We start from the raw sequence: 56,841 nt of genomic DNA on the forward strand, positions 1-56,841 counted from the left end.
TAGCTCGACCCGTCCTGGCCGAGCGAACGCCAGGCGATGACGAAGCCGCCATCCGCAAGGGCGGCCACCGCCGGCTCCTCCTGCGCGCCCACGTCATGGCTGTTGACCTGGAACGCCGCGCCGGCCGCGTTGCCGGCCGCATCGAAGCGGCGGGCGAAGACCCCGGCCCCGTCGCCGTCGGCGGAACTCCAGGCGACCAGCACGCCGCCGTCACTGAGCGCCGCCAGAACCGGAAGGTCCTGCCCGTTGCCTTCGCCCGCCACGCCCCCGCTCACCAGCGCCTCGCCGCCAAGGGCCGCGCCAGCCGCGTCATAGGCCCTCAGGTAAACGTCATGTCCCGAGCCGTCGGCCCGCGCCGAGCGCCAGACCACCACATGGCCGCCGCCGGCAAGCCCCGCCACCTGGGCAAGGTCCTGGCTGCCGGCAATCGTCTCGTTGACGAGGTCCTGCCCGCCAAGGGCCGCGCCGCCCGCATCGAAGCGCTGCTGGTACACCCCCTCCAGCGAGCCGTCGCCCGTCGACGCCCAGGTGACCACGAAACCGCCGCCGGCTAGGGCCGCCACCGCCGGCTGGCGCTGGCTGTTCGCGGTCGCCGCATTGACCCGGAACTCGGAGCCGGCCGCCGTGCCGTCCGCGTCGTAGCGCTGCGCGTAAATCCCGTAGCCGGACCCGTCCTGGCCGTTCGACGCCCACACCACCACATAGCCGCCATCGTCCAGCCGCGCCACCGCGGAGGCGTTCTGGTGGCTCGGCGTATGATCGTTCACCCCCGCCTCGCCGCCGCCGGCGGCAACCCCCACCACCGGCGCGTCGTTCACCGGCGCAACCGTCACCGTCGCCAGCGCCGACACATAGTCCGTGCCGTCGTAGACCTGGTACTGCAGCTCCGCCGTGCCGGTGAAGTTCGTATCCGGCACGAAGGTCCACGTGCCGTCGCCATTGCTGGAGACAAGGCCGCCGAGCGCCACCAGACCCACCACCGTCAGCGTGTCGCCGTCGCCGTCCGAGGCAAAGGCCAGCAGTTCCGCCTCGCTCACCACAAGCGCCGTCTCCTCCAGCGTCGAAAACACCGGCACCCCCGTCACGACAGGCAGTTCGTTCCCGCCCTCAACCGACGCAGCCTCAGCTGCACTCGCAGTCTCAACACCTGTCGTCATCATAATGTCCTCACCTTAAATCTCGATCGAAATCGGGGCTGCCCTCGCGACACGGCAGGGGCGGCAACGCATTTTCTGCAATTTCAGATTGCAGTCGATGAGACAGGATTGGACGGAATGCGACTGGATTCGCAACCGTTTCGTCACTTTTAAACTACGTTTTTCGGGGATGGTTTGCGCGGACGGCCGCTGCGCAAGAGCGCGGATTGCGGCCGGGACACCACTCGTGCCCCAGCCGCAATCTTGAGACCTATTCGCTGGTCTTGTTGTTGCGCTGCGCCGCTTCGAGCTTGGCGATGTCTTCGGCCGACAGCTTCGGGCGGTCGATGGTCAGCGTGATCCTGTCGATCTTGCCGGTAAAGGCGAAGGGCACCTGGTAGTCGGCATCGTCCACCGGCGTTCCGGTGTCGGAGCCGACGTCGAGGTTCTCGTCCCAGGCCAGGATCAGTGGAAGGGTCTTTTCCATCTTCCGGGTGGCCACGGCCTTGCCGTCGACCTTCAGCACGCCGGTGCCGGAGCGCCCGATGCCGCTCAGGCTGTTATAGGCCAGCGTTCCGATCCCGAGTCCGTCATAATTGAATTCGAACTCCAATACGTGCTTGCCGGCCGACAGCACGTCCTCGCCTTCCCAGCGAATCCGCTCGAGGTCGACCATGTTCCAGAGGAACACCGGCTTGCCCTTCAGGATGTAGAAGCCGTAGCCGGCGAACCGGCCGCCCTGCGTGATCAGCATGCCGTCGCCGCCGCCCTCCGGCACCTCGATCTCCGCCTTGAAGGTATAGGAGGCGTTCAGCACGCTTGGCGCGTCGCCGTTCGGCGTGCCGGTCAGCGGCGCGGTCCAGACGAATTCGCTGCGGCCCGCCGTGATGCTCGGCCGCGGCGTGATCAGGCGCGACGCGATCGAGGCGTCGAGCGGCATCACCTGGTATTTCGCCGCCTCCTGCCAGAAGATCGCCTCCATCTCCTTGACCTTTTCCGGATACTGGTCCGCCACGTTGTCGGCCTGCGTCCAGTCCTTCGACAGGTCGTAGAGCTCCCAGTCGGCTTTGGCCGGGTCCGGGTTCGCCGGACCGAAGGTGACCCAGGCAGGCCGGGTGACCTTGTCGCTGGCGATCCAGCCGTCATGGTAGATCGCGTAATTGCCGAACATCTCGAAATATTGCGTTCGATGGGTTGACGGCGCCTCCGCATTCGCCGCGTCGAAGGTGTAGGCCATGCTCACGCCCTCGATCGGGCTCTGCGGCACGCCCTCGACGACCTTCGGCGCCGCGATACCGGTCGCCTCCAGGATGGTCGGCACGATGTCGATGACATGGTGGAACTGGTTGCGGATGCCGCCCTTGTCCTTGATCACCTTCGGCCAGGAGATGGCAACGCCCTGCCGGATGCCGCCGAAATGCGAGGCGATCTGCTTGGTCCACAGGAAGGGCGTGTCGAAGGCCCAGGACCAGGCCACGGCCATGTGGTTGTAGGTCTCGTCCGAGCCCCAGACGTCGTAGAAGTCCTTGAGCTGCACCTCCACCGGCACCTCGATGCCGTTGAACATGGCGACCTCGTTCGGCGTGCCGACGAGCGTTCCCTCGGCGCTGCCGCCGTTGTCGCCGCTGATATAGATGATCAGCGTGTTGTCGAGCTTGCCCATGTCCTCGACGGCCTGGATGACGCGGCCGATCTCGTGGTCGGTATAGGCGAGATAGGCGGCATAGACGTCGACCTGGCGGATGAACATCTTCTTTTCGTCCGCTGTCAGCTCGTCCCAGGTCTTCAGCAGGTCGTCCGGCCAGGGCGTCAGCTTGGCGTCCTGCGGAATGACGCCGAGTTTCTTCTGATTGGCGAAGATCGTCTCGCGCAGCTTGTTCCACCCCTCGTCGAAGAGATGCATGTCGCTGATCTTCTTGATCCATTCCGGCGTCGGATGATGGGGCGCGTGGGTGCCGCCCGGCACGTAATAGACGAAGAAGGGCTGGTCGGGCGTCAGCGTGTTCACCCGGTTCATGTAGGAAATCGCCTCGTCCGCCATGGCGGTCGTCAGGTTGTAGCTCGGGTTGCCCTGGAACGGGTAGATATAGGTGGTGTTGCGGGCCAGGTTGTCGGGCTGCCACTGGTTGGTGTCGCCGCCCATGAAGCCGTAGAAATATTCGAACCCCATGCCGACCGGCCATTGATCGAACGGGCCGATCGGGCTCGCCTGGAAGGACGGCGTGTTGTGGTTCTTGCCGAACCACGACGTGCGATAGCCGTTGTCCCTCAGGATCGTGCCGATCGTCGCCTTGTCCTTGGTGATGATGCTGTCGTAGCCGGGATAGCCCGTCGCCTGTTCGGCGATGACGCCGAAGCCGACGGAATGATGGTTGCGGCCCGTGATCAGCGCCGCGCGCGTCGGCGAACACAGCGAAGTCGAATGGAAATTGGTGTAGCGCAGCCCGTCCCGGGCGATCCGGTCGAGCGCCGGCGTCGGGACCACGCCGCCGAAGGTCGACGGCGCGCCGAAGCCGACGTCATCCGTCATGATGAGAAGGATGTTGGGCACCCCTTCCGGCGGCACGATGCGCGGCGGCCAGTAGGGCGTCGATTGCATGGCGTTGCGCTCGATCGATCCGTGGAATTTCTCCGGCCAGGCCGGCAGCACCTCGCCGGGAATGGTCGTCGTCGCGCTCGGGGACCCGGGAGTTCCCGTTATTTGCTGCGCCCGTCCCGGATTCGCGCCGGCGAAGCCGAGAAACAGGACCGACAGCAAAACGTAAAGACACCAGCGTCTCATTCCGGCCTCCAACCGTTCGATGGTCGCGGGCCGTGACGCATGATCCAGGACGGAATGCGTCACGGCGCCGAACTTCGCCGGTCGGATAGGCCTGACATTTGCGCATCTATTGCCGGCTATGGTGCCGATTGCACGGATGTCCTACCCGGCCAGCCATTTCGTCAGGCAGATCGGTCACTCGACATTGGCCATGGCTTTGGCCTGGTTGATCAGTTCCTGGCACTGCGCCTCGTCGCCGGCGCTTCGTTGTTCGACCGCCCGATCGAGCAACTGGCGGACCGAATCCGCGGTCGACTGGTCCATACCGCTTTCAGAAGCCTGCTCCACGGCCTTCTCGACCTTGTCGATGTCCTCGGAGCAATCCGCGTAGGCAATCGCGGGAACGCCCAGCGTGAAAGAAGCAAGCGCAAGTGCTGCTACCAGTGTATTCGGAAACTTAGGCATGGTCCTTCCTTTCCAGTTGCTTAGTGTGGAATCGAAGCCGCTCAGATTCGCTGAAGTGATCAGCTGACCTTGACGACGGGCGGAATGACCCAGGAACCGTCGAGGATCGACGGATTGTTCTCATCGGGCCAATACAGCCGCAGCATCAGGATGAACCTGTCTGGTGGCGCCGGAAGCCAGTTCGATTCCTTGTCGGCGCCGGGGGAGGCATGCTGCAAATACAGCGTCACCGAACCGTCCGGATTGGGCTTGAGGTCTTGCCGCTCGCTGATCGAGTAACGATTGAGCGGGTTTGCGACGAAGAAATAATTCTTGTCGTACATGGTGAGGGACCAGAACCCCCGGACGGGCGGCAGCAGTCCCTTCTTGAAAGTGACCGTGTATTTTTCCGTACCCTGATAGGTCCGGTTCAGGATAATGCCGCCGGGGCCGGTCGAGGTCGGATAGACCGCATCCTGCGGCCTGTTGGCGCCAAGGCCTATCGCGGCTATGAGCGCGCGTTGGGTATAGTCGGTACCGTAGAGGCCGGTCTTGAGGGTAAATCCCCAGCCGTTGATGTTCTTGATATCGCCGCCGCTTGCCTTGAAATGCAGCATTATCTTCGCAAATCCCAGCTGCGGGATGCGCTTGGCAAAGGCGGCATCGAGCTTCGAGGCGTCGAAATCCTGACCAGGCACGATGCCGATCTTCGCCAGTTTCTCCAGCATCGGCGCGTCGGCCGCCGCGGGCGGGTTTCGCTTCATCAGGTCGCAGAACAACGAGAAAAAGCTTGTCGTATCGAGCCCGTTCACCTGATCCCGCACGGGGGTTTTCATGTCGATCTCCGGATCGACCTTCCCGGGCGGCGGCGTCCAGTCGCCTCCCCACTTGCTGAGCGGCATCAGTTTGATCTCGTCCTGGATCTTGTGGACGGCCGCGTAGTCTTCCGGCGTGCCGGTGCAGTAGATGCGCCCCAGCAGCCATACGATGCTCGTTGGCGACTTGTATTCGGTCATCCCGTCGGGAAGCGTGCCGCTCCAGCCGGGCCCGGTGATCGCCCAGGTCTGCGCGCCCGTTCCCGTGGTGCGCTTGCCGGGGACCGCAAAAACCGTCGTCCAGCCGTCGAGCATCGGGAACAGGGCATAGCGGCCATCGAGATCGGGCACGCTGACCACCCAGGGCTCGTCCCCGACATCGATGAAGGACGTCGTATAGAGCGTGTCCGCGTTCGGAGCGGTAACATCCCGGAACGAAGCGGTCGGATACTCACGCACCTTTATCAATTGCCCCATCGGGCCATGCGTTTCCTCGACCTTCGGTACATTGGTAATGACGCGACGGGTCATTTCCATCGTCACCAGGGGATAGGCAAAGGCGTAGGCATCGAGCGCCAGCCACAGATCCTCGCCGCCCTCCACAATGTCGTGCAGGGGCCCGTCAAGTGCGTTGGCGGGATACGGCATGGCTGCCGAAGCGAGGAGACCCGCGGTGCCAGCGGCAAACGAACGGCGTGACAAGGGAACCTTGAACATTACTAATTCTCCCGACATCGTTCAGTCACTCGACTGAGGCGCCATCGCACGATCACAAGCGGAAGCCGGCTCCGTTTCGCGAATGAATGTCCCGGGGCGGACGCCTTAATAGCAAGGCGGATAGGGCGGATATCCGCAAAGCGGGCGCACCGGCGCGTACGGATGGTAGTAGGGGTGATAATACGGGGCGTAGGGGTGATAGTACGGCCCGGCTCCGTACCATGCCGCGCGGCGGGCGGTACGGCGAGCGACGCCGGCATAGGACAGGGGCGTCAGCGGCCTGCCGATGATATCTATGAAGATGGAGGCGGCACCGTCCGCGCCCGCAAGGCTGCCCTCCAGCACGTCGACATCGAAGGTCAGCGTGGTGCCTTCAAGGACCGGCGACTTCAGCACGACCACTGCATCGCGGATCGCCGATCCGTCCTTGCTGAAGGCCGACACGGTGGCATTCGGCGGATCCTTGCCGAAACTGTCGTCGCCGACGTTCCATTCCTCCAGGAGATGCTCCGTCAGGGCATGACCGGCGGCGCGCACCGGGCGGTCGGCGAAGACGATTGAGTTGGCGGCAATGCCGGTAAGCGTCAGCTTGCTGCCGTCCAGGCTGGCGCCTTGCGAATTCATCACGATCAGCGAGGGCACAACTTCTGTCTTCGCCTGGCCGATTGTCTTTTGCAGGGGTATGTGCTCCTGAGGCGGCGAAGCATTCTGCGCTGATGCTATCGAAGATACGCTAATCAGACAAAGCAGTGCGATAGATTTCCTGAGGTCGACCAGCATCGCTTTCCCCATCAGGCTTTATGTTATGTAACGCTATTTGGAACTCGATTCGCATGCGCATGAACTTACGCGCAAAAAAGGAGTCACCATCCTTTGACACTGAAATCCATTGCAACAATAACTCTTTTTATAAGCCAAGTCTCTAAAAATATAACATCTTATAACTATACGTCATATATAGTGGTTGCATAGTCAATAATATGCAATCTACTATACATGTTATTTCGATTTATTCTCCGATAACTGCCGCAACAGATCTTTCGCAAAAGCCGCGCTCGGCTCCAGTTCGATCAGGCGTTCAGCGAATTTCACCCCTTCCTCCGCCCGACCATCGGCACGCAGGTAGAGCGCGGCCGCGTAAAGGCTCTCGCGGTGATAAGGGTGGGCCGACAGTACCTGCATGAGTTGGTCGACCGCCTCCCCGCGCCTTCCGGCGCCTTCCAGGCCCACGGCATAGACGTAACCGATATTGGGATCCGCGCTGCCCAGCGCCGCCGCGCGCTCCAAGGAGGCCAGCGCATCTTCCCTCCCTCCGGCCCGTACGTACCACAGGCCGAGAGCATGGTGCGCCGCCGCGGCATCGGGCACGCGCTGCACCAGCGCCTTCAGCAACGTGCCCGCGGCTTCGTCGCGACCGGTCGCGCGATAGATATCGGCAAGGGTAACCGCCGACGGCACGAAGTTCCGATCAATGGCAAGTGCCTCGATCAGTTCTGCTTCAGCCGCTTGCGTCTGACCCAGCGATACGAAGAGAACCGCGAGGTTGTGGTGCCCCTCGGGCCGGTCGGCAATGGCGCGCTGGGCGGCGATATACTCGGCAAGTCCCGCCTCGCGCTTGACCCTGACCCCATCGTCGAAACCGCTTGGATCGAAGGTAGCCAGGGCTCGCGCGGCTTCCAGACGCACGTCCATCACCGGATCGTCGAGCAGAGGCAAAAGATCCTCCAGATATTGCTGCGGCACGCTCCGATAGGCGCCGACAGCCGATCGGCGGACGAGCGGGTCCGGATCGGCAAGCAGCTTCTCGACCCGGTCCAGCATTGCCCCATCGACGATGCGGTCGAGCCACGCGAGCGCGCTCGCCCTGGCGATCGCCGGCGTTCCGGCGTCGGCGGCGAGAGCCAGCAGCGCCTCGCGACTGCCCGGCGCACCCGCGCTGCCGGCCGCAAGCGTTTCGGCGTAGGTCTGGAAGCCTTCAATCCCATCGGGATGCCAGCTTCTTACCTGTTCGGCCGCCCATTGCGCCGGCTTGTCGCCATGGCAGTTCGTACAGGCATTCGGAGTGGAGAGCGCGACGCTCAAATCGGGGCGCGGGATGCGCAGGCTATGGTCGCGGCGGCGGTCGACGACCATGTAGGTCCGCTCCGGCATGTGGCAGGAGACGCATTGCGCGCCGATGGATTCTTCCTTGTGATGATGATGGGTCGCTACGTCGAATTTTTCAGCCGCGTGGCACTGCAGGCAAACCCCGTTGCCCTCCGCCCTGAGCTTCAGGCTATGCGGTTCGTGGCAATCGCTGCAGGTAACGCCGGCCGCGAACATCCTGCTCTGGATGAAGGAGCCGTATTCATAGACCTCGTCACGGATCTGTCCGTCGGGGAAATAGAGGCCGTCCTCCAGCAGCATCACATGATGGCGGTCGCCGATTGGAGCGCCGGGATCCGCATCGGCGCGCAACACCGCACGGCGCGCATGACAAAAGGCGCAGGTTTCCACTTCGCGGGCCATTTCGCGCGGACGGCTGCGGGTGCTGTTGCCCGTGGCGGGATCGAGCGCCCAGACCACGCCATCGCGTTCGTTGAGCAGGTTGACGAGCCCCCTGGCGGGATCGTCGCCTCCGCCTTTGCCCTGCCGCGCCCAGGCAACATGATCCGAGCCCGGGCCGTGGCAGCTTTCGCAGGCGACATTGATTTCCGAATAGGTCGTTGAGTAGGCTCTCGTATTCGGATCGAAGTTGCGGCGCAGATTGGTGGAGTGGCAATCGGCGCACATGTAGTTCCAGTTCTGTTGCAGCCCGGTCCAGTGCAGCTCGTCGCCGGCCAGGATCGTCTCGCCGGGATAGAGGTAATACCAGCGCTGGCCGCCCTCTTTTTCCGGCCGGCTGTCCCAGGCGAATGGAAGAGCCTGCAGGCGCCCTTTCGGCAGCCCCACCAGGTATTGCTGCAGCGGCTCGACGCCGAAGGTGAACCTCACCTCGAAATCGGCGTCCTTCCCGTCCGGCCCGTCGGTTCGGACCATGAAGCGCTCGCCTTGCCGGAAGAATTTCGCCTTGCTGGGACCGTGCGTGGCTTCGCGATCCGCGAAATCGCCGAGCACGGTTGCCTCGTTCGCATGCTGCATGGCAAGCGCATGATGCGAACCTTCCCACAGCCGGCCCTCCTCGGCATGACAGGCCGCACATGTTTCGGCGCCCACATAGCTTGCATGCTCAGTGGCCGCACGATCGGGAGTCGAGACGCCGGCTTTTTCTCCGCCGCCCGTTCCCTCGGCAAGGCCGGGGCCGAACAGCTGACCGAGCGCCAGGACGGTTGCAAATACGAGTGCTGCCGCAGAGATAGAACTGGCAAAAACCCGCATTTGATCGCGCTCCGGGTCAAATCCGAACGATTCTCATCTGTAACCAAATAGACACATCTGCAAAGAACGTTTGTTCCAGCAAATCACGGAATCCATTCCGCGAAAAGCCGGAACCCCTTATTCTTCTTCAATATTTTCGACAAACGCCGCCTGTCTACCTTCGATGAAAGCCTCCCCGGCGGCAGATCGCATTCTTGGAAGAACATCGCGCTAAACGTAGAGTTTCATTTCCTTCTAGGTTAGGTGCGCGCCAAATGCCTCAATTTCCCAGCCACGAGATTTTGCGATCCTTTCTTCGATCCGCTCTGGTTGCGGTATTCGCCGCGATGCTCTTCGCGGCTGAAGCCGATGCCGCCGACTATGGCGCCTCCGCTCAACCGACTGAGGAAAAGCCGCTGATCGAGTCCGGCTGGGAATTCCAGGCAACGCTCTATCTCTGGGCAACGGCCCTTACCGGCACAGTCGGCATCGGCAATCTTCCCGATGCCGACGTCGACATCAGCTTTGCGGATATCCTTGAGGACCTGGATGCCGCGGTGATGGGCGCCTTTCTCGCAAAGAATGGCGATTGGCTCTTTCTCGCCGATCTCGTCTATTCCGATCTATCGACCCGCACGACGCTGAATGTCGCGAATTCGCCGACGCTGAAATTGAGCCAGACGCTGCTGATTGCCTCGGCCGTCGGCGGCTACGAACTCCCGCTGGGCCATCCCGACCTGGACCTCAGCGTCACCGCGGGCGTGCGCTACCAGCGCCTGACGACAGAGACGACCCTGAAATCCGGTGTCTTTCCCATCAGCGTCGAGACGGACATAACCGAGGACTGGGTCGACCCGGTCGTGGGCTTCCTTTTGCACTACGACATAAACGATCGCTGGTTCGTGAACGCGATCGCCGATGTCGGCGGTTTTGGCGTCGGTTCCCAGTTCACCACACAGGGTTTCCTGACCGTCGGCTACAACTGGACGGACACGGTTTCGACCGCTTTTGGCTACCGGGCTCTCTACACGGACTACGAGTCAGGCAGCGGAGCGAACAGGTTCGAATACGAAACCACCTTGCACGGGCCGTTCCTGAGCATCGGCATCCATTTTTAGGCAAGGTCAGTCAGTTTATCTGCTCGATATCCGCAGCCATGTCGGGCACCAGCCTGACGCGATAGGATGCATTCTCGCATTCGAGCGTCCACACCTCGCTGTCGGGGCCGGACTGGCTTTCGTCCCGCTCGGCGCTCTTCGGCGCTTCGCAGGTGTGTCCCTGCTCGCGCACCTGCGCGGCAATGAGGTCCTTCGGGTTTTCCTGGTCGCCGACCAGTGTCGCGGCCGCAAGAGGCAGGACCGGCATGCTTGCCGCCACGCCCGCGAGCACCAGGACCCGAACCATTGCAGACCTGACCTTCACCGTCTTCATAGCACCCTCATGCATTGCTCGAAGCTGATTTGATGAAGCCTATCACAAAGGTAGGCAGGCACCCGTAGAAGTTTTTCCTCCAATCTTGATCGATAATTTCCGCAAGGTATCATTTATTCAATTCGCCTGCCGACTTGCACCTGGCATCCGATATCCGGCAAATGACCTGATCAATTCCCGGCGTCCCGCGTGCAATCTGCAGGATATGCTTTCCGCGAATGCGCTCCCGGGAGGTTTGACCTGTGGCCGAGCGAAATCCTCGCATGCCTTACCTGGAGCATATCCTTGCAACGGGCTTGCCGGGATCGCCGCCCTGCCCTGGTCCCATCGCGCCGTCCGGAACGTCGTGAGGTTCTTCAAATGAATTCAGCAGGCTTTCGGCTTCTAATTCTTGGCGTTGCGGTCTTGTTCGTAGCCGCGTCGAAGGGGCCCGGCGCACCGCCGGTCAACGCCCAAACGACGACGCCAAGCTTCGATTGCGCCAGGACCGACAGCGAGATCGAGACCCTCGTCTGTTCCGACGAAAGGCTCGCTGGCCTCGACGCAATGATGGCGGAAACCTTCACGGCCGCCGTCGCGGCCCTTGACGGCGCCGCCGACCAGGAGGAAGCGACGAACCGCCTCAAGGCCGAGCAGCGCGGCTGGATCAAGGGCCGCAACGACTGCTGGAAGGCCACCGACAGGCAGGCCTGTGTTTGGGATAGCTATGAAAGACGGATCGCCTTTCTGGAAGCCCGCTATTTTCTGGCCGACGCCTCAGACCCCGTCTTCTACGAATGCGAGAACGATCCGGCGAATGAGATCGTCGCGACATTTGTGAGCGGCAGCCTCCCCTCCGTCCGGCTGGAGCGGGGCGATGCCGTGGAAATCGGCGTCCTGTCCCCTTCCGCATCCGGTTCCCGGTATGAAGGGACGTTCGGCATCGTATTCTGGACCAAGGGCGACGAGGCGCTCGTCGAATGGCCACAGGGGAATTCCTTCTCCTGCGTGGTCAGGCAGCAGTGACGATGGCGTGCGTGCGACCGCCGCTTCGTTATCATCTGGAAAATAGAACATCTGGTCGTCTTGCCCTCTGGTTATCAGAACATAGACGAGAGTGCATCTAGAGCCCGTAGGCCTGGTCGATATTCGATCCCTTGCGGAAGCCCTCCGCGAGCTTGGCGACGACCTCCCGCGCGGTGGTGATCTCGTTGACGAGACCCACGCCCTGGCCCGCATAGAGGCTCAGCTTGTCGGCCATCTTGCCGTTGTCGACCTGGCGGATGCCGCCGCCCATGAAGCGCAGCAGGTTCCAGCCGCCGGCCCCCGTGATGGCCCGGTGCGGCGTGCCGTATTTCCAGCCGTAGGAATAGCCGGTCTTGAACTTGGGATCGTCCGTGCCCGCACCGACCAGCTTCTGCTTGTAGGCATCGTGCGTGTCGCATTCCTTGCAGGTCAGGAAGATCGTGCCGCACCAGATCCCTTCCGCCCCCAGGCAGCGTATCGCGCGCACCGCCCGGCTGTCGCTGATTGCGCCCGCGGCGATCACGGGCCGGCCTTCGGCGATGTCCACAACGGCAGGCAACAGCGCCATCAGCCCCACGCGGCCACGGATATGGCCACCGGATTCAATGCCTTGCGCGATGATCATGTCGGCGCCGTCCTTGACGGCCTTGCGCGCCTCCTTGACGGAGCCGACCTGCACCGCCGTCACGATGCCGGCATCCCTGGCCCGCGGGATCGTATCCTCGAAGTCGCCGTAGAAGAGCGAAAGCACCTTCGGCTTTTCTTCCAGCACGACCTTGAAGGAGGCCTCGAAGACTTCCGGCCCGCCATATTGCGGCACCAGATTGACGCCGAAGGGCTTGTCCGTCAGGTCCCGGGTTTCCTGGATCCAGCGGCGCAGCACCTTGGAGGGAACGCGCAATCCGCCGAGATGGCCAAGACCGCCGGCTTCGCTGACTTCGGCGACGAGTTTCGGCCCGGACAGGCCGGCCATGCCCGCCTGAAACACGGGAACGGCGATACCGCAGAGCTCCGACGCCCGTGTCGACAGGTATTGATCGCTATCGGCCGTCCAGAGACTTGCCAGGGCTTCGGCCGACTGGGCGGCGCTTGATGTCGTGCTCATGTTGGTCTCCCCCAATCTCAAATAGAGATAAATGAAGGTGGCTAATCCCGTAAAGTGATGATATTAGAATGGTGCCATCTGTTCGGGAGAACGATATGGAAATCCGGGCCCTGAAGACCTTCCTCACTGTCGCCGAACTCGGCACGGTCTCCCACGCTTCCAAGAAGCTGAACTGCGTGCAGTCGAACGTGACCTCGCGCATCAAGGCGCTCGAGGACGAACTTGGCGTCGAGCTGTTCGCCAGAAGCCGCAACGGCATGATGCTGACCCCGGCCGGCGCCTTCTTCCGCGACTATGCCCAGGCGGTGATCGACGCCGAAACCGCGGCCGTCGCCTCGGTCAGGAATTTCTCGAACGCGATCAGGCTGATCCGCATCGGCAGCATGGAATCGACGCTCGCGATCCGCCTGCCCTCCTTCATCGCCGAATTCCGGGCGGCCAACCCTTCCGTCAAGCTGGAGCTCTGTTCCGGGCCGACCGACGATCTCATCCCGCTCGTTCTCGACCGGAAGATCGATGTCGCCTTCATCGGCGGCCAGTTCCGTCACCCGGACCTCGATGCCGAAATCGCCTTTTCGGAAGAGATGGTGCTCGTTACCGACAAGAGCATTTCCCATCCGGGCGCGGTCGGCTCCATGCCGCTCATCGTCTTCAAGCCGGGCTGCTCCTATCGCACCTATGCGCAGGGCTGGATGCGGAAATCGGGCCTTGCGCCCAATGACGTGATCGAGCTGGGCACGCTGGAGGGCATTCTCGGCTGCGTCGCGTCCGGCGTCGGCGCCACGCTGCTGCCGCGCTCGGTCGTAGAAAGCAGCCGCCATCGCCCGATCGTCAACATTCATGCATTGAACGACCCGGACCGCTTCATCGACACCTATGCGGTCCGCAACGCCACCGCTCCCGCCAACGGCGCAACGGACGCTTTCATCGATCTCGTCTGCCGCGCCCGGACGACGCCGGAGATCATCACGCCCGATTTCGGGCAACGGCGCCCGGCCTGATGACAGGGGCCAAACGGCTCGTTCGGTTTCTGCGATGGGACCGTTCTTTTATTGCTGTCTATATTCCCACGCATCGTTCGGTAGAATTTTGGAGATTGTCTTCCTGAACGAGTAGAGAAAATGCAGATCAAGGATACCGGACTGGCGTTTGGCGTTGTAACCATCATCTGCCACTGGACCGGAGCACTGCTTCTGCCGGGCTTTCTTCTTCTGGCGCTTGTGACTTTCGCCGGAAGCGGATCGCCAACGCCGGAAGAGCTGGCAACCGTAACCACGCTCAGCTTTCTGAGCCTGCTGCTCTTCTCGTTCCGCATCTACTGGCGGCTGAAACATTACCACCCCATGCCGCTTGGCGGCGCGAAGCCCGTCGAGGTGATCGTCGGTCGCTGCGTGGCTTTCGGCCTTCTCGTCGCAGGTGTCGTCCTGCCGCTGATCCTGTGGGCCGCGCTCTCGGCAAGCGGCCTGCCCTATGTCGTCTTCGGCCTCGCCTTCCCGTCCATCTGGGCGCAGGGGGAGACCGCGTCCCTGCTGCTGACCATCCTGTTCTGGATGGGCGTGACCGCCTTCACGCTCGGCTTCCTGCTGCATCTGTTCGGCGCCTACAAGCATCAGATCGTGCTGAAGGACGACGCCGTGTTTCGCCTGATGGGCAAGCGCATCGAGCTTTGAAATCAGCCGGTTACGGCAGCAGCCCCCGGCTGCTGCCGTAACCGGTTTTGTTTCAGTGGCCTTCGGTCAGCACGATCTGGAAGCCTTCGAACTGCGGGCCTCCGAGATAGAGCGGCTTGTTCTGGCCGGCATTCTTGTGCGCGTTCTTGAAGTGGTCTGACTTCGTCCAGTCCAGGAAGTGATCGTAGCTCTGCCAGATCGTATGCGAGGCATAGAGCGTATGATCCTCCGCCTCCGGCCCCTTGAGCAGGTGGAACTCAACGAATCCCGGCACCTCCTTCAAATAGCGGTCGCGCGTCCTCCAGGCCGTTTCGAACTGCTCCTCCGAGCCCGATTTCACCTTGAAACGGTTCATTGCGATATACATCAGTTGGTCCTTTTCGCTGTTCGGGCTTTCGCCCCTGGGGTCCTGACCTAGTTGCTTTCAAAATGAACGGGCACCGTGAAGGTCAGCGGTACCCTGGTGATCTCGCCAGGCACGCCCGGCATGGGCGCCGCCCGGCGAATGAGTGCCAGAGCGGCTTCATCCAGCGCCGCATGGCCTGAGGAACGCGCGACTTTCGCCGTCATGACGGAACCGTCGCGCAGGATGGTGAACCTCAGATGCACGGTGCCGCCGTCGCGACGGGAACGCGGGCTTGGAAGCTTGCGTTTTGCGCGCTGCAACTTCCGCAATACCTGGCCCTGATAATTCGAAAAGGCGGCCTGACCGCCATCGCTGCCGGTCGCCTCCGCGCGCCCTGCTTCCGTGGCTGTCGCCACTTCGGCGGTTTTTGTCTCTGCGCCCTTGCGGGATGCGATATCGCCTCCCTTTCGCCTGGCGTCCCTTGGCTTTTCCGTGCCTGGCTTTTCCTTGCGCGGCGATTTCGGCAGCTTCGGCTTCGCCGTCGGCCGCGCTTCGACAAGCCGGACAGGTTCCGGCAGGGCCGCCTGACCGCTCGCCGGTTGCTGCAATTCAGCAGGCGCTTTCACTGTAGGAAGCTCCTGCCTGGGCGGAACGGGCCCGGACGACGACGCTTCCACCGGCGCGGCCGCCGATCGCGGGGGCTCAGACACGGGCGCTGCGGCCTTCTCTTCACGCACCTCCTCCGTCCCGCCTTCCACCAGATCGGCGAGGGAACCCGCGATCGCGACCTCGCCTCCCTGCACGGCGCTGCGTTCCGCGACAGCGGGTGGAACGGCCACGCCTGAAAATGCGACGAGATGCGCGACTGCCGACAGGGCCAAACACAGGGCGACCAGCCTGCCTTCGCTCATGGCGTCGCCTTGCGGGTCAGCAGCACGATGTTTGCCACCCCCGCCTGTCGCGCTGCCCGCAACACGCTTTTCAGGCCTCCGGCGGCAAGCTCCTCGTCCGCCGCAATCTTCAACGGCCTGTCTTCCCCGGCCCGCGCGGCGAGAAGCGCCAGCAGCGTTTCGTCAGTCAATTCCTCGCCGTCATGCCAGGCATTTCCGGCGGCATCGACGACAAGCGCGTCATCCGACGTGTTTCGGTCCCGCTGCGTCAACGAGGTTGGCGCGGTCACGCCACGAGCGTCGTCCTTTTCCAGCGAGCCGGCGAAAAGGAAAAAGATCAGCATCAGGAAGACGACATTGATGAGGGGGATGGTGGTTTCCCTGCCCTGCCGCCGCTCGAAAGGCTTCAGCCGCAAATTTCACTCTCCCGCAATCAATACGCCGGCAAGGCCGACATCCGACACCCGGTCCATGACCGAGACGATGTCCTGCACCTTCGCCTCTTCTTCCGCGACGATCGCGACGGTCCGGCGTCCTTCCGCCTTCAGCGCCGCCAGGCGCCAAGCAAGGTCTTCGGGCGATAGTTCCAAGCCATCGAGCTCGAACCGGGCGGCGGAGTGGATGCGCAGCAGCGGCGGCGGCTCGGCTCGCGCGCCGGGTCCCGTTCCGGACAAAGGGGCGGCCTGATAGCGGGAGAAAGTGGAGGCCAGCATGAAGAACAGAAGCAGAAGGAAGATCACGTCGATCAGCGAGGTGAGGCCGATCGGCCGCCGCTTCGCCGGCAATCGCTCAAGACGCATGGCGCTTGCCGCCCTGTCCGCCGATTGCCACAACCTTTTCCGGCGTGCGCCGTTCGGCCCGCATGCCGGTGAATAAGGCGGTCGCCAGATCTTCCATCGCCAGCTGTTCACGCTCGATCCGCCCGTCGCACCAGCCGACGAAAGCCGATGTCGGGATCGCCACCGCCAGGCCGACGGCGGTCGTCAGCAGCGCCACCCAGATACCGCCGGCGAGCACGGAGGAGTCCACCTCCGTGCCCGCCTGCTGCATGGCGCGGAACGCCTCGATCATGCCGAGCACCGTGCCGAACAATCCGATCAGCGGCGCCGTCTGCGCGATCATGTCGAGAGCGCGCAGATATGAGCGCAGGCCGCTTAGCCGGTTGACGCAGATGCGTTCGACATCTTCGCGAAGGAGGACTTCCGCGCCGCGACCCGGCTCCGACGCCGCGATCAGGCCTCGCAGCAGCCCGCCCAGCATCGACCTGTCCGCCGCAACCTTTCTCGCGGCCCCATCCACGTCGCCGTCGAGAGCGGACCGCAGTGCCGTACGGGCGCGGCCGTGACGTCCCACGCCCGCCAGCCGGAAGTGAACGAGCTTGGCAAGCGCAAGCGCCACCGAGACGACCGACAGGCTGCCGAGCAGGATAACCACCGGACCGCCTGTCCTGGCCAGATCGATCAGCGGCCGCAGCGACAGGTCCACAAGAGGCAGGATCTCCTCGACCATGCGGAGCTCTCCTTGGGATACGGGATGGAAGATCCGGCTTCGATCAGCCGCCGAGCCGGGTGCGCAAAGTGAACTTCACCGCAAGCCCCGCCGACGGATCGCTGTCGAGATAGGGCGTGTAATCCTCGTTGAAGAGGTTATCGACGTTGAGGCCGAGCGTGAGATCGTCGCGCGGCGAATAGTCGGCGAAGAGATTGACGACGTTGTAGGCATCGCTCGGCGGGGTGACCGTTACCCTGTCCTGGGCGGCGACCGCTTCCCACTGGATGCCGAAGATCGCCTTGTCCTCCAGCGCGCGGAAGCCGAGCGTGGTCACCAGCTTGTCGGCCGGAATGCTGTCGAGCGGGGCGCCGGTCTGGCGATCCTCGCCGCGCTGATGCTGGCCCGCGATGCCGACGAAGGCCCAGCCCGCGTCGTAGTTGATTTCAAGCTCGACACCCTCGATCCGCGCATTGGCGATGTTCTGGTATTGCATGCAGAAGCCCGGACACGGCACCACGCCGATATCGATGAAATCGTCGACGTCGTTGCGGAAAACGGCTGCCTTCATGCGCAGGCGGTCGCCGGCGGCGAACAGGTCGTCGCGGCTCACGTTCAGGCCGGCCTCGATCGTGTGCGCCGTCTCGGGCCTCAGGTCCGGATTGGGCAGGATGTCGAAGGCCGGAAACGGATGCGTGCCTGCGATCAGGGTTTCGGTGATCGACGGCGCCCGGTAGCCTTCCGCATAGGTCGAATAGAGCTGTATACCGTGCAGGGTCGTCGTCTCGAAAGGCGAGACGCCGACCGTGATCTTCGGCGACACTCGCTGGCCGGACGACGAGTTGCCGCCGCCGTCGAGGTCATAGCCATCGAAGCGCAAGGCGCCGATGACCTCCAGCCAGTCCGAATAGCCCACCGCATCCTGCACGAACGCGCCATAGACGGTGCGCTCGCCGTTCGGCGTGAAGAGCGCGCCCGTGCCCACTGCATCGGTCACTTCCACATCGTCGAAGAAGGCATCCGTGCCGACAGTCAGGGCGTGCTCAAGTATGCCGGTGTCGAACCGCGCCGTGTTGTTGACATCGAACCCGACTGTATCGATGCGGAAATTGCGGTCGTTGCCGGCAAGTGCGCCGGTCAGGTAGGTCTGATCGAGATCCGTATTGGTCCAATAGGTGCTTACCGCGAAATCCAGCCAGTCATGATCCGGCGACTGGAAGCGATAGGTCGCCGTCAGCGTGTTGTCGGCAACCTCGTTGTCGTAGTTCGTCGAGGCCGGATCGCCGGACCTGTATTCGCTGTAGTTGGTAACTGCGCCCAAGACCAATGAATGACCGTTGCCCGGATCGACTTCGGCCTTCAGGAGGCCGGCGGCGATTTCATTGCCGGAATTGAAGACCTGATCGCCATTGCCGTCCTCGTAGTTCCAGTTGTTGCGATAGACGACACCGCCCAGGGCGGAGAACGTGTCGGTGAAGCGCCGCGCGCCGGTCAGTCCCAGCGCGAAACCGTTGTTCGTGTCATACTGGCTGAAGCTTTCCAGCGCCCACCTCTGGCCCTCCTCCAGGAAGGTGGACGGCCGCTTGGTCTCGAAACTGACGACGCCGCCGATCGCGCCCGACCCGTAGAGATTGGCTACCGGTCCGCGCACGATGGTTGCGGTATCGAGGAATTCCGGCTCGAAGAAGAACGATCCGTCGCCGAGACTGTGGCCGCTGGCCTGGAAATTCTGCCGCGCACCGTCAATGGTCACCGCCACCCGGCCGAAGCCCTGCAGGCCGCGGATATTGATCGCGGCCGCAGGGGAATCGGCGACTTCCTGCACCGCCACGCCCGGCACCGACCGCAGCACGTCGGAAATGCGGCTCGCCTCCTGCAGCTTGACGACTTCATCGGTCACCACGCTTTCGGATGCCAGCGCATCGACGGCAGCACCTTGCGTGCGCGTCGCGCTGATCGTCACCGTATCGAGCGGAATCGCGTTGTCGTCTTCAGCCCTGGCATCATGTGCAAACGGCAGGCCGGCAATCGCCGCGCCGCCAAGCAGCAGCCCGGCGCGCCTGTTGAGAGGTCGCATACCACGTCTCTTTCTTCTTGAACGGAAAGGCTGGCTGGCGACCCGTACCGGCAGACCCGTCAGGGGCGGGAGCGAGGGAGGCTTGCTTATTCTTCGGAAGGCCTGAACAGGCCCGCCCGCTTCGAAAAACCGCGAAAGATGCGTTTGTCCGTCGCCGGGCGTTGCGTTCCTACAAAAACATGAGTATTTGAGTCAAGAAATTTGTTGCGAATGACTCGCAATTTAGAACCCTTAAAAACTAACTGAAAACAATGGGAGATTGCCGGACCATGGTGCGCTCCGCCCCGCCGCCCACGCCGAGAACATCGGCCACGCCCCTTCCTTCCCGCCCTTCGCCGCTGACCATCGACAGCCGCGCGCTGTTCCAGGGCAGCCGCGAAATCCGCATCGCCCATGACGGCACGATCTACCGGCTGACGATCACCCGGCTGAACAAGCTGATCCTGACGAAATGAGGCCCGGCATGCTCGCGCTCATAGACCATCGATCGCTCGCCCGGCGACCATCAATCGCTCGCTTTGCGATCGCCTTGCTAGCACTTTCCTTGCACGCAACTTCTCTCGCGGCCGCAGATGTGCCTCCATCGCGCATCGTCTCGATCGGCGGTTCCATTACCGAAATCGTCTATGCCCTCGGCCAGGAAAAGCGGCTGGTCGCCGTCGACACCACGAGCACCTATCCGGCGGAAGCCGCCGAACTGCCGAATGTCGGATATATGCGCGCTCTTTCCGCTGAAGGCGTGCTTTCCCTGAAGCCGGACCTCGTGATCGCCGTCGAGGGAGCGGGACCGCCGCAGGCTATCGATGTGCTGAAAAGCTCATCGATCCCCTTCCTCGAAGTCCCGGACCAGCATTCCGCCGCCGGTGTCGCCGCCAAGATCCGGATCGTCGGCAAAGCACTCGGGGTCGAAGCCCGGGCGGAAGACCTGGCGGCACAAGTCGCGCTCGGAATCGCGCAAGCCAGTACGCCCGGAGCCGGCCAGACAGACAGGCCGAAAGTCGCGTTTCTGCTGTCGGTGACCGACGGCAGGCTGCTCGTCTCGGGCGCGGGCACCGCTGCAGACAGCGCGATTCGCCTGGCTGGCGGCAAAAATGCCTTCCCGTCCTTCGAAAACTACAAGCCTGTAAGCGGCGAAGCGCTGGTTGCGGCCAATCCCGACGCCATCGTCGTCATGCGCCGCAAGGAGCATGATCCGACGCAAGCGGTGCGCGCCATTCCCGGCATCCATCTGACATCCGCCATCAGGAGCGACCGGCTGATCGCAATGGACGGCCTCTATCTGCTCGGCTTCGGACCGCGCACGCCGGGTGCCCTGCGAGAACTCGCCGAAAAGCTGAGAGCCTCGGATGACTGAAACCGTCGCCGGATCGGAGCTGTATCCTCCGAAGCGGCCGTTGTTCGGCCGGGCCGTTCTCCGCCGCGCTGCAATCCCGTTCCTTCTGACGCTGCTGACCCTGGCGATTTGCGCCTCGGTCGTCATCGGGCCGTCGGACGTAACCTTCCCGGACGTGCTGGCTCTTCTTGACGCGTCGCTAAGGGGTGATCCTGCAGGCGATGGTCTTCGGAACGCGGTTATTGTCTATGATATCCGCCTGCCGCGCACATTGCTCGGTTGTCTCGTCGGCGCCGGTCTCGCCGTTTCGGGTGCGATGATGCAAGGGCTCTTCCGTAACCCGCTCGCCGATCCGGGTCTAATCGGCGTTTCGTCAGGCGCGGCCCTGGCAGCGGTGGCGGCGATTGTGCTGGCGGGCAGTTTCAGCCTGGTAATCCCTTCCTCATTGCGCCCCCACCTGCTGCCGGTCGCAGCCTTTGCCGGCGGCCTGCTGACGACAATCCTCCTTTACGCGGTCGCAACGCGGAGCGCCCAAACCTCCATCACCGCCATGCTTCTGGCAGGCATCGCGTTAGGCGCGCTATCCGGGGCCTTTACCGGGTTCATGATCTTCAGGAGCACCGACGACCAGCTGCGCGACTTCACCTTCTGGAGCATGGGCAGCCTTGGCGGCGCCACCTGGCGGGAAGTGATCGCGATTCTGCCCTTCATCGCCTTGCTGTTCGCCGCGCTGCCCTTCGTCGGCAACGGCTTGAACGCCCTGCTTCTTGGAGAAACGGATGCCTATCACCTGGGCTTCGATCCGCAGCGGCTGAAGCGCTGGATCATCGTGCTGACGGCGGCGGCGACCGGCAGCGCGGTGGCTGCGGCCGGTGCCATAGGCTTCGTCGGCATCGTCGTTCCCCACATGCTGAGGATGGCGATCGGACCGGACCACCGGCTGCTTTTGCCGGCCTGCGCCCTTCTCGGCGCCGCCCTCCTTGTCGGAGCCGACATCCTCAGCCGCACGATCGTAGCCCCGGCGGAACTGCCGATCGGAATTGTCACCGCGATTATCGGCGCGCCCGTCTTCCTGTCGATCCTGCTTCGCCGCCGCGCCGTCTTCGATTTCTAGGGAGCGTCTCATGCTCGTGGCCAGAAACCTGCACTACTCGGCTGGCGGACGACAGCTTCTCGCCGATATCAGCCTGGAAATTCGCCCCGGCGAACTGACCGTGATCGTGGGCCCGAACGGCGCCGGAAAATCGACGCTCTTCTCCTGCCTTACCGGAGAGCGCAAACCCCGCTCGGGAACCGTGACCTTGAATGGGCGCGATCTCCGGCGCTTCTCGGCACCCGAACTTGCGGCTCTTCGCGCGGTGATGGCGCAAAGCGCCCTGCTTTCCTTCCCCTTCACCGTGCAGGAAGTGGTGGAGCTTGGCCTCGCGAGAGCGGGCACCAACAGCGCACGGAGCCGTCTGATCGCCGAGGAAGCGCTCCATCGTGTCGACCTCGCCGGTTACGGTTCCCGCTCCTACCAGACGCTCTCGGGCGGCGAACGCCAGCGCGTCCAGCTTGCCCGTGTTCTCTGTCAGGTCTGGCGACCGGTTGCAGGCGGCGGGCCGCGCTATCTCTTCCTCGACGAGCCGACTTCGAGCCTCGATATCCGCCATCAGTTCGACGTCCTGGAGATCGCCGCCGATTTCGCAAAGCGTGGCGGGGCGGCCATCGCAATCCTGCACGATCTCGCAATCGCAAGAACCTACGCGGACAAATTGATCGTACTGGAGAACGGCAGGCTCCACTCCAGCGGTGAACCTGCTATCACGCTGAAGGCGGATATGCTCAAGCAGGTCTTCCGGCTTTCCGACGCTCACCTGGCTCGCATGGCGGCATCGATCTCGGCTCCAGACCATTCCTCAGCGGTGGCAACGGCGCGCCTCTAGCAATCCTTCACTCGCCACCTTCACCCGCCATCGTCGCGACGACCAGCTCGCGCAGATGCTGTGCCAAGGGGCTCATGACGTGGTTCTTCCGCGATATGAGGTGATAGGGATTGACGATGATCGGCTCGTCGAGTTCGAGCGCGACCAGCCCGCTTTCAATGCCTTTCGGTCCAAGAAGTTCGCCGACTTCGCGGGATATCGGCCCGATGGCATCGGAAGACGACAGATAGGCGATCATCACCAACAACGAGGTCGTATTGACGATTTCGTCGGGGAGCGGGATCGCACGCGTGACGAAGGCCTCCTCCACTGCCTGCCGCATGGGCGTATGCGGTGCCTGGATCACCCATTCGAAACCGGCAAGATCCCCGAGGCTCGAGAGCTTTTGGCCCGCAAGCGGATGGCTTTCGCGAACAAGGAACCGGACCACTTCCACGCGCCCGCGTCGAATATTGAACTGCCGGGCGTCCGTGCCAGCGGGAATGCGAGACAGGACGAAGTCGTACTCGCCTTTGAGAAGTCCGGCGATCAGCGCGTCGCTCGGCGCGACGTCGACATGAATGTCGGCCTTTGCGGCCGTCTTCTTCAACTGCTGGATCGCCGGAACGACAAACGCGACGGCGCTGCCGGTCACGGCACCGACCCGGGCTGAGCCGGCGCGACCGAGCCCGACGGCATGCACTTCGCCCAATGTGCGATCGAGATTGTTCAGCAGGCCCACGGCGTTGCGGGCGATGATCTCGCCAATTGGCGTCGGCGTCATGCCTTTGGGATGCCGATGGAAGACCGGAGCGCCGATGGCCTGTTCGATACCGGCAAGCATGCGGGAAGCGGCCGGTTGCGTCATCGCCAGTTGAGCCGCCGCCAGCGCGAGCTGCCCGGTATCGCGGATCGCAAGGATCAGGCGGAAGTCTTTAAGTTGCAGGCGATTGGCGTGCACAAGCATCACGGACTTACCAGTTTTGATATGCAGATTGTCAATCTACTCAATTGAACCGCATGTGACAGTGTTTTTATCTGCGGGTGGATCGGGAGGATCCGCAACGGCACCGCCAGCTCGAAACTGTCGATCTGACGTTTGGGCGGCAGGCGGTTACGCATTTCTCGGGAGGAACTGATGAGGAAACTCGTTTCCGCGCTGTCCGCGCTTGCGCTTGGCGCAGGACTACTTGCTGCTCCAGCACTTGCTCAGGACAAGGGTACCGTTGGCATCGCCATGCCGACCAAGTCTTCGGCTCGCTGGATCTCTGACGGCAATTCGATGGTCGAGCAATTCCAGAAGGCCGGCTATGCAACCGATCTGCAGTACGCCGAAGACGACATTCCAAATCAGCTCGCCCAGATCGAGAACATGATCACCAAGGGCGTGGACGTGCTGGTCATTGCCGCGATCGACGGCACGACCCTGTCCAATGCCCTGGAAAACGCCGCGGCGTCCGGCATCAAGGTGATCGCCTACGACCGTCTGATCCGCGACAGCGGCAACGTCGACTATTACGCGACATTCGACAACTTCAAGGTGGGCGTGCAGCAAGCGTCCTCGCTCGTCGGCGGCCTGAAGGATCGCTTCGGCGACGGGCCATACAATGTCGAGCTTTTCGGCGGCTCGCCGGACGACAACAATGCCTTCTTCTTCTACGACGGCGCGATGAGCGTCCTTCAGCCGCTGATCGACGAGGGCAAGATCAATATCGTTTCGGGCCAGATGGGCATGGACAAGGTCGGCACGCTGCGCTGGGACGGCGCGGTGGCGCAGGCCCGCATGGATAACCTTTTGTCGGCCTACTACACCGACAAGCAGGTCCATGGCGTCCTTTCCCCCTATGATGGCCTTTCCATCGGCATCCTGTCCTCGCTGAAGGGCGTCGGTTATGGATCGGGCGATCTCAAGATGCCGATCGTTACCGGCCAGGATGCGGAAGTCCCCTCCGTCAAGTCGATCCTTGCAGGCGAGCAGTACTCGACCGTTTTCAAGGATACCCGCGAACTCGCGCGCGTGACCGTCGGCATGGTCGATGCCCTGCTGCAGGATTCCACGCCCGAGATCAACGACACCAAGACCTATGACAACGGCGTCAAGATCGTGCCGTCCTACCTGCTCGAGCCGGTTTCCGTCGACGGGTCGAACTGGGAAGCCATCCTGATCGGCTCCGGCTACTACACGCTGGACCAGATCAAGTAAGTCCATAAAGCCGCCACGGACCAGCCTGCCCGTGCGTTTTCTTCACACGCGGGCAGGCCGGCAACGAAGGCGTGGCAATCAAGGTGCGGCGATGACGGCCCTTCTGGAGATGCGCTCCATCACCAAGACCTTTCCAGGCGTGAAGGCGCTGGACACGGTGAATCTCACCGTTATGGAGGGCGAAATCCACGCTCTTGTCGGTGAAAATGGCGCTGGAAAATCGACGCTGATGAAGGTGCTTTCCGGCGTCTATCCATCCGGCACCTATGACGGCGAAATCCACTATGACGGCAAGCTGGCTGCCTTTTCCGGCATCAATGACAGCGAGGCCGTCGGCATAATCATCATTCACCAGGAGCTGGCGCTGGTGCCGCTTCTGTCGATTGCCGAAAACCTGTTCCTCGGCAACGAGCGCGCGGCGCGCGGCGTCATCAACTGGCGCGAGACTTTCCGGCGGACAGAGGAACTGTTGAGGAAAGTCGGACTGGCGGAGCCGCCAACCGTTCTGGTCGACAGTCTCGGCGTCGGCAAGCAGCAGCTCGTGGAGATCGCCAAGGCACTCTCCAAGGACGTCCGGCTGCTCATTCTCGATGAACCGACAGCGGCCCTTTCGGAGGCCGACAGCCAGGCATTGCTGGACCTGCTTCTCGAGCTCAAGTCGCACGGCGTCACGTCGATCATCATCAGCCACAAGCTGAACGAGGTCCGCCGCGTCGCCGACCGTATCACGGTCATCCGCGACGGCTCGACGATTTCGACGCTCGACGCGCGCACCGAACCCGTGACGGAAGATCGCATCGTGCGGGACATGGTGGGCCGCGACATGGCGCACCGCTATCCGGACCGCGAGAGGCGGGCGGGCGACATCCTGATGGAGGTGAGGAACTGGAACGTCTGGCACCCGGAACACTCCGGCCGCCAGGTCATCCATGACGCCAACCTGACGGTGCGCGCGGGGGAGGTCGTCGGCATTGCCGGGCTGATGGGAGCCGGGCGCACCGAGCTCGCGATGAGCATTTTCGGGCGCAGCTACGGCCGCAACATCTCGGGCGAAGTGCTGATGCGCGGCGAGCCCATCGACGTGTCGAGCGTCGATCGCGCGATTGCCGCCGGCCTTGCCTATGTGACGGAAGACAGGAAAACGCTCGGGCTTGTTCTCGACGAGACGATCGAGCGCAACATCACGCTCGCCAATCTCAAGGCTGTCTCGACGCGCGGCGTCATTTCCGAGGCCCGCGAAACGATGGTCGCGGAAAAATACCGCGCGGCTATGAACATCCGCACGCCCTCGGTCTTCCAGAAGGTCGTGAACCTTTCCGGCGGCAACCAGCAGAAGGTCGTGCTGTCGAAGTGGCTGTTCGCCGGGCCGGAAGTGCTGATCCTCGACGAGCCGACGCGCGGCATCGACGTGGGGGCGAAATTCGAGATCTACAGCATCATCAACGAGCTGTCGGCACAGGGCAAAGGGGTGATCATGATCTCTTCGGAAATGCCGGAGATGCTCGGCATGTGCGACCGCATCTATGTGATGAACGAAGGCACGCTCGTCGGCGAACTGACCGCCGCCGAGGCAAGCCAGGAGCGCATCATGTCGCTCATCGTGACCGATTAGAGCGCTTTCCACGAAGACTGGATCGTTTTCGTGATAAGAAATCGCTCCAATATCAATATGTTGAAGCATATCCTTTTCGTCAGATCCGGTTCAGATTTGACGGGATATGCCCTAGGGAGGAGGGGCTGATGGTGGAAGCGGTGGATACCCGCGCCGAGCCAGCCGGAGCAACAAACGGGATCGGCGCCTATCTCGTCAAGCATATGCGCGAGTACGGGCTTCTGTTCGCCCTCATCGCCATCATGGTCTTCTTCCAGGTGGTGACGGACGGGACCTTGTTGCGCCCGGTGAACATCACCAACCTGTTCCTGCAGAACAGCTACATCATCATCATGGCGCTCGGCATGCTGATCGTCATTGTCTCCGGCAATATCGATCTTTCCGTCGGCTCGGTGATGGGTTTCATCGGCGCGCTTGCCGCGGTCCTGATCGTGCAGTGGGGCTTGCCCGTGCCGCTGGCGATTCTCGCCTGCGTCATGGTCGGTATCGGGATCGGCGCCGCCCAGGGCTATTGGGTCGCCTATTGGAAGATCCCCTCCTTCATCGTCACGCTTGCCGGCATGCTCGTCTTCCGCGGACTGTCGCTCTGGCTGCTCGAAGGGCAGTCCGTCGGACCATTCCCCCAGAGCTTCCAGGTGCTGTCGACCGGCTTCATTCCCGACATTTTCGGCGTTGGACGGCCGAATGTGACGGCAATCGCCGCCGGCCTCGTCGCCGTTGCGCTGATCGTCTGGCTCGGGGTGCGCGACAGGGCTCATAACCGGAAATACGGCATCGAGGGCGAGCCGGCAGGCTTCTTCATCGCCCGCAACCTGATCGTCGCCGGCGCCCTGCTTTTCGTCGCCTACAAGCTTTCCACCTTCCGCGGCCTGCCGAACGTCCTGATCTCCATGGTCGTGCTGACGGTGATCTACGCCTTCCTGACCGAGAACACGACGCTGGGGCGCAGGATCTACGCTCTTGGCGGCAACGAGAAGGCGGCAAAGCTTTCGGGCATCAAGACCGAGCGGCTGACCTTCCTCGCCTTCGTCAACATGGGCATGCTGGCCGCCCTTGCCGGCCTCATCTTCGCGGCACGCCTCAATACGGCGACGCCGAAGGCCGGCTTCGCTGTCGAACTCGACGTGATCGCAGCCGTCTTCATCGGCGGCGCTTCCATGTCCGGCGGCGTCGGCAAGATCGTCGGCGCGGTCGTCGGCGCCTTCATCATGGGCGTGATGAACAACGGCATGTCGATCATGGGTATCGGCATCGACTACCAGCAGGTCATCAAGGGGCTGGTGCTCCTCGCCGCTGTCTGCTTCGACGTCTACAACAAGCAGAAGCAGGGCTGACGCAGGACCGCCGCAAACGAAAGACGGACTCATGGCCATGAAGATCGCCCTGGCAGGCATCGGCAAGATCGCCCGCGACCAGCACGTTCCCGCAATCCGCGCTTCGCGGGACTGGGAGCTGGCGGCAACGGTATCCCGCCATGGCACCGTGGAGGGCGTTGAGTCCTTCAGCAATATCGCGGCGCTGCTGGACGCTCGTCCGGATATCGAGACGATATCGCTCTGCCTGCCGCCCGTGCCGCGATTTGCCTCTGCCGTCGCGGCGATCGGGGCGGGACGCAATGTCATGCTGGAAAAGCCCCCGGGAGCGACCTTGACGGAATGCCGGACGCTCGAAACCATGGCGCGCGAGGCCGGCGTTTCGATCTTCGCCACCTGGCATTCGCGTGAGGCAGCGCAGGTCGCCGCTGCCAAGGCCTGGCTTGCGGACAGGCGCATCCTCCGTCTCAAGATAACCTGGAAGGAGGATGTACGCCGGTGGCATCCGGGCCAGGCATGGATCTGGCAGCCGGGCGGCCTCGGGGTCTTCGATCCGGGCATCAATGCCCTCTCCATCCTGACGGAAATCCTGCCCGACCCGATCCATATCGCCTCGGCGACACTGTCATTTCCGGAGAATTGCGAAACTCCGATCGCAGCCGATCTGATTTTCGCCCATCCTTCCGGCGCGCAGGCAACCGCCGAGTTCGACTTCCGCCAGCAGGGCGAGCAGACCTGGACGATCGAGATCGAAACGACAGCCGGCAGTCTTCGCCTCTTGGACGGAGGCGCGAAGCTCTTGATCGATGGTGTGATTCAGGAAGTGCCGTGTGGCGCCAACGGACCGCTGAACGGCGAGTATCCGCGCCTATACGCCAAAATGGCAACTCTCGCCGGCTCACGCGGAATAGATATGGACCTCACGCCCATGGCGCTTGTGGCGGATGCTTTCCTGCTCGGCCGGCGGGTGGTCGTCGAACCGTTCCACGAGTGACACCGCCTGAAATGCGCAGCCGCAGACAGAAAGTCGACCGAAAGGACTTCAGATGAAAGACGCTCTCACCGGCATTCTGCCCGTCGCGCCCACGCCCTTCCACGAGGATGGCCGTGTCGACGAAGACGGCATGCGTCGCGTGATCGACTGCATGATCGATCAGGGTGTCGACGCCATCTGCATCCTCGCGAACTACTCCGAACAATTCCTCCTCTCCGACGAGGAGCGCGCCTTGTTGATGCGCCTCAGCCTGGAACATGTCGCGGGCAGGGTACCGATGATCGTCACGATCAGCCATTTCTCGACCGACATCGTGACACGCCGCGCCAGGGATGCGCAAAGCATGGGCGCGTCGATGGTCATGATGATGCCGCCCTATCACGGCTCGGGTCTGTTCCCCGCGCCCCAGGGCATTTTCGAGCATTTCCGGGCGGTCAATGACGCGATCGGCATCCCGATCATGGTCCAGGACGCCCCGCTTTCCGGCGTTCCGCTTTCGGTCGATCTTCTGGCAAGGCTCGCGCGCGAACTGGAGAATGTCTCCTATTTCAAGATCGAGTGCCCCTTTGCCGCTGACAAGCTGGCCGCGCTGATCGAAGCCGCGGGCGATCACATCGCCGGCCCATTCGACGGTGAAGAGGGCGCGACCTTGCTTGCCGATCTCGATGCGGGAGCTACCGGCAGCATGACTTCGGCCATGTTCCCGGACAAGATCCGTCCGATCATCGCGGAACATCGCTCGGGCAATCTCTCGGCGGCCCTGGCCCACTGGACCACCTGCCTGCCGCTGATCAATCACGAGAACCGTCAATGCGGGTTGCGGGCGACGAAGACCGTCTTCATGGAGGGCGGCGTCATTCGCAGCGATGCGGTGCGCCACCCGCTGAAGCCGATGTCGGATCGAACGAAAACACGCCTTCTCGAACTGGCGCGCGACCTCGACATACTCGCGCTGAAGTGGGGCAAGTAAGCAATCGGACGCAAGGAGCGCTCCGCGTGACCATCACCAAGGCGAACATCCAAAAACTTCCCGCCGACCGCTGCGAGCTGGGCGAAGGCCCGCATTACGATCGCTCGAGCGACAGCGCCTGGTGGTTCGATATTGTCGGCAAGGCCCTGTTCGAACACCGCTTCGCGACGGGGCAGACCTTTGGGCATCCCCTTCCCCGCATGGCCTCCTTGGTCGCCCGGATCGACGACCGGCGGCAGCTTCTTGCCATGGAGGACGGTATCTATCTGCGCCGCCTTGCCGATGGCTCCTTGTCGTTGCTCGCCCCCCTCGAGGCGGACAAGCCAGCGAACCGGTCGAACGACGGACGCGTGCATCCCTCGGGCAGGCTTTGGATCGGCACCATGGGCAAGAATGCCGAATGGCAGGCCGGCGCGATCTACTGGTTCGATGGCCGGAACATCCGGACGCTGTTTCGCAAGATCACCATTCCCAATTCCATCTGCTTTTCGCCCGATGGCAGGACCGGCTATTTCGCCGATACCGCAGCCAACATCGTCTGGCGTGTCGCGCTCGACCCTTCGACCGGCCTGCCTGTCGGCGAACCGGAGACCTTTCTGGAGGCGAAGGATCTGCCGCTCGGCGGCTATTTCGACGGCTCGGTGACGGATGCCGACGGGCTCCTGTGGAATGCCGCCTGGGGTGGCGGTTCCGTCTCGGGCTTTGCGCCCGACAGCACGCTGGTCCGGACTTTCGAAGTGCCCGCGGCTCAGACGAGCTGCCCCTGTTTCGTCGGACAGCGCCTTGACTGCATGCTGGTAACCTCCGCATGGCAAGGCTACACGGATGCAGCGCGGGCGGCCGATCCGGGCGCCGGGTTCACCTACCTGATCGATGGCGACTTCAGGGGGAAGCCCGACGCGGCATTCCTCCTGGCGGACGAAATCCAGCAAACCGGCTGAAAGCAGGATAAAGTGATGGCTTTCCTGAACGGCTTTCCCTTGGAAAGCTGTTCCCTGTTCACGGACACTGGAGTGAGGAATGTCCATCATCGAGCCGGTCGATCTCTCCCGACCCCAATGCCGGGACAGGTCATGGACGCACCGGGCGATCGAGCTGCTACAGGGCGATCGCCGGCGCTCGGCAGACACGCATCTCCTCAATCCCGTCTTCAAGGGGCTCAAGGGGCTCTCGGTCTACCTGAAGGACGAGTCGTCCCATCCCACCGGCAGCCTGAAGCACAGGCTGGCCCATTCCCTGTTCCTTTATGGCATCTGCAACGGCTACATCCGCGAAGGAACGACGGTGGTCGAGGCGTCCTCCGGTTCGACTGCCGTGAGCGAGGCCTATTTCGCCCAGTTGCTCGGCCTGCCCTTCATCGCCGTCATGCCGCGCACCACCAGCCGGGCGAAGATCGAGGCGATCGAACGTTTCGGCGGCACGTGCCATTTCGTCGAAAAGCCGGGCGAGGTCTACGAGGCCGCCGAGAGGCTGGCGCGGGAGACGGGCGGCCATTATCTCGACCAGTTCACCAATGCGGAACGGGCGACGGACTGGCGCGGCAACAACAATATCGCCGAAAGCATCTTCAGCCAGATGGAGTGCGAACCTCATCCGGTCCCGGACTGGATCGTCATGAGCCCCGGCACCGGCGGCACCTCGGCGACGATCGGACGTTACATCCGCTACCGCAATCTCCCCACGCGCCTTTGCGTCGCCGACGTCGAGCACTCGGCATTCTATGACGCCTACGTCTCGGGCGACATGTCGGTCACCTGCCCAACCCCGTCCCGCATCGAGGGCGTGGGCCGACCGCGTGTCGAACCTTCCTTCATGCCGGGCGTGATCGACCACATGCTGCGCATACCCGATGCCGCGTCCATCGCCGCCGCGCATGTCCTATCCGAACGCCTGTTCCGCCGCGTCGGCGGCTCGACCGGCACCAATTTCTACGGCCTTTGCCAGCTTGCCGCCGGCATGATCAAGGAAGGGCGCGAAGGATCGCTGGTGACGCTCATCTGCGACAGCGGTGACCGATATGCCTCGACCTATTTCGATGAGGACTGGCTGCGAAGCAACGAGATCGACATTGCGCCATACCGCGAGAGAATAGAGCGATTCCTCGACAGCGGGGAATTCGTCTAGCCACCATGTCCGTTTGTTCAGGTCATAGTGCGATCTGGTACAACAAATAAGAGCCTGCTCTCAGTAGCAGGCACGAATTCTCCGCGCGCCAAACCAGAACGAATATTCGCCTTTTATGTTCATTAGTTTGACAGATTGCCGCGCTCCGCTCATTACCTTACGTCCGCATATTGACAGCCCGGACGCCTCGGCCTTACGTTTCTGGTCCAACAAATAGTCGCAGGCCAATCTGATCCGGTTTTCCGATCTGGGGGATGGCGGTGAATATGGTGGAAGGTGCGCTGCCACTCGACATGGCGCCGGCAAACGCTTCGGCCGTTGACTCGGTCGTGCACCAGATTCGCGAGCTCATCGCGGATGCCGGACTAAAAGTGGGCGACAGCCTGCCCACGGAGCGCGAGTTGTGCGCGCAATTCAGCGCCAGCCGAAACACCGTCCGCGAAGCCATGCGCATTCTCAAGGCCTATGGTCTGGTCGACGTGCGGCCGAAGGTCGGGGCGACGATCACCGACAATCGCATGTCGCGCGCCTTCGAGCTGTTCTCCTTCAACACGATGGAAGTCTCCCTCAAGACTTTCAGCGACGTTCAGGCCTTCCGCGCCCTGCTCGAGGTCGGCTCCGTCGAGCAGATCTTCGACAGGCTGGTGGACCGCGATATCGACGATCTCCGCCGCATCAATGCGGATCTTTCCCGGATTCACGACATGGCGGAAGCTTCGCAAGTCGATTTCGATTTCCATGTCAGGCTGATCGCAATCCTCGACAACGCCGCGATCCTCGACGTCTACAAGGTGATGAAGCCGATCATCCTGCGCATCATGCAGAAGGGCAAGACCCGCAGGACATTCAAGACCGAGACCTATTCGGAGCACGAAGAAGTCATCGACGCCCTGTCGGCACGGGATCGGCTGGCCTTCCAGTACCGGCTCCGCGGCCATCTCATGAAAGGGTTCAAATATTTCAACGAGGAGATGGAAGCGTCGAGCTGACGAAAAGAGCTTCATAGTCCGTGCATTACCGAAAGCGCGGTGACGGGCAGCGCCGGCCCGCCGGAAGACCCAGGAAAGCAGGCGCGCAAGGGAGGAAATGCTATGAAAGCAGCTTGGAAATGGTCCGCTGCCCTGGCAGCGCTGACGCTGTCGGTGAGTATGGCAGCCGCCGGGCCGCAGGTCGTGCAGGGACCCGGCGCCGATCCCGGATGTTTCGCCCCCTGGTCGGACGATACGGCTTATTTCCAGTGGGAAGCCAAGCCGGGCCCCTATCGCATCGCGGTCGTCAACGGCTTCGTCGGCAATACCTGGCGCATCCAGATGATCAAGACGGCAAAGGCCTTTGCCGAAGATCCGGCGATCAAGGACAAGATCAAGGAATTCAAGGTCGTGTCCACCGGTACGGATGCGCCGGCGCAGCTGGGAGCCATCGAGGACTTCATCAATCAGGGCTTCGACGCCATCGTCACAATTGCGGTCTCACCCGACGGGTTCGACCGCGTCATCCGTCTGGCCGACAAGAACAACGTGGTGGTCGTCCCCTTCGACAACGTGCTCGACACCGACAAGGTGATGCAGGTGAACGAGGACCAGCTCGCCATGGGCCGGACCTGGGCGGAATTCCTGCTCAAGGAACTGAAGGACCAGGGCAAGACCTCCGGCAAGATCCTGGAAGTTCGCGGATTGCCGGGCAATTCCGTCGACCGCGACCGTTCGATCGGCATCCATGAAGTGCTGGAGGCTTCCGGCGGAGACTGGGAGGTGGTGCAGGTGGTCGGCAACTGGGACGACGGCACCGCTCAGAAGGTGACCGCCGATGCCATCGCCGTTCATGGCAAGTTCGATGCCATCGCCGCACAGGGCGGCACGACAGGCGTCGTCCAGGCAATGATCGATGCGGAGCACCCGATGGTGCCGATCGCCGGGGAATCGGAGAACGGCTATCGCAAGCTGGTCGCCAAACATTCCGGCGACGGGTTGAAAGGCATTTCGATCGGTCAGTCGCCCGGCCTCGTGGCGATTGCGATGAAGGCGGCGCTCTCCGCACTTGAGGGCAACGTCATGCCGCAGCTCATATCCGTACCGCTTCCGGTCGCGGACTATTCGACCTTGCAGGACGGCGTGAACTACTGGACCGACCTGCCGGACAACTTCTTCACGGTCAACGAGTTCCCGCCCTGCGGCGTGAACATTTCCGGCCCGGCGATCATGTCGCAGTCGGAAGCCGACGTGAAATAGTCGCGACGCAATACTCCTTCGGCCCCGGTATTCCGACCGGGGCCATTCTTCCCGATTTCCTGACCCTAAGCGGCGAGAGCGTGCGCATGACCGACGCCATTGTCGAATATCGCGGCATATCCAAATTCTTTGCCGGCATTCGCGCCCTGGAGAATGTCGATTTCGCCTGCAAGGCCGGTTCGATCCACGCAATTCTGGGCGAAAATGGCGCCGGGAAATCCACGCTGATCAAGATCATGGCGGGCGTTCTCCAGCCGGATACCGGCGAGATGCTGCTCGAAGGCAGGCCCATTGTTTTCCCCACGCCCACAGCCGCCAATGCCGCCGGCATCGTCTGCATGTTTCAGGAACTGTCGCTTGTCCCGGATCTTTCGGTCGCCGACAACATCTCCATCTCGGACCCGCCGCGACGCTTCGGCCTCATCGACCGGCGCGCCCAGGTCGCCCGCGCGCAAGAATTGCTGGCGCGCGTTCGTTGCGAGGATGTCGACCCCAATGCCCTGGTGCGGGAATTGTCGCTCTCGCGCCGCCAGATGGTCGAAATCGCCAAGGCGATCGGGCGCAATCCCAAGGTGCTGATCCTGGATGAGGCGACTTCCGCCCTCACCTCCCGTGACGTGCAGACGGTCTACGACCTGCTGGCTGAATTGAAAGCGGACGGCATCGCAAGCCTTTTCATCTCGCATCGCATGCACGAGGTCGACGCGCTGTGCGACACGCTGTCCGTGTTTCGCAACGGCCAGCATATCGAGACCTTCGCCAAGGGCGAGAAGAGCGAGCGCGAGATCGTGCGCCTCATGATCGGCCGCGATGTCGAAGCCCAGTTTCCCGCCAAACCGCCGAGCAAACCGGAGGATCAGCGCGGCGAGGAGTTGCTGAGCGTGCGCAATCTCAAGTGGGAAAACCGGCTGAACGGTATCGATCTGTCGCTGCGGCGCGGCGAGATCGTCGGCCTCGGCGGCCTCGATGGCCAGGGCCAGAAGGAATTGCTGCTGGCCCTTTTCGGCGTGCTTCGGGACGTCGAAGGCGAGGTCATCGTCGGCGGACGCAAAGGCCTGCCATCGTCGCCGGCAGCCGCCAAATCCGCACGCACGCGCATCGCCCTCGTTCCCGAGGACCGCAAGACCGAAGGCCTGATGCTCGGCATGCCGATCGCCGACAACCTCCTGGCGGCTTCCTTCTCGAAGATTTCGCGCGGCCCCCTGATCGACCCGCTTCTTGCCCGCCAGGCGGTCGATGAGGGAGTTGAAAAGCTGAACATCAAGATCGGCTCGGCCGAGGATGCGGTGATGACGCTGTCCGGCGGCAACCAGCAGAAGGTCGTGATCGCCAAATGGCTGATGACCGATCCCGATATCATCCTCCTCAACGACCCGACCCGCGGCATCGATGTCGGCACGAAGCAGGAGATCTACCGGCTCATGCGCGAACTCGCCAACGAGGGCAAGGCGATCCTCTTCTATTCTTCCGACTATGCCGAGCTGATCGGCTGCTGCGACCGGGTTTCGGTGCTCTATGGCGGCCGGGTCGTCAGCGAGCAGCAAGGCGATGCCATTACCGAGGAAAGCCTCGTCGCCGCCTCCCTCAACATCGGTGTCGAGGCAGCATGAAGGGCAAGGCTGGTATCAGGCGCTGGCTGCTGCAGAACCTCGGCTTCGCAACGGCGGTGCTGCTGTTCATTGTACTGTTTGCGACCTACAACGTGCTGCATCCGAGGGGCTTTTCCTCAGCCGTCGCGATCCAGAACTCCAATGAAACGGTTGCGATCGCCTTCGTCGCCATGGCGCAGACCCTGCCCGTCCTTCTGGGCGGCCTCGATCTGTCCGTCGGCGCGGTGATGACGCTCACCAATTGCGTCGCTTCGGAGCTGCTGTATGGCTCGCCGGCACAGATCCTCCTCGGCGTGCTGCTGACCCTGATGACCGGCGCGGCATTCGGTCTGATGAATGGCTGCATCGTCGTCTACGGGCGGATCCAGCCGATCATCGCCACTCTGGCGACCGGCGCGATCGCCATTGGCCTTGCATTGCTGATCCGGCCGAAACCGGGCGGCAAGGTCGATGACGACCTGAGCTGGGCACTGACAAACTCCGTCTATGATCTTGCCGACACCTACGGCTTCGCCGACGGCGGCAATGCCTGGTGGCTCAGGCCTTTCGCCGATATCCCGGTTCCGGTGATCCTGGTTCTTCTGGTCGCCTTCGTCGTCTGGGTGCCGTTCCGCCGCTCGGTAACCGGGCGGACGGTCTATGCCATCGGCTCGGCGGAAGGCGCGGCCTATATGTCCGGCCTGCCGATCCACCGTGCCAAGATCGCAGCCTTCACGCTCGGAGGCTTCCTTGCGGCGTGCGGCGGCCTCTATCTCGCGATCCAGACATCGTCCGGCAATGCCGATATCCAGCAGGCCGGCGCCTATACGCTGAACTCGATCGCCGCCGTCGTGCTCGGCGGCACCTCGCTGCTTGGCGGTGTCGGCGGAGCGATCGGCAGCCTGTTCGGCGCGATGATCCTGCGGGTCATCTCCTTCTATTTCCGCATCCTCGATATCGACCCGCTCCTGCAGCCGCTTATCGAAGGCGTCGTCCTTCTGCTTGCCGTCTCCTTCGGCGCCTTCCGCACGCTGAGGGTCAAGAACCAGCTCGATCTGTTCAGGTAGGCCCGCCATGCGCTTGTCAGTCGCCCCCGAGAACCGGCCCATCGTTATCGCGTCGCTTTTCATCGCCGCCATTCTGGCGGCCGGCACCGCCTATACCTTATCGACGACCGGGACGACGCCGCTCCTCTCGCCGAACTACCTGCTGCAGCAATTGCAGACGGGCGCATTCCTCGGCATATGCGCCGCCGGCATGATGATGGTGATCCTGCTCGGCCAGATCGACCTGTCCGTGCCGTGGACATTGACGGCAGCCGCGATGACGGCAACGGCGGTCGGCGGCGATATGGCGGTGCCAACGGCCCTCGCCGTCGGACTTGCAGTCGGGCTGCTGAACGGATTCGGCGTTGCCTATCTGCGCATTCCCTCGATGATCTTCACCCTCGGCGTCGATACCATGCTTCGCGGGCTGATGGTGGCGCAGACGGGCGGCTTCGCACCGCAGGATACCGCAACGCCATTGATGTTGTTCCTCGCGAAGGACCGCATTTTGGGGATACCGGTCGCGATTTTCGTCTGGGCCGCCGTATCCCTCGTCATCGCGCTTATTCTCACTCGCACCGGTTTCGGCCGCTCGATCTACGCCACGGGTTCCAGGGAGGGCGCCGCCTACCTCTCCGGCATCCGCACGAAATGGGTGATCGTCGGCGCATTCGTCACGTCAAGCCTGTGCGCGGCCATCGCAGGCGTATTGCTGACGGGCTATTCCGCCAAGGCCTATCAGGGCATGGGCAATGCCTTCCTGCTGCCGGCGATCGCCGCGGTGGTGCTCGGCGGCACGCATATCCTGGGCGGCAGGGGGCGCTATGCCGGCACGTTGGTGGGCGTCATTCTCATTGTGCTTCTCAATTCTGTTCTGTCGATCATGCAGATGCCGGAAGCAGGCCGTCAGATTATCTACGGCGCCGTGATCATCGGCATGCTGCTGGTCTATGGCCGCAACCAGCAAGTGACGTCGTAGGGGGAAACAGCCATGCCCGGCGCACATTACCAGATCCACGATGAGCGCTTTGCCGGCCTCATCCACGGCAATGCGAATATCGACGTCCTGTGGAGCGGCGGGCGCTGGACGGAAGGACCGGCCTACTTCGCGGCCGGGCGCTATCTCGTCTGGTCCGACATCCCGAACGACCGCCTGCTGCGCTGGGACGAAACAAGCGGCCATGTCTCCACATTCGAGCAGCCGTGCCGCAACCAGAACGGACATACGGTCGATCGCGAGGGGCGGCTGATTTCCTGCGAACACCGTGGCCGCTGCGTTAGCCGATACGAGATCGACGGCTCCTATACGGTCCTCGCGGACAGTTACGATGGCAAGCGTCTCAATTCCCCGAACGACGTCGTCGTGAAATCGGACGGCTCGATCTGGTTTACCGACCCCTCCTACGGAATCGACAGCGACTACGAGGGCGATGCCGCGCCGATGGAGCAGGACGGGCGGCATGTCTATCGCATCGATCCGTCCGGCAAGATCAGCCGCGTCATCGACGACATGAAGCAGCCGAACGGACTGGCATTCTCCGCCGATGAATCCGTCCTTTACGTCGCCGACACCGGCAAGACCCATTTCCCGGACTGCACGCCGGTCATCCGCAAATACCCGGTCAAGCCGGACGGCGCCTCGCTCGGGCCCGGCGCGGATTTCGTCTCCTGCGACGCAGGCCTCTTCGATGGCTTTCGTCTGGATACCAACGGCAATATCTGGTCATCCGCCGGCGACGGCGTGCATTGCTTTTCGCCCGACGGGACGCTTCTCGGCAAGATCCTGATCGACGAGGTGGTGGCGAATATCTGTTTCGGTGGCCCGAAACGCAATCGCCTCTTCATTTGCGCCACAACGACCTTGCGCTCGATCTATGTCAACGCGCGCGGCCTGACCTGATGCAGGATCGAAGACAGGGCTAGCCGAAAGCGACCGACTGACGGGGAACCACCTGGCATTCGACCTTGATCTGGGTGGGTCTCGCGGCCGACCCTCTCGCCTTTTCGATCAACATCTCGGCTGCGATCGCTCCCATTTCCCTGAAAGGCAGCAGCAGCGTGGTCAGTGGTGGCCGCATGAATTGCGCAATCTCGCGATCGTCGAAGCCGACTACGGCAACATCCTCGGGAATGCGCAATCCAAGTTCCCTGAGAGCGTCATAGCAGCCCATCGCCATCATGTCGTTCGCGCAGAAGATCGCGTCGGGCGGTCCCGAAAGTGACATCAGCTCGCGCGTCATCTCATACCCGGCCGAAGGCTCCCAATTGCCGGGCCGCACAAGCTCCGGGTCGAACGGAATGTCGTGGCTGGCGAGCGCCTGCCGGTAGCCCCTGAGCCTGTCGCGGCTGGCATCCAGGCCCGGCTGGCCGTTGATCATTCCGATCCTTCTGCGTCCCGCCAGGATCAGTTGTTCGGTCGCAACCCGGCCTCCCACGACATCGCCCGGAAGAACGGAGGGCAGGCGCCGCTCGGCATCGTAGCAATTGAGGAGCACGGTCGGTTGTTCCAGCATGGCGGCGGTCGGCTTGATCCGGCGTGTCAGGATCGTCCCGAACACCATCCCCAGCAGCGGCTTTTGCCGCATCTGATCGACAACGAACGTATCCGCCTCCGGATCGCCGGGAGTGATCGCCATGCAGGCGGACATTCCGTATTCGAGCGCCTTTTCCCGCGCGCCGTCGAAGGCAAGGGCCATCCATGGGTCGGTCGTCACCTCGTCGGCGATGAATCCGATCACCGTCTGGTCGAGGGGAGCAACCCGCTTGCCCCGACGCACAAGCTGGTAGCCCAAATCCTCCGCCGCCCGCTTCACCCGGCTTCTCGTGTCCGCGCTGAAACGGGCTCCCGGATTGCCGTTGAGCACCAGGGAAACGGTTGCCTGCGACACGCCGGCCTGCGCCGCAACATCCATCATGGTCGGCTGCGGTCTCGGTCCGGCAAGTTGCACCCTGTATTGGTCCTTGATGCTCATGCCATCCTTTCAACGGGCTTCCGGTTGCTAGTCCTGCCCCCTAAGCGCCCGGATCCGCTCGAATGCGACCGCCACGACGATGAACGTCCCGATGAAGGCGCCTTGCCAGAAGGTGGAGATTCCAAGCAGGATCAGCGAGTTGCGGATAACCTCGATCAGCAGGGCACCGACCACGGCGCCCAGCACGGTACCCTCGCCGCCGGCAAGATTGGCTCCCCCGATGACCGCCGCCGCGATCACCGTCAGCTCCATCGCCGTGCCGAGATTCGTGGTCACGCTGCCGAGCCAGCCGACCATCAGGATGCCCGCCACGCCTGCGGTGAAGGACGAGAACATGTAGATCGTCACCTTCGTCCGCTGCACGGCAATGCCGGTCAGGGTCGCGGCGTTTTCGTTGCCGCCGATCGCGAACACATACTGCCCCCAGCGCGTCCAGCGGAAGACGAAGCTCATCACCAGCGCCAGCACCACCATGACGATGAGCGGGTTCGGGATGCCGAGGACGTTGCCACCGCCCAGCGCCAGCAGCAGGTCGTGGTCCGGCCCGAACTCGTAGATCATCCTGTTGTTCGACAGGACGAGGGCCAGCGAGCGCGCCAGCGACAGCATTCCAAGCGTCACTACAAAGGGCGGTATGCCGAGATAGGCGATCACGATGCCATTGACGAAACCGACAAGCAGCGACGCGCCAAGCGCGAGCAGCGCCGACGGCCAGAAGCCGAGGCCGGAAGACATCGCAACGCCGATCACCACGGCCGACAGCACCACCGACGCACCGACGGACAGGTCGATCCCGCCGGAAGCGATGACCGTCGTCATACCGATCGCAATGATGCCAACGAAGGCGAAATTGCGGGTGACGTTGAAGAGGTTGCGTTCAGTCGCGAACGTATCCGTCACCAGCGTCAAGGAAATGCAGCCGAGCGCTGCGGCGATAAATACCCAGAAGACCTGCTGGTTCATCAGCCGCGACAGCAATGTGCCGTGCTGGCTGTGGCCGATCGCCTTTTCGAGCGAAACTGTCATGCGGGCACCCGTTGAATACTGTCGATAGCTCCGGTGATGAGCCCGGTCACTTCTTCAGGCGATGTGGTTTCGGTCAGCATGTCGGCGACCAGTTCTCCACGCCTCAGCACAGCGATCCGGTCACAGACGGAAAAGACGTCGGGCATGCGGTGGCTGATCAGGAGCACCGATATTCCCCGGTCGCGCAGCCGCCGGATGAGCTCGAGCACTTCCGCCACTTGCCTGACTGAAATCGCCGCCGTCGGCTCGTCCATCAGCACGACGCGTGGTTCGGCAAGCAATGTTCGCGCTATCGCCACCGCCTGGCGCTGGCCCCCGGACATGCGTCGCACGAGGTCGCGCGGCCGGGTCTCGGACTTGAGCTGCGCAAACAGTTCGCCGGCTTTTCTATGCATCGATCGATAGTCGATGATGCGAACCGGACCGAAGGACTTCTTCAGTTCGCGCCCCAGAAAGACGTTCGAAGCCGCGCTCATGTTGTCGCAAAGCGCGAGGTCCTGGTAGACGACTTCAATCCCGGATCTCTGGGCATCCCTTGGCCGGTGAAAGTCGCACGTCTCTCCCTCCAGATAGATCGAGCCATGCGAAGGCCGGAAGTTGCCTGCAATGATCTTGACGAGAGTGGACTTGCCGGCGCCGTTGTCTCCCATCAGGCCCAGCACTTCGCCGCCCGCGAGCGTCAGCGACACGTCATCGAGTGCCCGGATCGCACCGAAATGCTTTCCGACCCCCTCGAGCCTCAATCTTTCCAAGGTGGCCTCCTCCCTGTTCCCTCTACGGAAACACCGCCTCCAGAGCTGTTGACTTAATATTATTAGCAAATATTATCATCAAATCTACCGTTACGTAATTTTTGAATACCGGCGCACGTATGGCGCAATGCTGAATAGAAAAGCCCAACTTTGGATACCGGACATGTAGAAACGCCGGGCCCCGCGACCCGGCGATCGAAGCGCCAAGTCAAAAGAGCGCGCCAGAGCAGACCACCAAAGTCGCGGACTAGTGCATCAGGGAGGATGACATGAGAATAACCAGTCTCCTGGCGGCAGCCGCGCTGCTTGCGGTTACTGTTGGCGCCGGCCAGGCCCAGGACAAGAAGACCCTGGCCATCGTGGTCAAGGGGCTCGACAATCCGTTCTTCGAGCAGATCAACCTTGGCTGCCAGAAGTGGATGTCCGAGAACAAGGACAGCGAATATCAATGCCTCTACACGGGCCCCGCCTCTTCGGCCGACGAGGCTGGCGAAGTCCAGATTGTCGATGACCTCCTGACGAAAGGCGTTGCGGCCATCGCCATCTCGCCATCCAACGCGCCTGCCATGGCGAACCGCATCCGTCAGATTGCCCCCACCGTGCCGGTCATGACCATCGACGCCGATTTCCTGGAAAAGGACCGCGATCTGCGTGCAACCTATCTGGGTACGGACAACTATCTGATGGGCGTCAAGATGGCCGAGCAAGCCATGGCGCTGAAGCCGGACGGCGGAACGGTCTGCCTGCAACTTGGTAATGTCGCGGCCGACAACATCAATGCGCGCGCGCAGGGCTTCCGCGACACGGCCAGCGGCGAGAAGGGCATAGAGCGGCTGACCGGCCAGAACGGCTGGACCGAAATCGATGGCTGCCCGGTCTTCACCAATGACCAGGCCGACCTGGCCAATCAGCAGATGGCAGATACCTTCACTGCCAATCCGGACCTGGACGCATTCATCCTCATCGGCGGCTGGGCGCAGTTCGCGCCGCAGGCCTACGCCCAGGTGACAGACCAGGTGATGGACAAACTGAAGTCCAGGGACCTGATCATTATTGCCGGCGACACGCTGCCGCCGCAGACACAGGCCTTTCGCGACGGCCGCAGCCATGCGCAGGTCGGGCAGCGCCCCTTCGAGATGGGGTATCGCGCTCCCGACGTGATGATCCAGCTCATCAACGGCGAGAAGGTCGACGACCCTCTCTATACCGGACTTGACGTTTGCAACGAGGAAGATCCGGGCTTCTGCGCCAACAACTGAGCCCTGTGCTTCAACGATCAATGCCCCGTGCCGCCCGCGACAACCGGTGGCGCGGGGCATATTTTTTGATCAGGCTTGCCGCTCCAGGTGGGCTAACCTCACGATCGGTTCGATTTGCTCAAAACCATTGATTCTTGAGCGCTTTCTTATCGATCAGATGGTACCGCCTGATCGGAAGGCGTTCTAGAAGAACGCTAGTCACACTAGTCGTAAATGAACGGGGACGGAACGATGACCAATCCAATCCGCTGGGGCATTCTTGGCGCATCGAATTTCGCGGCCACGATGATGGGCCCGGCGATCCACGAAGCCGACGACGCCGAGCTTGTTGCGCTCGGCACCTCCTCACCGGCCAAGGCCGGCGCATTCCGCGCCTTTTGCCCGAACATCCGCGTTCAGTCCTATGACGAGCTTCTGGCATCCGACGATATCGACGCGGTCTACATTCCGCTGCCGAACACGCTGCACGTCGATTGGTCGAAGAAAGCTCTCAAGGCCGGCAAGCACGTCCTGACGGAAAAGCCGATCGCCATGGCGGCCGAGGAGATCGACGAGTTGATCGCGCTGCGCGATTCAACCGGCCTCTTCTGCGCCGAGGCCTACATGATCGTTCATCATCCGCAGTGGCTCAAGGCTCGGGAGCTGCTGGCCGAAGGCGCGATCGGCCGTCTCGTGCATGTCGACGTCTCCTTCAGCTACAACAACCCCGATGCCGGAAATATCCGCAATCGGGCCGATGTCGGCGGCGGCGGCATTCGGGACATCGGCGTCTACACGATGGGCTCGGTTCGCTGGGCGACGGGCGAGGAACCCGTCGACGTCGAGGCGAAGGCGGAGTGGGAGAACGGCGTCGACACCACCGCCCATGTCTGGGCGCGCTTTCCGTCCTTCACCTTCAAGAGCATGACCTCGACCCGCATGGCTCCCCGGCAGGAAGTCGTCTTCCATGGCGACAAGGCCGTGCTTCGCGTCACCGCTCCGTTCAATGCGGCGATCTTCGGCGAGGAAAAGCTGGTCCTGGAGCGCGACGACAAGACGATCACGCATTTCCGCTATCCCGGCACCCGGCAATACAAGCTGCAGGTAGAAAATTTCGGCCGGACCCTGCGCGACAAGGCGCCCTATCCCTGGACGCTTGAAAACGCGCGCGGCACGCAGGCCATGCTCGATCGCGTCTTCGCCGCGATTGCTGAGTAGTCGCGCCGATGTTCCACACGGCGCGATAATCCGTATCAGGCCGAGGCAATCAACGTCGATATTGCTCGTCCGTGACATGCTCCATCCAGGTGACCGGCGAACCGTCCAGCTTTTCCTGAATGGCGATATGCGTCATGGCCGTTGCGGGCGTGGCGCCGTGCCAGTGCTTCTCTCCCGGTTCGAACCAGACGACGTCGCCAGGGCGGATCTCCTCGACCGGGCCGCCCTCGCGCTGGACCCAACCGCAACCGGCCGTGACGATCAGCGTCTGGCCGAACGGATGCGTGTGCCATGCCGTGCGCGCGCCCGGCTCGAACGTCACGCTCACTCCGGCAACGCGCGACGGTTCCGGGAGGCTCATCAATGGATCAATCCGCACGCTGCCGGTGAAGTAGTCTTCGGGCCCCTTGCCGGAAGGCTGCGAACCGCTGCGCTGAATTTTCATTCAGGGCCTCCTTCGTCTCTTGGAAATATCGATTTCGATCACCCGGGTATCGAGCTCACGGCCCTTCAGACAGAAGGTAATTCCATTTCCCTCGCCAGATTATCCCTTATTTCACGAATGGACTAATTGGGTGAGCCGATGATGAGACGCGAAAATACGGACGACCTGGCAGCGTTCCTCGCGGCAGCAAGCGGGCAGGGTTTCACCAGCGCCGCGGTCAGTTTGGATGCGCCACAGTCCGCTCTCAGCCAGATTACCAGCGATTTGGAAACGCGCATCGGAGAGGACGAAACTGGGAATTCGTATGTCATTGTCGCCGCTCTTTAATTTCCGGCTGCAGAGCTTCGCAGGAGTCGTCCGTGAGTATGGCTTGCCTAGGTGGGCCCAGTCCGGTAGCCCGGGTGTGCTCAAACCCTCGATCAGTTAGAATGGCGTCATGGATGAGATTCGCCAAATAACTGAGAAATACGATGCCACTTATGTCGAGCAAATCGCAAAATCGCAGGAAGACCTCAACTGGTTCGCGCTCGCCTTCTACAAGGACGTTGCGAAAATCTATGACTGCCTGACGCGGATAAAGAACGTGGAGCGCAATCCCACGGGCTTTTCTCTCGACGACGCTCCAATCCTCGGCCTGCTGGTGCGGGTCTGGAAGCTGCTCAAGGAAGTCATCCGCTACTACGAAGAGGACAACGCTGAGATAATCAGCATCCTTGAGCGCCCTCTGATCGAGGCGTCTGTTGTCGCCTCCTATCTGATGGCAAGCGGTCCGTCCGTCGTCGAGGATTACCGGAAGTGCTCTTACAAAGACCGCCTGCGCATTCTGCACGATCTTGAGAACGGCTCGGCCTTCTATGACACGAAGGCGGGCAAGCGCCTGCTCAAGTCTGTCCGCGAGAAAATGGACTTCGAGAGCCTGACCGCGAACGACTTCGATGTTCAAAAGCGGAACAGGTGGAGAATTCAGGGAAAGTCCTTTTATGAAATTTTCTCGGAAGTCGAGCACGCCGATCTGTACGCCGCCACCTACGGGATGATGTCCGAGTCCATTCACGGCTCCTGGAATGAGTCGATGGACTGGTGCCTCTCAAGGAACGACGACGGCACGTTCTCGGCGTTTCCGTTCAGCCATCCGGCCGACATTCGCTACGTCTCACCGACGCTGAAGTTCACGAACCGACCCTTCCGCCTTTGGCTTGAGCACATCGATGCCTATGACGAAAACCTGCGCGGCGTGATGGACTGGATCGAGCGCGTGAACGTCACGTTGTTCAAGCGGTTCGACGCGCAATACCGCGAGTAACGGCAGGTCACTACGTCGCCATCAGCAGGATAGCTGCACCGTCATGCGCAGGGACTAGGTCTCCGACCGTCGCCAGCCCGAATCGTATCCGGAGAAATATGGCGCACCGGGGAAGATTCGAACTCCCGACCCCCAGATTCGTAGTCTGGTGCTCTATCCAGCTGAGCTACCGGTGCTTGCCTTCGGGTGTTGCGATCCGCCGAAGCCGATCTTCTCAGGAACTGCCGGGCGCCGCCCGATCCGTTCAAACCACCCTGAACAGGGCGCTACCTCTACTCTGCCCATTCAGCGATTGCAAGAGCGCCGGCCTTCTTTTTTCGCTTTCGCCACAGCCTGTTGAAAACGCGGATAAATGAGGTCCGACAGGCCCACCGTCCGGTCTCGCAGAAAATTCCCCACCGGGGCCACGCGAAATGGCCAGGCCGCCGTCACGATGCCTGGAGCCGCCTGGAGCGCTCCCGCCATTCGCCGATATCCACGGCCCTGTCGGGCAGGACGATCTCGAAGGTCGTCCCCGGACCCGGACGATCGACATGACGGATCACGCCGCCATGTGCCCGCACGAGTTCCGCGGCAATCGCAAGGCCAAGCCCGGTGCCGCCGCGCTTGGTGGAAGCCTGGAAGGGCTGGAACAGCGACTGACGGATCCTGTCGGGAATTCCCGGCCCCGTGTCGCTGACCCGAATGACCACGACGCCGCCTTCGCGCTCGCCCTCCACGCTGATGCGGCAGACAAGTGCCGGGTCAGATTTCGCCTCCAGCGCCTGCATGGCGTTGCGCACAAGGTTCATCAGCACCCGGAAGAGTTGCTCGGGGTCGGCATCCACTTCGATCCCGGCAACAACCAGGTTATCGAACTGGATCGCTTCGTGACCGGTCAGGCCGAGAATGTCGCCCACATCCTCCACCACCCGATTCAAACGTACCAGACGCCGCTCGGGCGGGGCTTCCTTGGTGCGGCCATAGGCAAGCACCGACTGGGTGTAGCCGATCGCCCGGTCAAGCGCCGCGATGATCTTCGGCGCAAGTCGCTTGGCGGTCGGGTCGGGGATACTTTCAAGGCTTTCGGAAAACAGCTGCGCGGAGGCCAGCAGATTGCGCAGGTCGTGATTGATCTTTGAGACGGCAAGCCCGAGATCGGCCAGGTGCCGTTGCTGGCCAAGCGTTTCCTTCAACGTCTCCTGCATCGACGCGAGACGGCTCTCGGCATCGCCGATCTCGTCGCGGCGGCGCGAAGGAACGATGATCCGCGACGCGTCGTCCGGCGCCTCGGCAAATCGTGCCATGGAAGTCGTCAGGCGCTGCATTGGCCGCAGGAACAGCCAGCGCAGGCTGAAATAGACCAGCGTCGCGGTGATCGCCGAGATGAATATGGAAAGCCCCAGGATGCGAACCGAAAAGGCCAGCATATCGTCGCGCAGCAGCTTTTCCGGCAACACCATGTCAACGCGTACGCCCGCCCCCATCTGGGACAGGCCAACCACCCGCATCAGGCCCGCCCCGTCGCTCAACAGGACGGCAAAACTTTCCGCGATGGCCCGTTGGGGCGACATCGCACTCATGTCCGCCGTGCTGTCGATGGTCAGAGGCGTCGGGCTGATGGCGATGAGCCGCCGGCGGCTGCCCTCATCGAGCGAAATGGCGACCGCGCCGGTCGAATTCAGCAACTCTTCCTGTAGCCGCTGCGTAACGGTGTTGGTTTCGACCAGCACCGTGGCGGCCACGCCTGCGGTCGTCAGCCGCTGGTTCAGCCAGTTGTTGCGGAAATTGGCGATCGAGGGGACGTAGATCATCACCTCGCTCAGCATCACGAAAAGAACCGTCAGCAGCAGCAGCTTTGCGGAGAGGCCGCCCCAGCGCGGGCGGTCGGCCCCCTCCCTTCGCGGGTTGTCGCCGCGCTCCGTTTGCGCCGGTTCGCCTGCTTCCTCTTTGCTCGCCGCTGCAGCCTCGGACTGCTCGTCCTCTGGCAGCGGATGCTTGCCGTCGCTTTCGCTCACCTAAGCACTTCTCCCGCGCCTTGTATCGGGCGCTGCAAACGGACGCTATCATCCTCTACGACACCGCATGCGTTGCGGCGCGGCTCGACATTTTTTGCCGCTTGCTGAAAATACTAACCGAACTTTGAGAGGAATCCCACGATCCGCCGCACCCACAGGTTTTTGGGCGCATCGGCGTAGTAGGAGATCGCCGCCCGCTTCACGACCTCGCTCAGTGTGGGATAGGGAGAGACGAAGCCCGCAAGCTGACCTACCTTGACGCCGCGCGACAGGGCAAGCGACAGCAGATTGACCACTTCGCCGGCCGCCGAACCGACGATTTCCGCCCCAAGAAGGCGCCCGCGCGGCCCGATCACGAGCTTGACCATCCCATCCGTGGTCCGCTCCGCGCGCGCCCGGTCATTTCCGCAATAGGCGGCCTTCACGACACGCACCCGATCCGCAAAACGGCTGCGTGCCTGCGCTTCGCTCAGACCGACCCCTCCGATTTCCGGGCTGGTGAAGGTCACCCGCGGCATCATGTCGCGATCGTCGCGAACGGGAAGGCGGAACAGGATCGACCGCACCACCAGGCCCGCGTGATAGCCGGCAACATGAGTAAACTGCAGGCCTCCCGCCACATCGCCGATCGCGTAGACCTTGCGATTGGAGGTGCGAAGTCCCTTGTCGACCGTTATTCCCCGCCTGTCGAAAGCGATGCCGGCCGCATCGAGGCCAAGATTTTCCACATTCGGACGCCGGCCGGTTGCCACAAGCAGATGGGATCCTTCGATCCTGCGCTCGTCTCCGCTGGCTTCGACAACAACCGCCGGTCCGGCACCACCTTCCTCGACCCGCACGACTTTCGCCTGCTCGAGGATTTCCACGCCTTCCGCGCGAACCCGATCGAGCACGATCGCCGCCAGTTCCGGATCGTCGCGACCCAGAGCCTTTTCCGCCTCGACCACCGTCACCTCCGCCCCCAGCCTGCGATGGGCTTGCGCAAGCTCGAGTCCGATCGGACCGGCGCCGATGATGATCAGGTGGTCGGGCAAGCGGGTGAGTTCGAAAACGGTCTCGTTGGTCAGATAGGCCGCCTTGTCGAGACCCGGAATCGGCGGAACCGCAGCGCGAGAACCGGTCGCGATGACAAATCGGCGCGCCTTGATCGTGGCGTCGCCTGCAACCACGGTCGACGGATCGACGAATCTCCCCTCCGCCTGGATCACAGTGACGCCGAGCCCCTCGAAACGTTCGACCGAATCGTGCGGGGCAATTCCGGCGATGACGTCATGCACATGGTCATGCACTTGCGCGAAATCGACGCGCAGGCCGTCCACATGAACCCCGAACTGCGCGCTCATGCGGGCGGCATGCGCACGCTCAGCGGCGGCGATAAGGGCCTTGGAAGGCACGCAGCCGTAGTTCAGGCAGTCTCCGCCCATCAAGCCCTTTTCCACCAGCACCACGTCGACGCCGAAGCTTGCCGCGGCCGCCGCGACCGTAAGCCCGCCCGAACCGGCGCCGATCACGCAGATGTCGGGGGTGAGGTTGCGCGCCATGCCTGATGTCCTTGATTTTGCTGATGGGAGAGGCGGCCGGGAGCGGCCTTTATTCGCCGCCGCGACGGCCGCCGCGAAGCTTCCTGATCACGACCGGCAGGAGGGAGACGATGCCAAGTGCTGCAAAGGCGATGATGATTTCCGGCGTCACCAGGGCAGCGATATCGACCCGGCAGCTGCCCGCCGCCGCGCAGCCCGGATTCGCCGCTTCCTGTGCTTCGATGATGCTGTCGAGGCCGGTTCCGACGAAGGAATAGGCGTAGGTGCCCGGCAGGATGCCGATGAAGGTCGCCCACGCGTAGACGCGCAGGCGAACATCGAAGAGAGCCGGCGCGATATTGACGAGCCAGAAGGGGAAGATCGGCGTCAGGCGCAGGAACAGCAGGTAGTTGAAGGCATCGTCCCGGAAGCCCTTCGCGAGGCGGTTGACGAACGGTCCGGCCTTGGCCTTCAGCGCAGCGCCGAGCGAACTGCGCGCTGCGAGAAAAATGCAGCATGCGCCGATGGTCGCCCCCACCGCCGTCAGCGTGCCGCCAAGGAACCAGCCGAACAGGAAGCCGCCGACGATGGTAAGAATGGATGCTCCCGGGAAGGAAAGGGCCACCGAGACGATGTAGATGGCGATATAGGTCAGCGCGGCGATCAGGAGATTGGCTTCGACGTAACCGACGAGCCGCGCTCGCTCCTTGATGAGCGTCGAAAGCGTGAGGTGGCGGTGCCACCCGAGCGCGAAGCCGATGGACATCAGCGCAACGATCGCCAGCAAGGGAAGCCAGCGCCGCAACCGGATCCAGAGGCCCTCGGTCATGACGTCCTTTCCCCCGGCACCCGCCATCGGGTCGCGGTCAGCCCGCATCGTTGAGCCCCCAGTCATAGGCGTAACCCGCCACACCATCCGCTTCCCGCAATTGTGAGGCAAGTCCCGATTCCGCGTAGGCCAGCCAATGGCGCCGGATCGCGGTTCCGTCCCCGAAATCCTCGGCGAACCAGTCGTAGATCCGCGACGCGGTTATGCGTCCGCCGTCGACCGTCAATCCGCGGGGATGGTTGACATAGGCTCTCGCGCCTTCATCCAGCATCGCCTCCAGCCGATCGCCGGAAAACGCCTGGCGCTGCAGGTTGGGACATCCGATCGACGCGCAATTGAGAGCATAGTGGACGCGGGGGTCGCCGAAATCCCGGCGAAGGATCCCGTGTTCGATATCGTCCAGGGACAGGCTGCGTCCCTCGACATTGACGAGTTCCTTCTTCCACGGCCCGCGGGCGAAGAAGCCGCCGCCGAGGTTGATGTCGCGGATCGAGGCGACCGGATAGTGATCGAGAATCACCCGGACCGTGAGCGCATTGTAGAGGTTGGCCCAGAAGGCGAATTGCTCCGCGCGGCCCAGGGCGGAAACCCGACTGGCCTGAAGGGAGGCTAGATAGTCGTCCAGAACCGCACCCGCCTCTTCCTTGAAGCGCGCATACCGCACGCGATTGATACCGTCCGGCGATTCGACGACATAGGTCTCCAACAGGGCCGTCCAGGCGTCGTGGCGGACCTGCGCCCGGGCGGGACGGGCGGCAAGGATGCAAAATACCGCCGCGCCGGCGCCGACGCCGGCCAGAAAATGGCGGCGTGACATTGCTGCGCCTCGCGTTCCCGCAGGCGCATCCGTTTCGCTGGCGTGTGGCGCCTTATTCGTCATGACCTCTCGCCATTGCAGGAACTCATCCGTTTGAAGCGGGCGTGCACCGATAAAATTCAGGTATCCCGGCCCTGTCGGAGGGAAGACGCCATTCTTTCTTTTGACAATGTAAGCAAGTATTTGCGCCAGCGGCGCCGCCTCACCCGGATTTGATGGCGAGAGAGGGGATAGTGACCGCATCCGCAGGGCACGGCATACCCGCCGGAATGCCGCCCTTGCGATTGACTTCGCCCCACCGCCCTCGTATAAGCGCGCACGACCGGGACATGCCGTCCATTCGGCCCTGGCCGGGCCGCGCGCTTTTGGCGTGTGGGTGGACGCTTTCCAGCACGAAATTTCAAGAAGCAGGGCCGCGCGCCCCCGCTCGCGCGGAGAAAGAACAATGAAGCGTACGTATCAGCCGAGCCGCCTTATCCGGAAGCGCCGTCATGGCTTCCGTGCCCGTATGGCAACCAAGAACGGCCGTCAGGTCCTGGCTCGCCGCCGTGCCAAGGGCCGCAAGCGTCTGAGCGCCTGAGGCCTGACGCATCCAGTTAGCCGGGAGGCGGGCTCGTGACGGACGAAGCATCGCGCAACCCCCTGCCGGTACTGAAAAAGCGCTCCGAGTTTCTTGCCGTGCAAAAGGGCGGCAGGCAACATCGGCGCGCTTTTGTGTTGCAGTCCCTCGTGCGCGGTTCCGCGGCCGATGCCGTGGCCGCGGAGGTCCCCGCCGGCGCCACGCGCGCGCGGGCTGGCCACGCACCGCAGGCGCGCGTGGGATATACGGTGACGAAGAAGGTGGGCAACGCGGTTGTCCGCAACCGCATCAAGCGCCGCCTCCGCGCCGCGATGGCCAAGGTAGGGGATTGCGCAAGGCCGGGCACCGACTATGTGATTGTCGGTCGGCAATCTGCGCTGACCCAGAAATTCACCGATCTGGCGACCGATCTGGCGCAATGCCTGCGCCAGGCCGGCAGCAAGGCTGAGGGCAAGGGAAGGTCAGGCAAGCCACGGGGACCACGACGCCCCGCGAAAGCCCGCGACGATCAACGCCGCTCCGACCGCTAGATCAGGCGCCGATTGAAGACAAAACGCCATTGAAAGGGTGACCGAGACCGATGGCCGAACACCGGAACACCATCCTCGCTATTGTGCTGTCGCTGATCGTCCTGCTCGGATGGCAATATTTCATTGCGGCACCGCAGATCGAACGCCAGCGCGCCCAGCAGCAGGAGCAGGTCGAAGCTCAAGGCGGTCAGGCACCGCAGGTTCAGTCGACCACGGAAGAAGGCGCACCGACTGTGCCGGGTGGAGCGCCTGCGACCGCCGCCGCTCCCGTCACCCGTGAAGCCGCACTCGCCGGTTCGCCCCGCATCTCGATCGACACACCGCGTGTTTCCGGCTCGCTCAACCTTGTCGGCGCCCGCATCGACGACCTCCGCCTCAAGGATTATCGCGAGACGGTCGATCCGAAGAGCCCGACGATCGTGCTCTTCTCGCCCAAGGGTGCGCCCGGCGCCTATTACGCTGAATACGGCTTCGTGGCGGAATCGGGCGCGAGCTTTGCCCTGCCCGGCCCGGATACGCGATGGTCCGCCCCCGAGGGGGCCGCGCTCGCCCCGGGCAAACCGGTTACGCTGACGTGGGACAATGGCGCAGGCCTCGTATTCTCGCGCACTTTCGAGATCGACGAGAACTATCTGTTCACCGTCACGCAGCAGGTCGAGAACAGGACCGGCCAGGCAGTGCGGCTTTACCCCTATGGCCTGATCACCCGTCATGGCACGCCCGAGACGGCAGGCTTCTATATCCTGCACGAGGGCATGATCGGTGTTTTCGGAGACGAAGGCCTGAGCGAGGTCAATTACGGAGACCTGGCCGAGGACGGCGAAGTGAAGCCTGAAAAGGTCGACCAGGGCTGGCTCGGCATTACCGACAAGTATTGGGCGGCGACCCTTATCCCGACGCCGGGCGAGACCTTCCAGCCGCGTTTCTCCTACGTGGCCGGTGCCGACAATTTCCAGGCCGACTATCTCGGCAATCCGATCGAGATCGCGGCCGGTGCCTCCGGAACCATCTCTTCGAGCCTGTTCGCCGGCGCCAAGCAGAAATCGCTGCTCGATGCCTATCAGGAAACGGTCGGCGTGCAGCAGTTCGACCTGCTCATCGACTGGGGCTGGTTCTATTTCCTGACCAAGCCAATGTTCTTCGTCATCGACTGGCTTTTCAAGGTGGTCGGCAATTTCGGCGTCGCCATCCTGCTTGTCACGGTCCTTGTGAAGCTGGTCTTCTTCCCGCTTGCCAACAAGTCATACGTCTCCATGAGCAAGATGAAGCTCGTGCAGCCGCAGATGACGGAGATCCGCGACCGCTTCAAGGATGACAAGGCCAAGCAGCAGCAGGCCCTGATGGAGCTCTACAAGAAGGAAAAGATCAATCCTCTGGCCGGCTGCCTGCCGATCTTGATCCAGATTCCGGTCTTCTTCTCGCTCTACAAGGTGCTTTTCGTCACCATCGAGATGCGGCACGCGCCCTTCTTCGGCTGGATCCAGGATCTGTCCGCTCCGGACCCGACGTCCATCTTCAACCTGTTCGGCCTGATCCCCTGGACGGTACCCGCATTCCTGCTGATCGGCGTGTGGCCGCTCATCATGGGCGTCACCATGTTCGTCCAGATGAAGATGAACCCGACTCCCACCGATCCGACCCAGCAGATGATCTTCAACTGGATGCCGATCATCTTCACCTTCATGCTGGCTTCCTTCCCAGCCGGACTGGTAATCTACTGGGCCTGGAACAACTTCCTGTCGATCGCGCAGCAATACGTCATCATGCGGCGCCAGGGCGTGAAGGTGGAGCTTTGGGGCAACCTGAAAAGCACCTTCAAGCGCGACGCGGCCGCAGGCGGCAAGAGTTAGGGGCACGCCTCTGACCGGCATCGAACACGCCGGAGGCGGCGAACAATCCGCCTCCGGACCGCACAGTCGGAGAACCGGGACAATGATCCACTGAGCCTGAGGGAAATTCCCTCGCGCAGGAAGGCGGCCGAAGACGGCCGCTGAAGGCGTTTCAGCATCGAAGGCTCATTGGAGGTGCCATGCCCGGTCCCGATCCGGATATTCGCCATCCGTTCAACGGCGAAGCCCATACCGTCTTTCTCAGGTCCGTCGTCACCAGACCGACGATCATAGTCGGCGATTACAGCTACTATCACGACCCGGACCATGCGGCGGAGTTCGAGAACCGCAACGTTCTCTACCATTTCGATTTCGTCGGCGACCGGCTCATCATCGGTCGATATTGCGCGCTGGCGACGGGATGCCGTTTCATCATGAACGGCGCCAATCACGTAACCTCCGGCTTCTCGACCTATCCGTTCAACATCTTCAGCGAGGATTGGGCGGCCGGGTTCGATCCCGCCACCTACGCGGAAGGCTATCGCGGCGACACGACGGTCGGCAACGACGTCTGGATCGGTCGCGACGCCACGATCCTGCCGGGTATCACGATAGGCGATGGTGCGATCGTCGCAGCCTGCAGCGTCGTCTCGGCCGACGTGCCGGCCTACGCGGTTGCCGCCGGCAATCCCGCCCGCGTCGTCCGCCACCGCTATCCGCCGGAGATCGTCGAAATGCTCCTCGAAATCGCCTGGTGGCACTGGCCGGTTGAAAAAGTCACGCGGCATCTGGATGCCATTCGCGGCAGGGATCTGGAGAAGCTGAAGCGTGCAGCCGCGGAAGATTGACGGTTTCGGCACTCAATACGCTCGACGCACACGCTACCGGTCGATAAAAGGCGATCCATGGACGATCAAACCGACGATACCGCGGCCCGCCTTGAAGCCGGCCGCCTGTTCTTCTCCAGGCCCTGGGACTTTGTCACCAGCGTCGCGGAGATCCACCAGCTTCCCGAAACCGACAAGATCGAGGTGGCCTTCGCCGGCCGCTCGAATGTCGGCAAGTCGAGCCTGATCAACGCCCTGACCGGCCGCAAGGGACTGGCGCGCACGTCCAATACGCCCGGCCGCACCCAGCTTCTCAACTTCTTTACCGCTCCCGAAGCGACGCTGACGATCGTCGACATGCCCGGTTACGGATATGCGCAGGCGCCGCGCGACCTGGTCGATGCCTGGACGGACCTCGTCTTCGCCTATCTGCGCGGCCGGCCAGCATTGCGCCGCGTCCTCCTCCTGGTCGACAGCCGCCACGGCCTGAAGAAGAACGACCTCGAGGCAATGGGCATCCTGGACAAGGCCGCAGTGAACTATCAGGTCGTGCTGACCAAGGCCGACAAGATCAAGCCCGGTGCATTGGCCCGGTTGAAGGACGAAACGGCCGCACAGATCCTGCGCCGTCCGGCAGCCCATCCCGAAATCATCGCGACCTCTTCCGAAAAGGATTGGGGCATCGACGAACTCCGCGCCGAACTGGCCGCCCTCGTGGGCTGAGCGACCCGTCTGCGCTGCCGGGTTGGTGCGGGATACAGCTCCGGGATTTTAATTTCGTCTAAACGACCTCGCTGTAATTTGCGCCCGAGCAATTGTGCAAACCGGGGCGACAGGAGCGAATGGCGCATACTCGCTTACCGTTCGGATGGAACCGTCCGGGCGCCAGGAAGTCGCTGCGCATGCGAACCGCCGGCAGGGCATCGCCTTGCAACAATGAGCCGCACTCCCAGTCCGCCGCCGCAGGTACTTCCTCCGCGCATGCCAAGGCGCCGCTTCAGTCCTCGGGCACGGTGGACCTTGCCAGCATCGGCCTGCTCGACGCTGCACCCGATGCCGATCTGGACCGAATCGCAAGGCTCGCTGCGGAAGCAGCCGGCACGGAACGCGCTTTCATCAGCTTCCTTCAGGGCGATCTCGTGCGCGTCATCGCCTCCCACGGCAGTTCGGTGAGAGAAGCGCCGGCCGCCACGTCGATCTGCGCCGAGACCTCCCGCCGGCAGGAAACCCTCATCATCCCGGATCTCGCGGCCGATCCGCTCTATGCGGAGTTGCCCCAGGTCGCACAGGAGGACGGCAACCGCTTCTACGCCGGCTTTCCGATCAGCATCGATGAACGGAATGCGATCGGCACGCTTTGCGTGATCGACCGCGAGGCGCGCCCGGACGGACTTGCGCCGGCCACGATCCGCGAGCTGGAAGACCTTGCGCAGCTCGCGATGCGTATTCTGACATCCCACCAGCAGAATTCCCGCTGGCAGGAATTCATGGCGATCGCCGCCGACTGGATATGGGAGCAGGACGCGGATTTCCGCTTCGTCTATTTCTCCGATTCCATCAGCGATAGCGGCATCGATCGCTCCTACTTCCTTGGCAAGACACGCTGGGAAGTGCTGGCCCGGCCGGGCGAGGACGAAGCGTTCTGGATCGAGCATCGCGCGATGCTGGAGGCGCATGAGCCCTTCGAGGATTTCCGCTACCGATGGGAATATAACGGCGCGATCCGCTACACCTCCATCAGCGGTCGTCCGGTCTTTTCCAACGAAGGTACATTTCTCGGCTATCGCGGCTCGTCGCGAGATGTCACCGCCGAGGAGGTCGCACGCCGGGAAGTGGAGCATCTCGCCCACCACGACCCGCTGACGGGGCTTGCGAACCGGGCCACATTCGAGTCACAGCTTGCCGACCAGCTGTTGACCTGGCAGGAGACCGGCGTCAGCGCGACGGTACTCCTGCTGGACCTCGACCACTTCAAGCGGACGAACGATACCATCGGGCATTCCGGCGGCGATGCGCTTCTTGTAGAAGTTGCCCGCCGTCTCAAGGAGTGCTCCAGCCCGGCAGCCACCATTGCCCGGATCGGCGGCGACGAATTCGCGATCCTCGAACCATCCCTGTCGCGCAACGGCGCGGCAAGGGAATTCGCTTCCACGATCGTCCAGGCGTTATCGAAGCCCTATGACCTGGGCGAGCGCATCGAAAGCGGCTGCAGCATCGGGATTGCGGTCCTGCCAGATCACGGCGCCACGCCATCCCAGATCATGGGCAATGTCGACCTCGCGCTTTACGACGCCAAGTCGGCAGGGCGCGGCCGGTCGAGCTTCTTTCACCCCGACATGCGGCGCGAGGCGGATCGCCGCCACGATATCGCCCGCGAGCTGGCGAATGCCCAGACCTACGGTCAGTTCACGCTTCTCTATC

54 protein-coding genes and 1 tRNA gene (1 of these 55 only partly in view) are annotated in these 56,841 nt (G+C 62.7%); 31 read left to right on the plus strand and 24 right to left on the minus strand.

What is annotated here, in order from left to right:
* The 6 genes from H2509_RS03350 to H2509_RS03375 all read right to left on the minus strand — a co-directional run.
* The coding region (locus H2509_RS03350) for a cadherin-like domain-containing protein (RefSeq protein WP_182162297.1) at window positions 1-1,157 on the minus strand (1,157 nt) is incomplete at its 3' end.
* Between the two features lie 250 nt (window positions 1,158-1,407).
* Window positions 1,408-3,918: a sulfatase-like hydrolase/transferase gene (locus H2509_RS03355; protein WP_182162299.1), complete on the minus strand. Its 2,511-nt coding sequence runs from the start codon at window positions 3,916-3,918 to the stop codon at window positions 1,408-1,410.
* A 174-nt stretch (window positions 3,919-4,092) separates the two neighbouring features.
* Complete coding sequence (locus tag H2509_RS03360; RefSeq protein WP_182162301.1) at window positions 4,093-4,362, minus strand: hypothetical protein; 270 nt, start codon at window positions 4,360-4,362, stop codon at window positions 4,093-4,095.
* Between the two features lie 59 nt (window positions 4,363-4,421).
* Window positions 4,422-5,873, minus strand: coding sequence for a DUF1254 domain-containing protein (locus H2509_RS03365; RefSeq protein WP_182162303.1), 1,452 nt, complete (start codon window positions 5,871-5,873; stop codon window positions 4,422-4,424).
* Between the two features lie 105 nt (window positions 5,874-5,978).
* A complete protein-coding gene (locus H2509_RS03370; RefSeq protein WP_408022660.1) occupies window positions 5,979-6,515 on the minus strand; it encodes a hypothetical protein in 537 nt (178 codons plus the stop codon).
* A 357-nt stretch (window positions 6,516-6,872) separates the two neighbouring features.
* Window positions 6,873-9,230, minus strand: coding sequence for a multiheme c-type cytochrome (locus H2509_RS03375; RefSeq protein WP_182162305.1), 2,358 nt, complete (start codon window positions 9,228-9,230; stop codon window positions 6,873-6,875).
* A 326-nt stretch (window positions 9,231-9,556) separates the two neighbouring features.
* Here H2509_RS03375 and H2509_RS03380 point away from each other — a divergent pair, with 326 nt between their 5' ends.
* Window positions 9,557-10,327 (plus strand): hypothetical protein, encoded by a 771-nt coding sequence (locus H2509_RS03380; RefSeq protein ID WP_182162307.1) that lies wholly within the window; start codon window positions 9,557-9,559, stop codon window positions 10,325-10,327.
* Between the two features lie 10 nt (window positions 10,328-10,337).
* On the opposite strand, the gene H2509_RS03385 is transcribed toward H2509_RS03380, so the two are convergent.
* The gene (locus H2509_RS03385; RefSeq protein ID WP_235974660.1) at window positions 10,338-10,640 is read right to left on the minus strand and encodes a hypothetical protein; all 303 of its coding nucleotides are present in this window, start codon (window positions 10,638-10,640) and stop codon (window positions 10,338-10,340) included.
* A gap of 405 nt (window positions 10,641-11,045) precedes the next feature.
* Here H2509_RS03385 and H2509_RS03390 point away from each other — a divergent pair, with 405 nt between their 5' ends.
* Complete coding sequence (locus H2509_RS03390; RefSeq protein WP_209001774.1) at window positions 11,046-11,645, plus strand: MliC family protein; 600 nt, start codon at window positions 11,046-11,048, stop codon at window positions 11,643-11,645.
* 97 nt (window positions 11,646-11,742) lie between these two features.
* Here H2509_RS03390 and H2509_RS03395 read toward each other — a convergent pair whose 3' ends face one another.
* Window positions 11,743-12,750: an NAD(P)H-dependent flavin oxidoreductase gene (locus H2509_RS03395; protein ID WP_182162311.1), complete on the minus strand. Its 1,008-nt coding sequence runs from the start codon at window positions 12,748-12,750 to the stop codon at window positions 11,743-11,745.
* Between the two features lie 95 nt (window positions 12,751-12,845).
* Between H2509_RS03395 and H2509_RS03400 the strand changes: the two genes are divergently transcribed.
* Both H2509_RS03400 and H2509_RS03405 read left to right on the plus strand, forming a co-directional pair.
* Complete coding sequence (locus H2509_RS03400; protein ID WP_182162313.1) at window positions 12,846-13,751, plus strand: LysR family transcriptional regulator; 906 nt, start codon at window positions 12,846-12,848, stop codon at window positions 13,749-13,751.
* 120 nt (window positions 13,752-13,871) lie between these two features.
* Window positions 13,872-14,420 carry a cytochrome b gene (locus H2509_RS03405; protein WP_182162315.1) on the plus strand — a complete coding sequence of 183 codons (549 nt, stop codon included), beginning with the start codon at window positions 13,872-13,874 and terminating at the stop codon, window positions 14,418-14,420.
* Window positions 14,421-14,472: 52 nt separating this feature from the next.
* Here H2509_RS03405 and H2509_RS03410 read toward each other — a convergent pair whose 3' ends face one another.
* The 6 genes from H2509_RS03410 to H2509_RS03435 are packed head-to-tail and all read right to left on the minus strand — an operon-like array spanning window position 14,473 to window position 19,221.
* Window positions 14,473-14,787 carry an antibiotic biosynthesis monooxygenase family protein gene (locus H2509_RS03410; RefSeq protein ID WP_182162317.1) on the minus strand — a complete coding sequence of 105 codons (315 nt, stop codon included), beginning with the start codon at window positions 14,785-14,787 and terminating at the stop codon, window positions 14,473-14,475.
* A gap of 47 nt (window positions 14,788-14,834) precedes the next feature.
* Window positions 14,835-15,677: an energy transducer TonB gene (locus H2509_RS03415; protein WP_182162319.1), complete on the minus strand. Its 843-nt coding sequence runs from the start codon at window positions 15,675-15,677 to the stop codon at window positions 14,835-14,837.
* A complete protein-coding gene (locus tag H2509_RS03420; protein WP_182162321.1) occupies window positions 15,674-16,072 on the minus strand; it encodes an ExbD/TolR family protein in 399 nt (132 codons plus the stop codon). The genes H2509_RS03415 and H2509_RS03420 overlap by 4 nt, the downstream gene beginning before the upstream one ends.
* Before the next feature lie 3 nt (window positions 16,073-16,075).
* Entirely contained in the window at window positions 16,076-16,456 is a 381-nt protein-coding gene (locus tag H2509_RS03425) for an ExbD/TolR family protein (RefSeq protein WP_182162323.1), read from the minus strand.
* On the minus strand, window positions 16,446-17,165 hold the full coding sequence (locus H2509_RS03430) for a MotA/TolQ/ExbB proton channel family protein (RefSeq protein WP_182162325.1): 720 nt from the start codon (window positions 17,163-17,165) through the stop codon (window positions 16,446-16,448). Before H2509_RS03430 ends, H2509_RS03425 begins: the two co-directional genes overlap by 11 nt.
* A gap of 43 nt (window positions 17,166-17,208) precedes the next feature.
* Complete coding sequence (locus H2509_RS03435) at window positions 17,209-19,221, minus strand: TonB-dependent hemoglobin/transferrin/lactoferrin family receptor (RefSeq protein ID WP_182162327.1); 2,013 nt, start codon at window positions 19,219-19,221, stop codon at window positions 17,209-17,211.
* 269 nt (window positions 19,222-19,490) lie between these two features.
* Between H2509_RS03435 and hemP the strand changes: the two genes are divergently transcribed.
* The 4 genes from hemP to H2509_RS03455 all read left to right on the plus strand — a co-directional run bounded on the left by hemP (window position 19,491) and on the right by H2509_RS03455 (window position 22,479).
* Window positions 19,491-19,676: a hemin uptake protein HemP gene (hemP, locus tag H2509_RS03440; protein WP_182162329.1), complete on the plus strand. Its 186-nt coding sequence runs from the start codon at window positions 19,491-19,493 to the stop codon at window positions 19,674-19,676.
* 119 nt (window positions 19,677-19,795) lie between these two features.
* Complete coding sequence (locus H2509_RS03445; protein ID WP_328804963.1) at window positions 19,796-20,575, plus strand: heme/hemin ABC transporter substrate-binding protein; 780 nt, start codon at window positions 19,796-19,798, stop codon at window positions 20,573-20,575.
* The gene (locus H2509_RS03450; protein WP_182162333.1) at window positions 20,568-21,668 is read left to right on the plus strand and encodes a FecCD family ABC transporter permease; all 1,101 of its coding nucleotides are present in this window, start codon (window positions 20,568-20,570) and stop codon (window positions 21,666-21,668) included. The genes H2509_RS03445 and H2509_RS03450 overlap by 8 nt, the downstream gene beginning before the upstream one ends.
* A gap of 10 nt (window positions 21,669-21,678) precedes the next feature.
* Window positions 21,679-22,479, plus strand: coding sequence for a heme ABC transporter ATP-binding protein (locus H2509_RS03455; protein ID WP_182162335.1), 801 nt, complete (start codon window positions 21,679-21,681; stop codon window positions 22,477-22,479).
* A gap of 7 nt (window positions 22,480-22,486) precedes the next feature.
* Here the strand turns inward: H2509_RS03455 and H2509_RS03460 are convergent, their stop codons facing one another.
* Window positions 22,487-23,425 (minus strand): LysR family transcriptional regulator, encoded by a 939-nt coding sequence (locus H2509_RS03460; RefSeq protein WP_182162508.1) that lies wholly within the window; start codon window positions 23,423-23,425, stop codon window positions 22,487-22,489.
* A 171-nt stretch (window positions 23,426-23,596) separates the two neighbouring features.
* On the opposite strand from H2509_RS03460, the gene chvE reads away from it, so the two are divergent.
* The 13 genes from chvE (at window position 23,597) to H2509_RS03525 (ending at window position 38,437) form a co-directional block, all read left to right on the plus strand.
* A complete protein-coding gene (gene chvE, locus H2509_RS03465) occupies window positions 23,597-24,661 on the plus strand; it encodes a multiple monosaccharide ABC transporter substrate-binding protein (RefSeq protein WP_182162337.1) in 1,065 nt (354 codons plus the stop codon).
* A 91-nt stretch (window positions 24,662-24,752) separates the two neighbouring features.
* Window positions 24,753-26,273 carry a multiple monosaccharide ABC transporter ATP-binding protein gene (mmsA, locus tag H2509_RS03470; RefSeq protein WP_182162339.1) on the plus strand — a complete coding sequence of 507 codons (1,521 nt, stop codon included), beginning with the start codon at window positions 24,753-24,755 and terminating at the stop codon, window positions 26,271-26,273.
* Window positions 26,274-26,401: 128 nt separating this feature from the next.
* Window positions 26,402-27,607 (plus strand): multiple monosaccharide ABC transporter permease, encoded by a 1,206-nt coding sequence (gene mmsB / locus H2509_RS03475; protein ID WP_182162341.1) that lies wholly within the window; start codon window positions 26,402-26,404, stop codon window positions 27,605-27,607.
* Between the two features lie 31 nt (window positions 27,608-27,638).
* Complete coding sequence (locus H2509_RS03480; RefSeq protein ID WP_209001775.1) at window positions 27,639-28,580, plus strand: Gfo/Idh/MocA family protein; 942 nt, start codon at window positions 27,639-27,641, stop codon at window positions 28,578-28,580.
* A gap of 52 nt (window positions 28,581-28,632) precedes the next feature.
* The gene (locus H2509_RS03485; RefSeq protein WP_182162343.1) at window positions 28,633-29,550 is read left to right on the plus strand and encodes a dihydrodipicolinate synthase family protein; all 918 of its coding nucleotides are present in this window, start codon (window positions 28,633-28,635) and stop codon (window positions 29,548-29,550) included.
* Between the two features lie 32 nt (window positions 29,551-29,582).
* Window positions 29,583-30,491 carry an SMP-30/gluconolactonase/LRE family protein gene (locus H2509_RS03490; RefSeq protein ID WP_328804973.1) on the plus strand — a complete coding sequence of 303 codons (909 nt, stop codon included), beginning with the start codon at window positions 29,583-29,585 and terminating at the stop codon, window positions 30,489-30,491.
* Between the two features lie 79 nt (window positions 30,492-30,570).
* Window positions 30,571-31,674 carry a PLP-dependent cysteine synthase family protein gene (locus tag H2509_RS03495; protein ID WP_182162345.1) on the plus strand — a complete coding sequence of 368 codons (1,104 nt, stop codon included), beginning with the start codon at window positions 30,571-30,573 and terminating at the stop codon, window positions 31,672-31,674.
* A gap of 254 nt (window positions 31,675-31,928) precedes the next feature.
* The gene (locus H2509_RS03500; RefSeq protein WP_182162347.1) at window positions 31,929-32,663 is read left to right on the plus strand and encodes a FadR/GntR family transcriptional regulator; all 735 of its coding nucleotides are present in this window, start codon (window positions 31,929-31,931) and stop codon (window positions 32,661-32,663) included.
* 102 nt (window positions 32,664-32,765) lie between these two features.
* A complete protein-coding gene (locus tag H2509_RS03505; protein WP_182162349.1) occupies window positions 32,766-33,902 on the plus strand; it encodes a sugar ABC transporter substrate-binding protein in 1,137 nt (378 codons plus the stop codon).
* Window positions 33,903-33,988: 86 nt separating this feature from the next.
* Entirely contained in the window at window positions 33,989-35,512 is a 1,524-nt protein-coding gene (locus H2509_RS03510; protein WP_182162351.1) for a sugar ABC transporter ATP-binding protein, read from the plus strand.
* Window positions 35,509-36,558, plus strand: a complete 1,050-nt coding sequence (locus tag H2509_RS03515) for an ABC transporter permease (RefSeq protein WP_182162353.1) — start codon at window positions 35,509-35,511, stop codon at window positions 36,556-36,558. Before H2509_RS03510 ends, H2509_RS03515 begins: the two co-directional genes overlap by 4 nt.
* Window positions 36,559-36,565: 7 nt before the next feature.
* Window positions 36,566-37,516 carry an ABC transporter permease gene (locus tag H2509_RS03520; RefSeq protein WP_182162356.1) on the plus strand — a complete coding sequence of 317 codons (951 nt, stop codon included), beginning with the start codon at window positions 36,566-36,568 and terminating at the stop codon, window positions 37,514-37,516.
* 12 nt (window positions 37,517-37,528) lie between these two features.
* On the plus strand, window positions 37,529-38,437 hold the full coding sequence (locus tag H2509_RS03525; protein WP_182162358.1) for an SMP-30/gluconolactonase/LRE family protein: 909 nt from the start codon (window positions 37,529-37,531) through the stop codon (window positions 38,435-38,437).
* A gap of 19 nt (window positions 38,438-38,456) precedes the next feature.
* On the opposite strand, the gene H2509_RS03530 is transcribed toward H2509_RS03525, so the two are convergent.
* The 3 genes from H2509_RS03530 to H2509_RS03540 are packed head-to-tail and all read right to left on the minus strand — an operon-like array spanning window position 38,457 to window position 41,287.
* Window positions 38,457-39,509 (minus strand): LacI family DNA-binding transcriptional regulator, encoded by a 1,053-nt coding sequence (locus H2509_RS03530; protein WP_235974663.1) that lies wholly within the window; start codon window positions 39,507-39,509, stop codon window positions 38,457-38,459.
* A gap of 27 nt (window positions 39,510-39,536) precedes the next feature.
* On the minus strand, window positions 39,537-40,535 hold the full coding sequence (locus tag H2509_RS03535) for an ABC transporter permease (protein ID WP_182162360.1): 999 nt from the start codon (window positions 40,533-40,535) through the stop codon (window positions 39,537-39,539).
* The gene (locus H2509_RS03540; RefSeq protein WP_182162362.1) at window positions 40,532-41,287 is read right to left on the minus strand and encodes an ATP-binding cassette domain-containing protein; all 756 of its coding nucleotides are present in this window, start codon (window positions 41,285-41,287) and stop codon (window positions 40,532-40,534) included. The genes H2509_RS03535 and H2509_RS03540 overlap by 4 nt, the downstream gene beginning before the upstream one ends.
* Window positions 41,288-41,556: 269 nt before the next feature.
* Between H2509_RS03540 and H2509_RS03545 the strand changes: the two genes are divergently transcribed.
* Both H2509_RS03545 and H2509_RS03550 read left to right on the plus strand, forming a co-directional pair.
* Complete coding sequence (locus H2509_RS03545; RefSeq protein ID WP_182162364.1) at window positions 41,557-42,546, plus strand: substrate-binding domain-containing protein; 990 nt, start codon at window positions 41,557-41,559, stop codon at window positions 42,544-42,546.
* Window positions 42,547-42,777: 231 nt separating this feature from the next.
* Window positions 42,778-43,743, plus strand: coding sequence for a Gfo/Idh/MocA family protein (locus H2509_RS03550; protein WP_182162366.1), 966 nt, complete (start codon window positions 42,778-42,780; stop codon window positions 43,741-43,743).
* Between the two features lie 49 nt (window positions 43,744-43,792).
* Here H2509_RS03550 and H2509_RS03555 read toward each other — a convergent pair whose 3' ends face one another.
* Window positions 43,793-44,188 carry a (R)-mandelonitrile lyase gene (locus H2509_RS03555; protein WP_182162368.1) on the minus strand — a complete coding sequence of 132 codons (396 nt, stop codon included), beginning with the start codon at window positions 44,186-44,188 and terminating at the stop codon, window positions 43,793-43,795.
* Between the two features lie 138 nt (window positions 44,189-44,326).
* Here H2509_RS03555 and H2509_RS03560 point away from each other — a divergent pair, with 138 nt between their 5' ends.
* On the plus strand, window positions 44,327-44,515 hold the full coding sequence (locus H2509_RS03560; RefSeq protein ID WP_182162370.1) for a LysR family transcriptional regulator: 189 nt from the start codon (window positions 44,327-44,329) through the stop codon (window positions 44,513-44,515).
* A 109-nt stretch (window positions 44,516-44,624) separates the two neighbouring features.
* On the plus strand, window positions 44,625-45,491 hold the full coding sequence (locus H2509_RS03565; protein ID WP_182162372.1) for a DUF5677 domain-containing protein: 867 nt from the start codon (window positions 44,625-44,627) through the stop codon (window positions 45,489-45,491).
* 99 nt (window positions 45,492-45,590) lie between these two features.
* On the opposite strand, the gene H2509_RS03570 is transcribed toward H2509_RS03565, so the two are convergent.
* The 5 genes from H2509_RS03570 to H2509_RS03590 form a co-directional block, all read right to left on the minus strand.
* Window positions 45,591-45,667 (minus strand) — tRNA-Arg (locus H2509_RS03570).
* Window positions 45,668-45,919: 252 nt separating this feature from the next.
* Window positions 45,920-47,488, minus strand: a complete 1,569-nt coding sequence (locus tag H2509_RS03575) for a HAMP domain-containing sensor histidine kinase (RefSeq protein ID WP_328804965.1) — start codon at window positions 47,486-47,488, stop codon at window positions 45,920-45,922.
* A 113-nt stretch (window positions 47,489-47,601) separates the two neighbouring features.
* Entirely contained in the window at window positions 47,602-49,029 is a 1,428-nt protein-coding gene (locus tag H2509_RS03580) for a dihydrolipoyl dehydrogenase family protein (protein WP_182162374.1), read from the minus strand.
* A gap of 49 nt (window positions 49,030-49,078) precedes the next feature.
* The gene (locus H2509_RS03585) at window positions 49,079-49,837 is read right to left on the minus strand and encodes a TVP38/TMEM64 family protein (protein ID WP_235974666.1); all 759 of its coding nucleotides are present in this window, start codon (window positions 49,835-49,837) and stop codon (window positions 49,079-49,081) included.
* Between the two features lie 37 nt (window positions 49,838-49,874).
* On the minus strand, window positions 49,875-50,654 hold the full coding sequence (locus H2509_RS03590; protein WP_182162376.1) for a DUF547 domain-containing protein: 780 nt from the start codon (window positions 50,652-50,654) through the stop codon (window positions 49,875-49,877).
* Between the two features lie 445 nt (window positions 50,655-51,099).
* Between H2509_RS03590 and rpmH the strand changes: the two genes are divergently transcribed.
* The 6 genes from rpmH to H2509_RS03620 all read left to right on the plus strand — a co-directional run.
* Window positions 51,100-51,234 carry a 50S ribosomal protein L34 gene (gene rpmH, locus H2509_RS03595; protein WP_182162378.1) on the plus strand — a complete coding sequence of 45 codons (135 nt, stop codon included), beginning with the start codon at window positions 51,100-51,102 and terminating at the stop codon, window positions 51,232-51,234.
* Window positions 51,235-51,269: 35 nt separating this feature from the next.
* A complete protein-coding gene (gene rnpA, locus H2509_RS03600; protein ID WP_328804967.1) occupies window positions 51,270-51,764 on the plus strand; it encodes a ribonuclease P protein component in 495 nt (164 codons plus the stop codon).
* 50 nt (window positions 51,765-51,814) lie between these two features.
* Window positions 51,815-53,614: a membrane protein insertase YidC gene (yidC, locus tag H2509_RS03605; RefSeq protein WP_182162380.1), complete on the plus strand. Its 1,800-nt coding sequence runs from the start codon at window positions 51,815-51,817 to the stop codon at window positions 53,612-53,614.
* Between the two features lie 179 nt (window positions 53,615-53,793).
* Window positions 53,794-54,441, plus strand: coding sequence for a CatB-related O-acetyltransferase (locus tag H2509_RS03610; protein WP_182162382.1), 648 nt, complete (start codon window positions 53,794-53,796; stop codon window positions 54,439-54,441).
* Window positions 54,442-54,498: 57 nt separating this feature from the next.
* Window positions 54,499-55,143: a ribosome biogenesis GTP-binding protein YihA/YsxC gene (gene yihA / locus H2509_RS03615; protein ID WP_182162384.1), complete on the plus strand. Its 645-nt coding sequence runs from the start codon at window positions 54,499-54,501 to the stop codon at window positions 55,141-55,143.
* 179 nt (window positions 55,144-55,322) lie between these two features.
* On the plus strand, window positions 55,323-56,841 hold the 5' portion of the coding sequence (locus H2509_RS03620) for a putative bifunctional diguanylate cyclase/phosphodiesterase (RefSeq protein ID WP_182162386.1). The gene runs 731 nt beyond the window's last position; 1,519 of the gene's 2,250 nt are visible here — the first part of the coding sequence; its start codon is at window positions 55,323-55,325; its stop codon lies beyond the right edge, outside the window.

This window comes from Stappia albiluteola (assembly GCF_014050225.1).
GTDB classification, from domain to species: Bacteria; Pseudomonadota; Alphaproteobacteria; order Rhizobiales; family Stappiaceae; genus Hongsoonwoonella; species Hongsoonwoonella albiluteola.

Excerpts from the sequence above, each read along its gene's own strand:
- H2509_RS03355 (WP_182162299.1), bottom strand. The coding sequence starts at position 3,918 with ATGAGACGCTGGTGTCTTTACGTTTTGCTGTCGGTCCTGTTTCTCGGC.
- H2509_RS03430 (WP_182162325.1), bottom strand. The coding sequence starts at position 17,165 with ATGGTCGAGGAGATCCTGCCTCTTGTGGACCTGTCGCTGCGGCCGCTG.
- H2509_RS03560 (WP_182162370.1), top strand. The coding sequence starts at position 44,327 with ATGATGAGACGCGAAAATACGGACGACCTGGCAGCGTTCCTCGCGGCA.
- H2509_RS03565 (WP_182162372.1), top strand. The coding sequence starts at position 44,625 with ATGGATGAGATTCGCCAAATAACTGAGAAATACGATGCCACTTATGTC.
- H2509_RS03515 (WP_182162353.1), top strand. The coding sequence starts at position 35,509 with ATGAAGGGCAAGGCTGGTATCAGGCGCTGGCTGCTGCAGAACCTCGGC.
- H2509_RS03530 (WP_235974663.1), bottom strand. The coding sequence starts at position 39,509 with ATGAGCATCAAGGACCAATACAGGGTGCAACTTGCCGGACCGAGACCG.
- H2509_RS03385 (WP_235974660.1), bottom strand. The coding sequence starts at position 10,640 with ATGAAGACGGTGAAGGTCAGGTCTGCAATGGTTCGGGTCCTGGTGCTC.
- yidC (WP_182162380.1), top strand. The coding sequence starts at position 51,815 with ATGGCCGAACACCGGAACACCATCCTCGCTATTGTGCTGTCGCTGATC.
- chvE (WP_182162337.1), top strand. The coding sequence starts at position 23,597 with ATGAGGAAACTCGTTTCCGCGCTGTCCGCGCTTGCGCTTGGCGCAGGA.
- H2509_RS03500 (WP_182162347.1), top strand. The coding sequence starts at position 31,929 with ATGGCGGTGAATATGGTGGAAGGTGCGCTGCCACTCGACATGGCGCCG.
- H2509_RS03405 (WP_182162315.1), top strand. The coding sequence starts at position 13,872 with ATGCAGATCAAGGATACCGGACTGGCGTTTGGCGTTGTAACCATCATC.
- H2509_RS03525 (WP_182162358.1), top strand. The coding sequence starts at position 37,529 with ATGCCCGGCGCACATTACCAGATCCACGATGAGCGCTTTGCCGGCCTC.
- H2509_RS03395 (WP_182162311.1), bottom strand. The coding sequence starts at position 12,750 with ATGAGCACGACATCAAGCGCCGCCCAGTCGGCCGAAGCCCTGGCAAGT.
- H2509_RS03450 (WP_182162333.1), top strand. The coding sequence starts at position 20,568 with ATGACTGAAACCGTCGCCGGATCGGAGCTGTATCCTCCGAAGCGGCCG.
- H2509_RS03610 (WP_182162382.1), top strand. The coding sequence starts at position 53,794 with ATGCCCGGTCCCGATCCGGATATTCGCCATCCGTTCAACGGCGAAGCC.
- H2509_RS03590 (WP_182162376.1), bottom strand. The coding sequence starts at position 50,654 with ATGTCACGCCGCCATTTTCTGGCCGGCGTCGGCGCCGGCGCGGCGGTA.
- H2509_RS03550 (WP_182162366.1), top strand. The coding sequence starts at position 42,778 with ATGACCAATCCAATCCGCTGGGGCATTCTTGGCGCATCGAATTTCGCG.
- mmsA (WP_182162339.1), top strand. The coding sequence starts at position 24,753 with ATGACGGCCCTTCTGGAGATGCGCTCCATCACCAAGACCTTTCCAGGC.
- H2509_RS03380 (WP_182162307.1), top strand. The coding sequence starts at position 9,557 with ATGCTCTTCGCGGCTGAAGCCGATGCCGCCGACTATGGCGCCTCCGCT.
- H2509_RS03555 (WP_182162368.1), bottom strand. The coding sequence starts at position 44,188 with ATGAAAATTCAGCGCAGCGGTTCGCAGCCTTCCGGCAAGGGGCCCGAA.
- H2509_RS03505 (WP_182162349.1), top strand. The coding sequence starts at position 32,766 with ATGAAAGCAGCTTGGAAATGGTCCGCTGCCCTGGCAGCGCTGACGCTG.
- hemP (WP_182162329.1), top strand. The coding sequence starts at position 19,491 with ATGGTGCGCTCCGCCCCGCCGCCCACGCCGAGAACATCGGCCACGCCC.
- mmsB (WP_182162341.1), top strand. The coding sequence starts at position 26,402 with ATGGTGGAAGCGGTGGATACCCGCGCCGAGCCAGCCGGAGCAACAAAC.
- H2509_RS03375 (WP_182162305.1), bottom strand. The coding sequence starts at position 9,230 with ATGCGGGTTTTTGCCAGTTCTATCTCTGCGGCAGCACTCGTATTTGCA.
- H2509_RS03365 (WP_182162303.1), bottom strand. The coding sequence starts at position 5,873 with ATGTTCAAGGTTCCCTTGTCACGCCGTTCGTTTGCCGCTGGCACCGCG.
- H2509_RS03520 (WP_182162356.1), top strand. The coding sequence starts at position 36,566 with ATGCGCTTGTCAGTCGCCCCCGAGAACCGGCCCATCGTTATCGCGTCG.
- H2509_RS03485 (WP_182162343.1), top strand. The coding sequence starts at position 28,633 with ATGAAAGACGCTCTCACCGGCATTCTGCCCGTCGCGCCCACGCCCTTC.
- rpmH (WP_182162378.1), top strand. The coding sequence starts at position 51,100 with ATGAAGCGTACGTATCAGCCGAGCCGCCTTATCCGGAAGCGCCGTCAT.
- H2509_RS03495 (WP_182162345.1), top strand. The coding sequence starts at position 30,571 with ATGTCCATCATCGAGCCGGTCGATCTCTCCCGACCCCAATGCCGGGAC.
- H2509_RS03360 (WP_182162301.1), bottom strand. The coding sequence starts at position 4,362 with ATGCCTAAGTTTCCGAATACACTGGTAGCAGCACTTGCGCTTGCTTCT.
- H2509_RS03585 (WP_235974666.1), bottom strand. The coding sequence starts at position 49,837 with ATGACCGAGGGCCTCTGGATCCGGTTGCGGCGCTGGCTTCCCTTGCTG.
- H2509_RS03535 (WP_182162360.1), bottom strand. The coding sequence starts at position 40,535 with ATGACAGTTTCGCTCGAAAAGGCGATCGGCCACAGCCAGCACGGCACA.
- H2509_RS03455 (WP_182162335.1), top strand. The coding sequence starts at position 21,679 with ATGCTCGTGGCCAGAAACCTGCACTACTCGGCTGGCGGACGACAGCTT.
- H2509_RS03460 (WP_182162508.1), bottom strand. The coding sequence starts at position 23,425 with ATGCTTGTGCACGCCAATCGCCTGCAACTTAAAGACTTCCGCCTGATC.
- H2509_RS03545 (WP_182162364.1), top strand. The coding sequence starts at position 41,557 with ATGAGAATAACCAGTCTCCTGGCGGCAGCCGCGCTGCTTGCGGTTACT.
- yihA (WP_182162384.1), top strand. The coding sequence starts at position 54,499 with ATGGACGATCAAACCGACGATACCGCGGCCCGCCTTGAAGCCGGCCGC.
- H2509_RS03435 (WP_182162327.1), bottom strand. The coding sequence starts at position 19,221 with ATGCGACCTCTCAACAGGCGCGCCGGGCTGCTGCTTGGCGGCGCGGCG.
- H2509_RS03400 (WP_182162313.1), top strand. The coding sequence starts at position 12,846 with ATGGAAATCCGGGCCCTGAAGACCTTCCTCACTGTCGCCGAACTCGGC.
- H2509_RS03425 (WP_182162323.1), bottom strand. The coding sequence starts at position 16,456 with ATGCGTCTTGAGCGATTGCCGGCGAAGCGGCGGCCGATCGGCCTCACC.
- H2509_RS03410 (WP_182162317.1), bottom strand. The coding sequence starts at position 14,787 with ATGTATATCGCAATGAACCGTTTCAAGGTGAAATCGGGCTCGGAGGAG.
- H2509_RS03415 (WP_182162319.1), bottom strand. The coding sequence starts at position 15,677 with ATGAGCGAAGGCAGGCTGGTCGCCCTGTGTTTGGCCCTGTCGGCAGTC.
- H2509_RS03510 (WP_182162351.1), top strand. The coding sequence starts at position 33,989 with ATGACCGACGCCATTGTCGAATATCGCGGCATATCCAAATTCTTTGCC.
- H2509_RS03580 (WP_182162374.1), bottom strand. The coding sequence starts at position 49,029 with ATGGCGCGCAACCTCACCCCCGACATCTGCGTGATCGGCGCCGGTTCG.
- H2509_RS03480 (WP_209001775.1), top strand. The coding sequence starts at position 27,639 with ATGGCCATGAAGATCGCCCTGGCAGGCATCGGCAAGATCGCCCGCGAC.